Origin of the sequence: Streptomyces sp. NPDC002884, assembly GCF_040295245.1 — a bacterium.
GTDB lineage: Bacteria > Actinomycetota > Actinomycetes > Streptomycetales > Streptomycetaceae > Streptomyces.
In genome coordinates, this window is the sequence record NZ_JBEOVB010000001.1 from 513175 (window position 1) to 570845 (window position 57671).

At 73.0% G+C, this 57671-nt stretch carries 48 protein-coding genes (2 of these 48 only partly in view); 28 read left to right on the forward strand and 20 right to left on the reverse strand.

What is annotated here, in order from left to right:
* Nucleotides 1–1156, forward strand: partial view of a pyridoxal phosphate-dependent aminotransferase gene (locus ABT070_RS02290; protein WP_351753425.1) — the 3' portion only. Its footprint begins 542 nt before the window's first position; only the last 1156 of its 1698 coding nucleotides appear in the window; its start codon lies beyond the left edge, outside the window; the stop codon is at nt 1154–1156.
* A gap of 146 nt (nt 1157–1302) precedes the next feature.
* On the opposite strand, the gene ABT070_RS02295 is transcribed toward ABT070_RS02290, so the two are convergent.
* Nucleotides 1303–2373, reverse strand: a complete 1071-nt coding sequence (locus ABT070_RS02295; protein WP_351753427.1) for an arabinan endo-1,5-alpha-L-arabinosidase — start codon at nt 2371–2373, stop codon at nt 1303–1305.
* Between the two features lie 264 nt (nt 2374–2637).
* Between ABT070_RS02295 and ABT070_RS02300 the strand changes: the two genes are divergently transcribed.
* Nucleotides 2638–3405, forward strand: coding sequence for an intradiol ring-cleavage dioxygenase (locus tag ABT070_RS02300; RefSeq protein WP_351753430.1), 768 nt, complete (start codon nt 2638–2640; stop codon nt 3403–3405).
* A gap of 84 nt (nt 3406–3489) precedes the next feature.
* Here ABT070_RS02300 and ABT070_RS02305 read toward each other — a convergent pair whose 3' ends face one another.
* Nucleotides 3490–4620 carry an FAD-dependent monooxygenase gene (locus ABT070_RS02305; protein ID WP_351753432.1) on the reverse strand — a complete coding sequence of 377 codons (1131 nt, stop codon included), beginning with the start codon at nt 4618–4620 and terminating at the stop codon, nt 3490–3492.
* A gap of 115 nt (nt 4621–4735) precedes the next feature.
* A complete protein-coding gene (locus tag ABT070_RS02310) occupies nt 4736–5386 on the reverse strand; it encodes a DUF4360 domain-containing protein (protein WP_351753435.1) in 651 nt (216 codons plus the stop codon).
* Between the two features lie 416 nt (nt 5387–5802).
* On the opposite strand from ABT070_RS02310, the gene ABT070_RS02315 reads away from it, so the two are divergent.
* The gene (locus tag ABT070_RS02315) at nt 5803–6654 is read left to right on the forward strand and encodes an intradiol ring-cleavage dioxygenase (protein WP_351753438.1); all 852 of its coding nucleotides are present in this window, start codon (nt 5803–5805) and stop codon (nt 6652–6654) included.
* Nucleotides 6655–6748: 94 nt separating this feature from the next.
* On the opposite strand, the gene ABT070_RS02320 is transcribed toward ABT070_RS02315, so the two are convergent.
* From ABT070_RS02320 to ABT070_RS02345, 6 genes are all read right to left on the reverse strand, one after another.
* Nucleotides 6749–7126 (reverse strand): hypothetical protein, encoded by a 378-nt coding sequence (locus ABT070_RS02320; RefSeq protein WP_351753441.1) that lies wholly within the window; start codon nt 7124–7126, stop codon nt 6749–6751.
* Nucleotides 7127–7346: 220 nt separating this feature from the next.
* Nucleotides 7347–7805, reverse strand: a complete 459-nt coding sequence (locus ABT070_RS02325; protein ID WP_062649276.1) for an RrF2 family transcriptional regulator — start codon at nt 7803–7805, stop codon at nt 7347–7349.
* A 112-nt stretch (nt 7806–7917) separates the two neighbouring features.
* Complete coding sequence (gene arfA, locus ABT070_RS02330) at nt 7918–9429, reverse strand: arabinosylfuranosidase ArfA (protein ID WP_351753444.1); 1512 nt, start codon at nt 9427–9429, stop codon at nt 7918–7920.
* Nucleotides 9430–9486: 57 nt separating this feature from the next.
* On the reverse strand, nt 9487–10365 hold the full coding sequence (locus ABT070_RS02335; protein ID WP_351753446.1) for a carbohydrate ABC transporter permease: 879 nt from the start codon (nt 10363–10365) through the stop codon (nt 9487–9489).
* Complete coding sequence (locus ABT070_RS02340) at nt 10362–11303, reverse strand: carbohydrate ABC transporter permease (RefSeq protein WP_351753448.1); 942 nt, start codon at nt 11301–11303, stop codon at nt 10362–10364. The genes ABT070_RS02335 and ABT070_RS02340 overlap by 4 nt, the downstream gene beginning before the upstream one ends.
* On the reverse strand, nt 11300–12658 hold the full coding sequence (locus tag ABT070_RS02345) for an extracellular solute-binding protein (RefSeq protein ID WP_351753450.1): 1359 nt from the start codon (nt 12656–12658) through the stop codon (nt 11300–11302). The genes ABT070_RS02340 and ABT070_RS02345 overlap by 4 nt, the downstream gene beginning before the upstream one ends.
* A 226-nt stretch (nt 12659–12884) precedes the next feature.
* On the opposite strand from ABT070_RS02345, the gene ABT070_RS02350 reads away from it, so the two are divergent.
* From ABT070_RS02350 to ABT070_RS02360, 3 genes are read left to right on the forward strand one after another with little or no spacing between them, the layout of a single operon-like run.
* Nucleotides 12885–13505, forward strand: coding sequence for a toxin-antitoxin system, toxin component family protein (locus tag ABT070_RS02350; RefSeq protein WP_351753453.1), 621 nt, complete (start codon nt 12885–12887; stop codon nt 13503–13505).
* Nucleotides 13502–14824: an MAB_1171c family putative transporter gene (locus tag ABT070_RS02355; RefSeq protein ID WP_351753456.1), complete on the forward strand. Its 1323-nt coding sequence runs from the start codon at nt 13502–13504 to the stop codon at nt 14822–14824. Before ABT070_RS02350 ends, ABT070_RS02355 begins: the two co-directional genes overlap by 4 nt.
* Nucleotides 14825–14876: 52 nt before the next feature.
* Nucleotides 14877–16430, forward strand: coding sequence for a pyridine nucleotide-disulfide oxidoreductase (locus tag ABT070_RS02360; RefSeq protein ID WP_351753458.1), 1554 nt, complete (start codon nt 14877–14879; stop codon nt 16428–16430).
* A 151-nt stretch (nt 16431–16581) separates the two neighbouring features.
* On the opposite strand, the gene ABT070_RS02365 is transcribed toward ABT070_RS02360, so the two are convergent.
* Together ABT070_RS02365 and ABT070_RS02370 are read right to left on the reverse strand one after the other, a co-directional pair.
* Complete coding sequence (locus ABT070_RS02365) at nt 16582–17433, reverse strand: SMP-30/gluconolactonase/LRE family protein (protein ID WP_351753461.1); 852 nt, start codon at nt 17431–17433, stop codon at nt 16582–16584.
* Complete coding sequence (locus tag ABT070_RS02370) at nt 17430–18203, reverse strand: IclR family transcriptional regulator (RefSeq protein WP_351753464.1); 774 nt, start codon at nt 18201–18203, stop codon at nt 17430–17432. The genes ABT070_RS02365 and ABT070_RS02370 overlap by 4 nt, the downstream gene beginning before the upstream one ends.
* A gap of 152 nt (nt 18204–18355) precedes the next feature.
* On the opposite strand from ABT070_RS02370, the gene ABT070_RS02375 reads away from it, so the two are divergent.
* The gene (locus ABT070_RS02375; RefSeq protein ID WP_451099228.1) at nt 18356–18955 is read left to right on the forward strand and encodes a hypothetical protein; all 600 of its coding nucleotides are present in this window, start codon (nt 18356–18358) and stop codon (nt 18953–18955) included.
* Between the two features lie 43 nt (nt 18956–18998).
* Here ABT070_RS02375 and ABT070_RS02380 read toward each other — a convergent pair whose 3' ends face one another.
* Nucleotides 18999–19883, reverse strand: coding sequence for an ATP-grasp domain-containing protein (locus tag ABT070_RS02380; protein WP_351753469.1), 885 nt, complete (start codon nt 19881–19883; stop codon nt 18999–19001).
* A gap of 197 nt (nt 19884–20080) precedes the next feature.
* On the opposite strand from ABT070_RS02380, the gene ABT070_RS02385 reads away from it, so the two are divergent.
* The 13 genes from ABT070_RS02385 (at nt 20081) to ABT070_RS02445 (ending at nt 37571) form a co-directional block, all read left to right on the forward strand.
* A complete protein-coding gene (locus tag ABT070_RS02385; RefSeq protein WP_351754411.1) occupies nt 20081–21154 on the forward strand; it encodes a MerR family transcriptional regulator in 1074 nt (357 codons plus the stop codon).
* Between the two features lie 71 nt (nt 21155–21225).
* Entirely contained in the window at nt 21226–22686 is a 1461-nt protein-coding gene (locus ABT070_RS02390) for an acyl-CoA synthetase (protein WP_351753472.1), read from the forward strand.
* The gene (locus ABT070_RS02395; protein WP_351753475.1) at nt 22683–24092 is read left to right on the forward strand and encodes a carboxyl transferase domain-containing protein; all 1410 of its coding nucleotides are present in this window, start codon (nt 22683–22685) and stop codon (nt 24090–24092) included. The genes ABT070_RS02390 and ABT070_RS02395 overlap by 4 nt, the downstream gene beginning before the upstream one ends.
* Before the next feature lie 86 nt (nt 24093–24178).
* Complete coding sequence (locus ABT070_RS02400; protein WP_351753478.1) at nt 24179–24502, forward strand: CU044_2847 family protein; 324 nt, start codon at nt 24179–24181, stop codon at nt 24500–24502.
* Nucleotides 24499–26226 carry a VMAP-C domain-containing protein gene (locus ABT070_RS02405; protein ID WP_351753481.1) on the forward strand — a complete coding sequence of 576 codons (1728 nt, stop codon included), beginning with the start codon at nt 24499–24501 and terminating at the stop codon, nt 26224–26226. The genes ABT070_RS02400 and ABT070_RS02405 overlap by 4 nt, the downstream gene beginning before the upstream one ends.
* Before the next feature lie 118 nt (nt 26227–26344).
* Nucleotides 26345–27373 (forward strand): AAA family ATPase, encoded by a 1029-nt coding sequence (locus tag ABT070_RS02410; RefSeq protein WP_351753484.1) that lies wholly within the window; start codon nt 26345–26347, stop codon nt 27371–27373.
* Nucleotides 27374–27392: 19 nt separating this feature from the next.
* Entirely contained in the window at nt 27393–30710 is a 3318-nt protein-coding gene (locus ABT070_RS02415) for an SAV_2336 N-terminal domain-related protein (protein WP_351753487.1), read from the forward strand.
* A 229-nt stretch (nt 30711–30939) separates the two neighbouring features.
* Nucleotides 30940–31977: a rod shape-determining protein gene (locus ABT070_RS02420; protein ID WP_327182876.1), complete on the forward strand. Its 1038-nt coding sequence runs from the start codon at nt 30940–30942 to the stop codon at nt 31975–31977.
* Between the two features lie 17 nt (nt 31978–31994).
* Nucleotides 31995–33506 (forward strand): GAF domain-containing protein, encoded by a 1512-nt coding sequence (locus tag ABT070_RS02425; protein ID WP_351753489.1) that lies wholly within the window; start codon nt 31995–31997, stop codon nt 33504–33506.
* A 183-nt stretch (nt 33507–33689) separates the two neighbouring features.
* A complete protein-coding gene (gene amcF / locus ABT070_RS02430; protein ID WP_351753492.1) occupies nt 33690–34811 on the forward strand; it encodes a cispentacin biosynthesis acyltransferase subunit AmcF in 1122 nt (373 codons plus the stop codon).
* Nucleotides 34808–35356 carry a cispentacin moiety biosynthesis protein AmcG gene (amcG, locus tag ABT070_RS02435; RefSeq protein ID WP_351753495.1) on the forward strand — a complete coding sequence of 183 codons (549 nt, stop codon included), beginning with the start codon at nt 34808–34810 and terminating at the stop codon, nt 35354–35356. Before amcF ends, amcG begins: the two co-directional genes overlap by 4 nt.
* On the forward strand, nt 35353–36855 hold the full coding sequence (gene amcH / locus ABT070_RS02440; RefSeq protein WP_351753497.1) for an adenylate-forming 2-oxoglutaryl-ACP ligase AmcH: 1503 nt from the start codon (nt 35353–35355) through the stop codon (nt 36853–36855). The genes amcG and amcH overlap by 4 nt, the downstream gene beginning before the upstream one ends.
* The gene (locus ABT070_RS02445; RefSeq protein ID WP_351753499.1) at nt 36852–37571 is read left to right on the forward strand and encodes a thioesterase II family protein; all 720 of its coding nucleotides are present in this window, start codon (nt 36852–36854) and stop codon (nt 37569–37571) included. The genes amcH and ABT070_RS02445 overlap by 4 nt, the downstream gene beginning before the upstream one ends.
* 73 nt (nt 37572–37644) lie before the next feature.
* On the opposite strand, the gene ABT070_RS02450 is transcribed toward ABT070_RS02445, so the two are convergent.
* From ABT070_RS02450 to ABT070_RS02475, 6 genes are all read right to left on the reverse strand, one after another.
* Nucleotides 37645–38499, reverse strand: a complete 855-nt coding sequence (locus ABT070_RS02450; RefSeq protein WP_351753501.1) for a hypothetical protein — start codon at nt 38497–38499, stop codon at nt 37645–37647.
* Nucleotides 38496–39539 carry a methyltransferase gene (locus ABT070_RS02455; protein ID WP_351753504.1) on the reverse strand — a complete coding sequence of 348 codons (1044 nt, stop codon included), beginning with the start codon at nt 39537–39539 and terminating at the stop codon, nt 38496–38498. Before ABT070_RS02455 ends, ABT070_RS02450 begins: the two co-directional genes overlap by 4 nt.
* 30 nt (nt 39540–39569) lie before the next feature.
* Complete coding sequence (locus ABT070_RS02460; protein WP_351753507.1) at nt 39570–40646, reverse strand: pyridoxal phosphate-dependent aminotransferase; 1077 nt, start codon at nt 40644–40646, stop codon at nt 39570–39572.
* Nucleotides 40643–41032 (reverse strand): cupin domain-containing protein, encoded by a 390-nt coding sequence (locus ABT070_RS02465; RefSeq protein ID WP_307163157.1) that lies wholly within the window; start codon nt 41030–41032, stop codon nt 40643–40645. Before ABT070_RS02465 ends, ABT070_RS02460 begins: the two co-directional genes overlap by 4 nt.
* The gene (locus ABT070_RS02470; protein ID WP_351753511.1) at nt 41029–42102 is read right to left on the reverse strand and encodes a class I SAM-dependent methyltransferase; all 1074 of its coding nucleotides are present in this window, start codon (nt 42100–42102) and stop codon (nt 41029–41031) included. Before ABT070_RS02470 ends, ABT070_RS02465 begins: the two co-directional genes overlap by 4 nt.
* A gap of 146 nt (nt 42103–42248) precedes the next feature.
* Nucleotides 42249–42503: an acyl carrier protein gene (locus ABT070_RS02475; RefSeq protein ID WP_351753514.1), complete on the reverse strand. Its 255-nt coding sequence runs from the start codon at nt 42501–42503 to the stop codon at nt 42249–42251.
* A gap of 860 nt (nt 42504–43363) precedes the next feature.
* Between ABT070_RS02475 and ABT070_RS02480 the strand changes: the two genes are divergently transcribed.
* The 7 genes from ABT070_RS02480 to ABT070_RS02510 all read left to right on the forward strand — a co-directional run bounded on the left by ABT070_RS02480 (nt 43364) and on the right by ABT070_RS02510 (nt 54269).
* The gene (locus ABT070_RS02480) at nt 43364–44374 is read left to right on the forward strand and encodes a ketopantoate reductase family protein (RefSeq protein WP_351753517.1); all 1011 of its coding nucleotides are present in this window, start codon (nt 43364–43366) and stop codon (nt 44372–44374) included.
* Complete coding sequence (gene amcB / locus ABT070_RS02485) at nt 44371–44679, forward strand: cispentacin biosynthesis acyl carrier protein AmcB (RefSeq protein WP_351753519.1); 309 nt, start codon at nt 44371–44373, stop codon at nt 44677–44679. The genes ABT070_RS02480 and amcB overlap by 4 nt, the downstream gene beginning before the upstream one ends.
* Nucleotides 44676–48923 (forward strand): non-ribosomal peptide synthetase, encoded by a 4248-nt coding sequence (locus ABT070_RS02490; protein ID WP_351753522.1) that lies wholly within the window; start codon nt 44676–44678, stop codon nt 48921–48923. The genes amcB and ABT070_RS02490 overlap by 4 nt, the downstream gene beginning before the upstream one ends.
* A 12-nt stretch (nt 48924–48935) precedes the next feature.
* Nucleotides 48936–49949 carry a zinc-binding dehydrogenase gene (locus ABT070_RS02495; RefSeq protein ID WP_351753525.1) on the forward strand — a complete coding sequence of 338 codons (1014 nt, stop codon included), beginning with the start codon at nt 48936–48938 and terminating at the stop codon, nt 49947–49949.
* Between the two features lie 13 nt (nt 49950–49962).
* On the forward strand, nt 49963–51204 hold the full coding sequence (locus ABT070_RS02500) for a beta-ketoacyl [acyl carrier protein] synthase domain-containing protein (RefSeq protein ID WP_351753528.1): 1242 nt from the start codon (nt 49963–49965) through the stop codon (nt 51202–51204).
* Nucleotides 51205–51276: 72 nt separating this feature from the next.
* Entirely contained in the window at nt 51277–51705 is a 429-nt protein-coding gene (locus tag ABT070_RS02505; protein WP_351753530.1) for a nuclear transport factor 2 family protein, read from the forward strand.
* Nucleotides 51706–51749: 44 nt separating this feature from the next.
* Nucleotides 51750–54269 carry an AMP-binding protein gene (locus ABT070_RS02510; RefSeq protein WP_351753533.1) on the forward strand — a complete coding sequence of 840 codons (2520 nt, stop codon included), beginning with the start codon at nt 51750–51752 and terminating at the stop codon, nt 54267–54269.
* 110 nt (nt 54270–54379) lie between these two features.
* Here the strand turns inward: ABT070_RS02510 and ABT070_RS02515 are convergent, their stop codons facing one another.
* Nucleotides 54380–55330 (reverse strand): M28 family metallopeptidase, encoded by a 951-nt coding sequence (locus ABT070_RS02515; protein WP_351753536.1) that lies wholly within the window; start codon nt 55328–55330, stop codon nt 54380–54382.
* A 785-nt stretch (nt 55331–56115) separates the two neighbouring features.
* On the opposite strand from ABT070_RS02515, the gene ABT070_RS02520 reads away from it, so the two are divergent.
* Nucleotides 56116–57186, forward strand: coding sequence for a glycoside hydrolase family 5 protein (locus tag ABT070_RS02520; protein WP_351753539.1), 1071 nt, complete (start codon nt 56116–56118; stop codon nt 57184–57186).
* Nucleotides 57187–57411: 225 nt separating this feature from the next.
* On the opposite strand, the gene ligA is transcribed toward ABT070_RS02520, so the two are convergent.
* Nucleotides 57412–57671, reverse strand: the 3' end of a protein-coding gene (gene ligA / locus ABT070_RS02525; protein ID WP_351753541.1) for an NAD-dependent DNA ligase LigA. 1876 nt of this gene lie beyond the right edge of the window; only the last 260 of its 2136 coding nucleotides appear in the window; its start codon lies off the right edge, out of view; its stop codon occupies nt 57412–57414.

Sequence of the window (57671 nt, forward strand, 5' to 3'; positions counted from 1 at the left end):
CGCGATGGCCGACCTCGACCTGATCGTCATCGACGAGTCGTTCCTGGAGTTCGCGGACGCGGAGCAGGAACCGAGCGTCGTGCAGGAGGCGATGATCCGGCCGAACGTCATCGTGCTGCGCAGCCTCGGCAAGAACTTCGGTCTGCACGGCATCCGGTTCGGCTACATGGTCTCCAACCCGTCGCTCGCCGGCCGGGTCCGCTCGATGCTGCCGAAGTGGAACCTCAACGCCTTCGCCGAGTACGTGGTGTTCATGCTGAAGGAGCACGGCCCCGAGTACGCACAGAGCCTGATGCAGGTGCGCCGGGACCGGCTCGACATGGCGAGTCAGCTCAGCGCGCTGCCCGGGCTGACCGTCTACCCCTCCCAGGGGAACTTCCTCTTCGTGCGCCTTCCCGTCGGCGCCGAGGGCACCGTGGTCCGCGACCGGCTGCTCGCCGAGCATCGCATCCTGGTCCGCGAGTGCGGCAACAAGATCGGTTCGTCCAGCCGCTTCCTGCGGCTCGTGGTGCGCCCCCAGGTGGACGTTCGTCGCCTGGTGTCCGGCCTGGAACAGGTGCTCTACGGGACCAGGAGGGGAGCCGCCGTGCCCGAGCTGAGCACCGGGAACAGCTACAGCTCGGGCACGCCGGCGGTGGACCGGCTGGTCACCAACGGGGCCGGCATCCCGGGCCTTGCCGCTCAGGCCATGGGGGTCGCGATGCCGGGGCTGGTCGCGGCCGCTCCTCCCATGGCGATGCCCGTCCCCGCGATGGCCCCGGCGATGGCGCAGGCCACGCCGTCCGACGGCCTCGGGATGCCGCTGCCGGCCGCGGCCCAGATCTTCCCCCAGCAGGTGTCCGCGCCGGCCCCGATGCCGGCTCCCGCCCCCGTCCCGGCCGCGGCTCCGCCGATGGCCCCGGCGGCCGCGATGGCACCGGCCGCGATGGCTCCGGCCGCGATGGCTCCCCCGGCCATGGCCCCCGCCGCGATGGCGCCCGCGATGGCTCCGGCCGCCGCCCCGCCGATGGGTCCGACCCCGCCCGGCGTCCCGGCCCGCGGCGGCCTCACGGCCGCACAGGTCCGCGGCACCAACGGCCTCTCCCCCGCCGCGGCGACGGGCTGGCCGAACGCCCAGAGCTGGCCGAACGCGGCGGGCATGGGCCAGGCGGGATAGCGCAGCGCGTGGCGACGCCCCGTCAGGCCGGTGGCCCGACGGGGCGTCGCCGCGTGCTGCGGGCCGTCCGGTCGCCGGGGCGGGAGCCGGAGGACGGCGGACGGCGGACGGCGGACGGCGGACGGCGGACGGCGGACGGCGGACGGTCAGTACGCGACCGGCCAACCGGTGTTCCAGTTCAGGAGGTTGATGCCGAGCTTGGGTGTGCCGTTGTCGTTGCCGTCGTAGTAGTGGTAGACGATCAGGTCGCTGTCGGTGTCGTGCAGGATCGACTGGCCGCCGGGGCCGATGACGCTGCCGTGCGACTCCAGGACGGGCGTGCCGCCGTTGTTCGTCATCGCGACACCGCTCTTGTCGTAGTACGGCCCGGTGACGGCGGTGGCACGGCCGACCTTGACCTTGTAGGTGGAGCCGGTGCCGGCGCAGCAGGTGTCGTAGGAGGCGAAGAGGTAGTAGTAGCCGTTCCGCTTGACGACGTACGGCGCCTCGACGGCCTTGGTCCCGGTGGGGCGGGAGGCGATCGAGCGCCGGGCGGTGTCGGAGGCCAGTTGCTTTCCGGTGGACGGGTCGAGCCGGATCATCTTGATCCCCGTCCACCAACTCCCGAACGACAGCCACCACTTGCCGTCGTCGTCCACAAAGAGGTTCGGGTCGATGGCGTTGTAGTCGCTGGACGTGGTGGAGGTGTAGACGGTCCCGTAGTCGGTCCAGGAGCCGGGGAGTCCGGTGCTCGAACCGGCCAGTCCGATCGCGGACTTGTTGGATCCGAAGGTGGAGACGGCGTAGTACATCAGGTACTTGCCGCCCTGGTACGAGATGTCGGGCGCCCAGGCCTCGGTGGTGCCGTAGGAGGACCACCAGCCCGGCCGGGTGGAGAAGGCGTCGCCGCCCGCGCTGAACGCGATGCGGTCGGTGGAGGTGCGGTAGGAGAGGCCGCCGCCGGTGGCGTAGAGGAGGTACCGGCCGGCCGAGGTGCGGATCATCGTCGGGTCGTGCACGACCGTGGAGCCGGTGACCGTACCGGGGTTGGGGTACGCGGAGGCGGTGGACGGGATCAGGGCGAGCAGGACCGCCGCGGGAACGGCGAGCAGCGCGGCCCGGCGGGGCGTGCGGGGCGTGGGGGCCGTGCGGGATGAGCTGGATGCGTGGAGCGTGCGGGGGGAGCTGGACGTGTGGGGCGTGCGGGGGGAACCGGGCGTGCGGGAGGTGCGGCTCATGCGGACGCTCCTTCAGTGGGGGTGTCGCCGTTCGTGATACCGAACAACAGTCGCGTCGTCGGACGGGACCGTAGAATCGAACCCCTTGCGCGTCAATGACCCGCGCGCACACCCGAAAGTCTTCGAGAAGCGCTGCGCCGCCGGGCGCCGGCCGGGCGACACCGGGCCCTTGTGTCGACACTTGCCCTGCAAGTAACTTGACGGCGTCTCATTTTGCCGAACTGACAGCCTTCCGACAGGAACCGTTTCTACGGTGTCGTGCTCATGACAGACACCTCAGATGCGCGTCCCTCCGTCGGGCGCCGTACCGTACTCGTCGCCTCGGGCGCGACCGCAGCGGCCCTGGCCGTAGGCGCCGCTGCCACGCCCGAGGCCCCCACCGCCGACGCGGCCGACACCGCCCCCGTCGCCGCCGCGGCCGTCTGCACCCTCACGAAGGAGATGACCGAAGGCCCCTACTACCTCGACGGACAGTACGTCCGCGCCGACGTCACCGAAGGCAAGGCGGGCATCCCGCTGAAGCTGACCCTCACCGTCGTCGACGACGACACCTGCGTGCCCCTGTCCAACGCCCTGGTGGAGATCTGGCACTCCGACGCCCTCGGCGAGTACTCCGGCTTCGTCGGCAACAACGGCCACAGCGAACCGGACGACGGCACCTTCCTGCGCGGCGGGGTCCTCACCAACTCCAGCGGCGTCGCGGCGATCACCACGATCTACCCCGGCTGGTACCGGGGCCGCTGCATCCACATCCACGTCAAGGTCCACAAGAACGTCACCCTGACCTCGAACGGATCCTTCACCGGCGGCCAGGAGCTCCACACCGGCCAGCTCTTCTTCAACGAGACGATCACCACGGCCGTCGCGAGGATCTCCCCGTACTCGACCAACACGGTCACCCGCACCACCCTCGCCCAGGACTCCATCTACGACGAGGGAGGCGCCGCCTCGGGCCTCCTGACCCTGACGGCCCTGGGCAGCTCGACGTCCTCCGGGTACGCGGGCACGCTGACGCTCGGGGTCGAGAACTGACCCCGGCAAGGCACCGCACGACCCGCACGACCCGCACGACCCGTACGGCCCGAACCGCGTGATCCTCCCCTGTTCGGCTGGGCGTCACCGCAGCGGCGGTGGCGTCCAGTCGGCGTGCCGGAGGGCCGCCCGCAAGGTCGCCCCCGAGGGCGCCAGTCGCAGGACGCCGTTGCGGAGGGCCACGGCGAGGGGGTGGGTCAGGCCGTGCCCCATCCGGCCGGCCTGACGGGCGGCGCGGGCCACGGACCGGCTGCGCCGCCGGCGTACCGCGTCGTAGCGGCGCAGCGCGGCCTCGGTGGTGGGACCGGTCGCGAGACAGGAGGCGAGGACGACCGCGTCCTCCAGCGCCTGACTGGCGCCCTGCCCGAGGTTCGGGGTCATGGCGTGGGCGGCGTCGCCGAGCAGCGCGACGCGGCCGACGGTGAACGTGGGCAGGGGGGTGACCAGTTCGTGGATGTCGTGGTGCAGGACGTCCTGCGGCCGGGTCGCGTCCAGCAGCGCGGGAACGGGGTCGTGCCAGCCGTGGAAGCGCCGGCGCAGCACGGCGAGCGGATCGCGATGTCTGACGCCCGGCGGCGCGGTGAGCACCGCGTGCCATTCGGCCCGTCCGTCGACGAACCGGATGTGTCCGAACTCGGCGCCCCTGCCCCAGGTCAGTTCGAGGTCGGCGAGCGGGTCGCGGAACGGGCGCTCGGTGACGGCCCGCAGGACCGTCGAACCGCTGTAGACGGCTCCGGGATGCCGGGGGAACAGCTCGGCGCGCAGCCGACTGTCGACACCGTCCGCGGCGACGACGAGATCGGCGTCGTCGCCCGCACCGCCGAGGTCGGCCACCTCCACCCCGGTCCTCACCCGGCCGTCGGGCAGCGCCTCGCGCAGGACGCGGTGCAGGTCGGCGCGGAGGACGCCGACGACGGGCGACCCGAGCCGGCGCTCCAGGGCCGCGCCGTCCATCCGGGACAGCATGCGGCCGTCGGGGGTGAGGGTGCCGCCCGTGTACACCGGTCGCACGGTGGCCCGTATCGCCTCGCCGACGCCGAGCGCCTCCAGCGCCCGCACCCCGTTGGCGTGCAGCGAGATTCCCGCGCCCACGTCCGCGAAGGCGGGGGCGCGTTCGAGGACCGTCACATCCCAGCCGATCCGGCGCAGCCCGATCGCGGCGGCCAGCCCGCCGATTCCTCCGCCGACGACCACCGCGCCGCGACTGCGGACCATCCCTCACGCTCCCTCACGCCGCCGGCCGGGCGAGCCCGCGCGCTCGCCCGGGGCGGCACCGCGCGGGCCGGGTTCGCGGCCCGCGCGGCGAGGTGTCCCGAGGGCCGGGACCGGCTCACTTGCCCGGGCACACCTGCCAGGCCATGTGGTAGATCGTACTGAGGTCGCCGTCGGTCGAGTCCATGGTCATGAAGCTGACCTTGCTCGGCGACGACGTGCCCGCGTTCACCCGGAGTTCGGTGTTGATGTTGAAGTTGCGTTGAACTCCGCAGGGGGCCCAGACCAGTTGGGCCCAGTCGGTGCTGTCGGTCGCCTGCCAGCTGTCGTTGTAGGAGCCGCTGAAGTTGTGGTTCTTGAAGACCGTCTGCGACGAGCCCTGGAAGTAGTACGAGGCCCGCTGCACGGCGTTCGCCCCGGACTGGAGCGAGGCGTAGCCGCGGTAGTCCGCCTTGGCGATGGCGTACGTGAAGCCCGAGGGGACGTGGACGATCAGATTGAGCTGGCAGTTCTTGCGGAACGCCGTGGGGTTGGAACTCCCGCCCACCTGGGCGAGGTAGTCGCTGTAGGTCACGGTGAAGGCGGTGTTGTCCTCGGAGACGGCGACGGCCGCCGTGCCCGCGGGACAGCCGGAGCCGTTCACCGTGGCGACGTCGATGACGATCTTGTCCGGGGGCGGGTTGTCGAACACGGGGGACGAGTTGTGCGCGGGTATCGCCGCGGTGATGAGCGCGGCGACCGCACCGCCCAGGAGCAGCCCACTTGCCATGGTCTCTGTCCTTCGTTCGGATCGGTGGGGGGTGGATGCGCGTCCGGCTCCAACGGCAACCCTGTGCAGAATCAATGGAGTTGCTGTGAAGAACCGGGGCGATCGCATCGTAGGGAGAGCACTGGGGCCCGCCCAGGCCGAACTCCGGCCATTCACCACGGCCCGTTCACACCCGGTCGCTCCGCGTCAGCACGCGAGGGGGCCGCTCCTCGGATCCGGCCGGCTTCACGGTGCGCAGGCGCCGCCGGACGGGGGACGGCCCCGGTGCGGCCCGGGGGTCTGCCGGCATCACTCGGCACCCCGGGGCGCGATGCCCGAACTCGCGTGGAAACAGCGGTAGTTGACCGTTGCATCCCCAGGTCCCGCACAGCCCGGCTTAAAGGATTTCCTCAGATTCGCCCCTAGCTTCACTCGACATGACGGGAAACACCGAGCACCACAACGACACCATCGACTCCGACGACAACCGCCAGCCCGGTAGGCACCGGCTGGACAAGTCCATGAAGCGGCGCCGCGTCCTGATCGGCGGCACCGCGGTCGCCGCGGCCGGCGGCCTAGCCGTCGCCGGGTTCGCCTCGGCCGACACCACGAGCGGTGGGACGGCCTCGTCCGCCGAGGCCGAGGCCTCGACCGGCACCTCCACCACCAGCGGCGTCTGCACCCTCAACGCCGAGGTCACCGAAGGCCCCTACTCCCTCGACGGCGCTCTCGTCCGCGAGGACATCAGGGAGGACAAGGAGGGCTTCGAGGTCCGGTACACCTTCACCGTCGTCGACCAGTCCGCCGACTGCGCGCCGCTCGCCGACGCCCTGGTCGAGATCTGGCACTGCGACGCCCTGGGCGAGTACTCCGGCTTCGTGGGCGGCAACGGCCATCAGGAGGAGGACAACGGCACCTTCCTGCGCGGCGGACAGCTGACCGACGCGAACGGGCAGGCGAGCATCACCTCGATCTGGCCCGGCCACTACGTCTCCCGCGCCGTGCACGTCCATATGCGGGTGCACACCGAGGTGACGCTCACCGACGACTCGTACACCGGCGGCGAGGTCATCCACACCGGTCAGCTCTTCTTCGACCCCGACATCAACGAGGAGATCCAGGCCACCTCGCCGTACTCCGCGAACACCACCAGGGAGACGGCTCTCGCCGACGACAGCATCTACGACGACGGGGGCGCCTCCTCCGGCCTGCTCACCCTGACCGCCCTGGGCTCCGGCGTGTCCGACGGCTACAAGGCGACGATCACCGTCGGCGTCGACTCCGCCTGATCACCACTGCGCCTGATCCCCACTGCGCCCGGACGGCGTCGGCCGCCGCGGTCCGCACCCTTACGAGGTGCGGACCGCGGCGGCCGCGCCGGTCCTAGTAGGTGTAGCTCAGACCCGGCTTGTAGGGCGTGAGGGACCGCTGGCCGACGACTCCGCGGTAGGTGTACCAGCCCCACTTCTTGCAGATGGTCTGGTAGCTGAGTGTGTTGTGGGCACCCGCTCCCACCCGGACCCGCGGATAGATGACGTTGTCGCCCCAGTCGCCCGCGGCCGGACCACTCGAGTACGCGTCCACCGCCCAGTACACGCCCACGACCGAACCGCCCGCCGGACAGTTCCAACTGCCCAGGTTGACCCAGACGTTCCCACCGGTCCACGCGCTCGCCGGAGCCGCGGCGAGACCGACGACACCGGCCGCCGTCATCGTCCCCATGGCCCACAGCCGCGCTCTGCGCACGATCGACCTGCCCATGTGACCCTCCCCTTTCGTGCAGCCGGAGTCGCGACTTCTCGCCCTGTCGCTCCGGCAGGTCAGGATCGTGTCACGCGGTGAACGGCACCCGCTCCGGGTTCCCCGAAGCCTGAAAACAGGAAATCCGTACGGGTTGCGCCGGGTGTGATCTCCGTGGGCCGACCGGGGGTCCGGTGATGCCGTCGGCGGCCGTGAACCGGTCCCGGCGGGTTCCGGCGGCTCACGGGTTCTCCCAGGCCGCCGGTTCGGCGGCCAGTGCCTGGACCGGGTCCGGCAGGGCGTCCGCCGCGATGTCGGCGATCGTGACGCCCTCCAGGATCCGCCGCACGTTCGCCCGCAGGGCGATCCAGAGCGGAAGCAGGGGCTGTGCCGAGCCCGTGTACGTCAGGCCGGTCGGGCGTTCGCCGCGTACGGAGACGATCGGGCCGTCCACCGCCCTGATCACGTCCGCGACCGTGATCGCCGCCGGGTCGCGGGCCAGCCGGTACCCGCCGCCCCCGCCGCGCCGGCTGTCGACGATCCCGCCGCGCCGCAGGTCGCCGAGGATCCCCTCGAGGAACTTGTGCGGAATGTCCTGCACGGCGGCGATCGACTCGGCCTTCACCGGGTCGCCGCCCTGCCGTACCGCGAGCTCCAGTACCGCCCGCACCGCGTAGTCCGCCCGTGCCGAGATCCTCATGAGCCCATTGTGCCGCGAGACATCGGAAGGGATCGCCGGCCGGTCGCGGCCGACCGGCCGGCGCTCACCCCCGTACACCGGGCCGCACGCGGCTGCGCCCGGCCGCTTCCGGTCACGCCAGCCGGATCACGTTCCAGGACAGGGGCTCCAGCGTCGCCGTCAGCCCGCCGTCCGTCAGCGCCGTGCCCTCGGCCGGGTGCGGGGCGACCCGCTCGGGGTCGTCGAGGGTGTTGCGGGCGTCCGGGTCGGCGTCCGCGAGCACGCTGTGCTCGACGACCGAGGTCAGGCCGAGGCCGCTCAGCCCGATGTGGAGGGGCAGCGCCTCGGTGCGGCTGCGGTTGACGGCGAACACGGTGACCGTGCCGTCGTCGGCGCGGACGGCGGTGGCGTGCAGGAGGTCCGCCTCGCCGTACTTGGCCGTCACGTACGTCGGCGAGTCCACCCGCACGTCGAGGACCGTGCCCCGGCCGTGCTTCGACGCCTGCGCGAACGGGAAGAACGTCGTCTGCCGCCAGGCCGGGCCGCCCGGCTCGGTGAGGATCGGCGCGATGACGTTGACGAGCTGGGCGAGACAGGCGACCGTCACCCGGTCGGCGTGCCGCAGCAGCGCGATGAGGAGCGAGCCGAAGACGACGGCGTCCATGACGCTGTAGTTGTCCTCCAGCAGGCGGGGCGCCTCGGCCCAGTCCCGCGTGGCGGAGTCCTCGATCGCGTGCCACCCCGAGATGTACCAGACGTTCCACTCGTCGAAGGAGAGGTTGATCTTCTTCTTCGACTTGAGCTTCGCGCCGACGTGGTCGCAGGTGGCGACGACGTTCTCGATGAACGACTCCATGTCCACGGCCGAGGCCAGGAAGGAGTCGACGTCGCCGTCCTGGGGCTCGTAGTAGGCGTGCAGGGAGATGTAGTCGACCAGGTCGTACGTCTCCGCGAGGACCGTCGCCTCCCACTCGGCGAAGGTCGGCATGGACTGGCTGGAGGAGCCGCAGGCGACCAGTTCCACGGACGGGTCCATCTGGCGCATGGCGCGAGCCGTCTCGGCGGCGACACGGCCGTACTCCCCGGCGGTCTTGTGGCCGGTCTGCCAGGGGCCGTCCATCTCGTTGCCCAGACACCAGACCTTGATGCCGAAGGGGTCCTTGTCACCGTGGTCGGCCCGCAGGTCCGAGAGCGCCGTGCCGGCCGGGTGGTTGGCGTACTCCTGGAGTTCCAGGGCCTCCGCCACCCCCCGCGTGCCGAGGTTGATCGCCATCATCGGCTCGGCCTGCGGGCCGACCTTCTTCAGGAAGGCGATGTACTCGGAGAGCCCGAAGCGGTTCGTCTCCGTCGAGCGCCAGGCGAGGTCCAGGCGGCGCGGGCGGTCCTCGACGGGGCCGACGGAGTCCTCCCACTTGTAGCCGGAGACGAAGTTGCCGCCCGGGTAGCGGACGGCGGTGACGCCGAGTTCACGGACCAGGTCCAGGACGTCGGTCCGCAGCCCCGCCTCGTCGGCGGACGGGTGGCCGGGCTCATAGATGCCGGTGTAGACGCACCGGCCCAGATGCTCCACGAAGCTGCCGAAGAGACGGGGGTTGACTTCGCCGATGGTGAAGGCGGGGTCGAGAGTGAGACGTGCGGTGCGCATGAACGCCTTTCGAGGAGGGGGTACCTGTCCGTCGGGGGTCGGGGGTCCGTCTCCGGTTCACTGGCCCGCCAGACCCGTGTGGGCCACGCCCCGCACGATCTGGCTCTGGAAGAAGACGAACACGACGATCAGTGGGAGGCCGGCCAGCAGACCGCCGGCCATGAGCTGGGGCCAGACGATGCCGAAGGCGTTCTGCACGGTGGCGATGCCGTTCGGCATGGTCATCAGGTCGGGGTTGTTGGTCACCATGTAGGGCCACAGGAAGTTGTTCCAGGAGGCGATGAAGGTGAAGATGCCGACCGCCGAGAGGGAGGGCTTCGACAGCGGCAGCACGATCGTGAAGAAGATCCGCCAGCGGCCCGCGCCGTCGATGAAGGCCGCCTCTTCCAGCTCCTTCGGCAGCGACTGGAAGAACTTGTAGAGGATGTAGACCATCGCCGCCGGCGCGCACTGCGGAAGGATCATGCCCCAGTAGGTGTCCACCATGCCGAGCGACTGGACCGTGGTGAAGAGCGGGACACCGATGATCGCCGGGGAGAACATCAGGCCCGCCATCGTCAGCGCCATCAACGCCGACTTGCCCCGGAACTCCGTGCGCGCGAAGCCGTATCCCGCGAGGGAGGCGACCGCGAGGACGATGAAGGTGACGCAGACGGACACGACGACCGAGTTCACGAACCAGTTGGGGATGTTGCCGGCCTCGATCACCGCCTTCCAGGACTCCACGGTGAAGTCCTGCGGGATCCAGTGCGGGGAGGTCACCGACTCGGTGGGGGTCTTGAGGGACGTCGACAGCGCCCAGGCGAGCGGGGCCAGCCAGACCAGGGAGAGGACCGCCGCCACCAGCGTGAGGACGATCTGGGCCGGGGTCCAGGAACCGCGCGGCTTGCGGAGCGGGCGGGTGGTGGGTGTCGGGGGCGTCGAAAGCGTGGTCATCGGACGGTGGCCTCCTCGCGGTTGCGCAGCAGCCACATCCGCCCGAGGGCGACGGCCGCGACGATGATGAAGAGGATGAAGGAGATGGCGGAGGCGTAGCCCACGCGGTAGCTGGTGAAACCCTGTTCGAGGGTGTACTGCACGAAGGTGCGGGTCGATTCCTCCGGGCCGGGTCCGAACTGGTACATCACCACGGCCTGGTCGAAGACCTGCAGCGAGGCGAGGATCTGGAGGGCGAGGACCAGGCCGGTGATGTTGCGCAGGTTGGGCACGGTGATGTGCAGCATCCGCTGGAAGGCGTTGGCCCCGTCCAGCTCGGCGGCCTCGTAGAGGTGGTGGGGGATGTTCTGGAGGGCGGCCAGGTAGAGGAGGAAGGAGAAGCCGACCGTCCACCACAGGGTCGCGACGACGACCGCGAGCATCGCCGTGGACTTCTGGGTGAGCCACGGGGTGTCCAGGCCCAGGACGTGGTTGACCATGCCGTTGGTGGGCTGGAACAGCCACCACCACAGGTTGCCGATGACCGCGGAGGGCAGCAGGAACGGCGCGAAGAAGCAGAGCCGCCACAGCCACTTGAAGTGCACGGTGTGGTGGGCGATCAGCGCCATCAGCAGGGCCACGACGACGATCACCGGGACCACGTAGAGCGTGAACTGCACGCTGTGCCAGAGGGAGTCCCAGACCAGGTCGTCCTTCAGTGCCTCGCGGTAGTTGTCGAGGCCGACGAAGCCGGTGTGGTCGCCGGAGATGTTGGCGTCGGTGAAGCTGAGGTAGAGGCCGCGGACGACCGGCAGCACGACGAACAGTCCGTAGAGGACGAAGAACGGGGCCACGAACCAGCCGCCGTGCTGGAAGCGGCGGCCCCAGCGGGCGCGGGCGGAGTCGGCGGCGACCGCGGCGCGCGGCGGCAGTGTCCCGGCGTGCGCGAGCGCGCTCATGCGCCGGCTCCCTTCAGCTCCTGGGCTGCCGTGCGGCCGTCCATCGGGTTCTTCATCGCCAGCAGCTGCGCCAGCGCGGACTTCATGCGACGGGCCGCCGCGTCCGGCGTGGCGGAGCCCAGGTTGGAGGAGGCCACGATCGGGCCGACGCGCTGGGCGAGGACACCGGTGGAGCCGGCGAACCAGATGTGGGGTTCGTTGGCCTGGTGGTCCATGGCGGGGCGGGAGTACTCGCTCTGGGGGGCCAGTTCCAGATAGGCGGGGTCCTCGAAGGTGGGCAGATAGGCCGGGACGTGGCCGCCGTTGGCCCAGGTGGTGGCGTGGGTGACCATGTAGGCGGCGAGCCGGTAGGCGCCCTCGTTCGCGTCCCCGCCGCGGTCGGCCTGGTGGGGCAGGACGAAGGAGTGGGACTCGGCGTGGGTGGCCGGGGTGCCGAAGACCGGGGGCAGCGGCTGAGCGCCGTACTCGACCTTCTCGCCGTTGAAGTACGGCACCGACCAGTTGCCCTCCCAGGTGAACGGAGAACCGGCGAGGAAGGCCTCGCCGTCCGCCTCGCCGACGGTGACGTAGCCGTCGGTGACGTGCTTGCGGAGGAACTCCAGGACCTGGGTGGCCCGGTCGGTGTCGAAGGTGACGGTCGTGTGGTCGTCGTCGAAGTAGGTGCCGCCGAGCTGCTGGTAGAAGGCGACGAAGAACCACCAGCAGAAGTTCTGGTCGTTGGCGTGCAGGCCGAGTGTCTGCTGCCCCTTCTTCAGCTGCCCCTTGGCCGCCTTCAGGATGTCGAACCACTCGTCGGGGGAGCCGGCGGCGGGGAGGCGGCCGGCGGTGTCGAGGAGACCCGCCTTCTCGCAGACGTCCTTGCGGTAGAAGTTCAGCTGGACGTGGATGTCCAGCGGCAGGGCGTACAGCTCGCCCTCGACGATGCCGCGTTGCCACAGCACCGGGTTGAAGTCGGCCTCGCGCACGCCGTACTCGGCGAGGAGGTCCACGTCCCAGGGGTCCAGGAGGCGGCCGGGCGCGAAGCCGGGGATGCGGCCCTGGTGCATGACCCCCAGGTCGGGAGCACGGTTGCCGGCGGCGGCCATGGCGAGCTTGGTGTAGTAGGGGCCGCCCCAGGCGAGCGTGGAGTCCTTCACGGCGATGTCGGGGTGCCCGTCGCGGAAGGCGTCCACCATCGCGACCTGGTTGGCGCCGTCGCCGCCCTGGAAGAGGTTCCAGTAGCGGACCCGGGTGTGTGCCCCGGCGGCGAGCGCGTCGGCCCCCGTGCCGAGGGCGGCGAAGCCGAGACTGCCCGCCACCGTCAACCCGCCCGCGGCGGCGAGGAGTTGCCTGCGATTCAGGCCAGGTTGTCCCATACCTTGCCCCTCTCGTTCGGTTGGTTCGACATTTCGAATTCCGCTCGTAACTTCGAACGGGACCGTAAATTCGATGCGCCTGCACGTCAATGGTTTTGACGGGATCTATGACAGCGCTTTCTATCAGTGGCTCCCGGTGCCCCCGTGAAAACTTCCCGTGACGTGGGCACAACCGGCCGCGTAGGCTCGAACGGGCTGCCGCACGGCGGTTGAGAAGGGGGAGCGGATGGACATCGCGGGCGCGCGCGGGAGGGCGGCCCGGATCGGCTCGGCGCTGCGGCGCGCGAGGACCGGACCGGCCATGCGCGAGCTGACCGGCGATCTCTCCGCCGCGCTACGGGCGCGCCCCGGCCGGCCGGCCGGTGTGCGGGACGTGTGCCGGGCGCTGTGCGAGGAGATGTCCGCGCGGCGCGGCGGACGGCCCGTCGAGGTGCGGTTCGAGCGCTTCCCCGACGAGATCGAAGTGACGGGACTGTGGGTGGAGTTCCAGGACTTCGACCTGGTCATCGTCGAGGAGCGGGCCGAGGACGTACAGCAGCTGGTCATCCTCGGGCACGAGTTGTGGCATCTGCACGCCGGTCACCGGCACCACCACGGCGTCGGCACGGTGGCGGCGGGCGTCCTGGCCGGGCAGTCCGGCTGGGACTCCCTCGCCCTGACCGTCGCCGCCCGCAACGGCTCCCGGGAGGACGACGAGGCCGAGGCCGACGACTTCGGCCACCGCCTCGCGGCCCGCTTCCGGCGCTATCTCTGCGACTCGGGACCGGCCGCCGCCGGACCGGGCGGGGAGACGGCCGCGGTCCAGCGGACCCTGGGCTATCGCGGGCGCAGGGGAACGGCTCGGTGAGTCACGGGCTGTACGTCTCCTTCTGGCTGCCCACCGTGGTCCTCGGCGCGGCCCTGGCCATCAAGCTGCCCAGCATCCTCAAGCTCTGGCGGGACCCGCTGCTGCGCGCCGTCGGCGGTCTGCTGGTCTTCGCCTGCGCCGTGTTCGTGTTCGCGGCCCCGAAGACCATCGCCTGGACCAACCGGGTCACCGGCGTGCCGAACATCGCGGCGCCCTGGGTGTACTCCCTGCTCACCGCGCTCTCCGCGTCCTGGCTGCTGCTGATCATCGCCTGGCGCAACGGCCGTACCGAGCGCTCGGCCCAGACCCGGCGGGCGACCCGCTGGGTGGTCTCCGTCTACGCGGGAGTGGTCGTCGCGCTGTGGGTGCTCTTCGCGCTCGCCGACGTACCCGTGGAACAGATCCGGGACCTGGACACCTACTACGCCAACACGCCCTTCATGCGCGAGGAGATCCTGCTCTACCTGGTCGCGCACACGGTGGCCTGCTCGGTCACCGCCCGGCTCGTCTGGAACTGGAGCCGCACCGAGGGCCTCGACGCCTGGCTGCGCTGGGGACTTCGCTTCCTGGGGGCCGGCTATGTGACGAACCTGCTGTTCAGCGCGGCCAAGCTGACGGCCGTCGGAGCCCGCTGGACCGGGCACGACCTGGACTGGCTGAACACCAACATCGCCCCGTCGGCCGCCTGCATCGCCGCCACCCTGGTCGCCGTCGGCTTCATCGTCCCGCACGCCGGCCAGTACCTCCAGGAGCGGTGGCGGATCCGCCGCCGGCACCGGAGCCTGAAACCCCTGTCCCGGCTGATGCGGAACGTCACCGGCGCCCGCGAGCCCTTCGACCTGCGCGCCACGCCGGAACTGCGCCTGATCCGGCGTGAGACGTTCATCCGCGACGCGCTGCTCCAGCTCGCCCGGCACCTCGACGACGACCTGCGCGCGCGGTCCTACGATGCGGGCGTCGCCCTCGGCTTCGAGCGCGGCCGTGCGCAGGCCCTCGCCACCGCGGTGACCCTCCTGGACGCGGTCGAGGCCCGGGGACGGGCGCTGCGGCACCCGGAGCCCCCGAAGGCCGAGCGCCCCGCCTCCTCGGCCTCCCCCGCTTCCTCGGCCTCCCTCGCCTCCTCGGCCTCTCCCGCTTCCTCGGCCGACCCGTCCGGCCCCTCCTGCCCTTCCGGCCCCTCGGTTTGTTCCCGCCCGGACACCACCTATCTCCTGCGGGAGATCCAGGCCGTGTCCCGCGTCCTTCGCCACCCCGTCGACATCCAGGCGGTCCGCGCTCACGCGGCCGCCCCGGCAGAGAGCTTGTCCACGCATGAGTGAACCCTCCAACCCCGCCAGAACCGCCGTAGTCCTGGGGGGATCCCATGCGGGCATGCTCGCGGCACGCGCCCTGGCCGGCCTCGCCGACCGGGTCGTCGTCGTCGAGCGGGACGTGCTGCCCGACGGCCCCGCCCCGCGCAAGGGCCTGCCCCAGGCCCGCCACGCCCACATGCTGTGGTCGGGCGGGGTGCGGGCGGTGGAGGAACTGCTGCCGGGCGTCACCGAGGCCCTCCTGGCCGCCGGGGCGCGCCGGGCGCCGGTCACCACGGACATGGTCGTCATGGGCGCGCGGGGCTGGTTCCGGCGCTGGCCCGAGTCGCACCACGTGATCCTGGCCGGCCGCGACCTCCTGGACGCGACGATCCGGGCCCAGGTCCTCGCGGACGACCGGATCGAACTGCTCTCCGGCGTCGAGGTGCTGGGTCTGACGGGCGACGCGGGGGCGGTCACCGGGGTCCGGGTGAGAACCCGGGAGGGATCGACGCCGGGCGCCGCCGCGACGCGGGGCGCGGGGACGGGGGCAGGGGCAGGGGCAGGGGCGAGCGGGGACGCCCGTTCGGCGACGGGCCCGAACGCGGACTCAGGTCCGGCCCCGGGCTCGGGCTCGGGCGCGCACACGGGCTCGGGCGCCGACTCGACCCCGGGCTCGACCCCGGGCTCGACCCCGGCGTCAGCCTCGGGGGCGGGTGCGGAGTGGGTGGTGGCCGGCGGGCTGGTGGTCGACGCGACCGGGCGGGGGTCGCGGACCGGGCGGTGGCTGACCGAGCTGGGGCTGCCCGCGGTGGAGCGGCGGGAGGTGGACTCCGGGCTGGCGTACGCGAGTCGTCTCTATCGCGCGCCCGAGCAGGCCAGGTCCGGGTATCCGATCGTCAACGTGCAGCCCGACCCGCGTGCCGGGGGGCCGGGGCGGGCGGGGTTTCTGCTGCCCATCGAGGACGGACACTGGATCGTCACCCTGAACGGCACCCGGGGCGGCGAACCCTCCACCGAGAGCGACGACTTCGTCCGCTTCGCCCGCGAGGAACTGCGCCACCCCGTCATCGGCGAGCTCATCGAGCGGGCCGAGCCGGTGTCCGACGTGGCGTACACCCGGGCCACCGTCAATCGTCGCCACTTCTACGAGCGGATGCCGGCCTGGCCGGAGAACCTCACCGTCCTCGGCGACGCCCTCGCCGCGTACAACCCGCTCTACGGCCACGGTCTGGCCGTCGCCGCCCAGAGCGCGGTGATCCTGCGGGACGTGGTGCGCCGACGCGGGTGGGGCGCGGCCGGGCTGTCCCGGCGGGTGCAGAAGGCGGTGGCCCGGCCCGTGAGCACCGCGTGGGACCTCGCCGTCGGCCAGGACGTGTTCTGCCCGGGCGCGACGGAGGAGGGGCCCACCCTCCGGGACCGGCTCGTGGCCGCGTATGTCGGCCGCCTGATGCTCACTGCCACCGGCAACGGGCGGATCGCCCGCCGGGTGACGGACGTGACGTCGCTGGAGCGGGGGCCCGAGGTGCTGCTGGCTCCGTCGGTGCTGCTGGCGGCCGCGATGGGGCCGTGGAAACCGGCGCTGACCGGTCCGCCGCTGACCGGGGACGAGTTGAAGCGGGCGGGGTTGGAGTAGCCCCGGGCGCCGGGCGGGTGGACGGACGGCACCGGGCCTTCCCCTCCCGGCGCCGAGCCGTCCCCCGCCAGGCGCGGAGCCGACCGCTCGCGAACGCCCGCGCCCCGCCGGCCTGTTGCCCTGCTGCCCGGTCGCCGCGCCGGGCCCGTGTTCAGCCCGCGAAGGCCGGCTGTGCCAGGCCCTTTCCGGCTCCCGGTACGACCAGCAGCGATCCGGCCACCGGGTGCGGTGACTCCAGGCCCACCCGGGCGGTGGTGATGTACAGGTCGGTCAGGTCGGTCCCGCCGAACGCGCAGGCCGTGACCCTCGGGGTCGGCAGGGTGAGCACCCGGTCCAGCTCGCCCGCCGGGGTGTAGCGGCGTACCGCTCCCCCGTCCCACAGCGCCACCCACACACAGCCGTCGGCGTCGACGGTGAGCCCGTCGGGGAAGCCGGCGCCGTCCTCGATCTCGACGAGGGTGCGGCGGTCGCTCACCCGGCCGTCCGCCGCGTACGCGAAGACGTCGACCCGGCGGGTCGGCGAGTCGATGTAGTACATCAGCGTCCCGTCCGGGCTCCAGCCCGTGCCGTTGCTGACCGCGACGTCGTCGAGGACCGGCTCGGACGAGCCGTCGCCGGTGAACCGGGACAGGGTGCCGCCGCCCGGGGCCTCGTCGTAGCGCATGGTGCCGGCCCAGAGGGAGCCGTCGGGCGCGACGGCGGCGTCGTTGGCGCGGCGGCCGGGGACCGGCTCGTGGTGCAACCAGCGAAAGCTGTCGTCCGGGTCGAGCAGGCCCACGCCGTCCCGGAGGTTGAGGACCAGACCGCCCCCGGCGCGGGGCTTGGCCGCGCCCACGTGCTGGTCGGTCACCCGGACCGTGCGGCGGCCCGTCGAGGGGTCGTAGCCGTGCAGGCGGGAGCCGAGTATGTCGAGCCAGAGCAGCCGGCCGGTGGCCGGGTCCCAGGTCGGCCCCTCGCCGAGGGTCGCCTCGGCCCGCACGGCCAGCTCGTACGACGTCGTCATCCCACGCTCCGGTAGCCCAGCAGCTCGGACAGCTCGGCGGCGCCCTTCGCGGCGAGCTGCTCCAGTTCGACGCGGCGCTCGTCGCTCCAGCGGATCATCGGCACGGAGATGGACAGGGCGGCGACGACCTGGCCCGTGCGGTCGCGCACCGGCGCCGCCACACAGCTGACGTCCGGGTTGGACTCGCGGCTCTCCACCGCGACGCCCCGCTCCCGGATCTCCGTCAGGGCCTCGCGCAGGGCGCCGGGCTCGGTGATGCTGTTCGGGGTCATCCGGATGAGGTCGGCGTCGTCGGGGATGCGCGCGCTGAGCTCCGGCTCGGAGAGCGAGGCCAGCAGCATCTTGCCTACGGAGGTGCAGTGGGCCGGAAGACGGCGGCCGGCGGCCGACACCATCCGGACCGCGTGCGTGGAGTCGACCTTGGCGATGTAGATGACGTCGGTGCCCTCCAGGATCGCCACGTGGACCGTCTCGTCACACGTCTCAGCGACGGTGCGCGCGACCTGCTGACCCTCGGCGGCGAGGTCGAGCTGCTCGGCGTAGCGGCTGCCGAGCTGGTACGGACGTACGCCGAGGCGGTACCGTCCGGGCTGTCCCGGTACGGCCACGATGTACGACCGCGCCGAGAGTGTGGTCACCAATTCGTGCACGGTGGTGCGCGGAAGCTGGAGCTTGCGCACGATATCGGGGGCGGAGAGCGATCCGTCCCCGTCGAGGAAGAGCTCGAGAATGTCGAGAGCTCGGGTCACGGCAGGTACGAGGCGTCCCACAACCGGCCCTCCCTTAGGTAGTCGTCTCAGTGCCTGTGTTCGAGATTTCAACAGGCGATCGGCATGACGAACACAGGCTGTCATACGGCGTTGCGCCGGGCAATGGTCGGGAAACGCACAGTGGCCCAGGACGGGACCTCCGGTGGGCCAGGATGGAGGGCATGCCGACCCAGAAACGCCTCGCCGGCTCCTTTTCGGTGCTCGACTTCCAACAGGTCCTGCTGCGCCGCATGGCCGATCACAATCCCGATCTGGTGGAGGACGCCCGCCACGCGCTGGGCGTCTCCCTCGCCCAGACGCGGGAGGCCAACAAGCGTTGGCAGGCGATGCTCCACTCCCCGCACGCCCGGGGCTCACTGGCCCGCTACCGCTCGGTCCTCGGCGAGCCGGAGTCCCGGTCGCCCCGCCGCGTCGGGGATCTCGACTGCGAGGCCTGGCTCTGGCCGCTGCCGCTCTGGCCCGACCTGCGCTTCGAGGTGCTCCTCGCCCCGAACGGCGGCGTCTGGAACGAGTGGCTGGTCCGCGCCCCGGGAGCCGCGCCACCGCGCCTGACGAACCTCGACGACCTCACCCCCTGGTCCTGCACGGTCGACGAGGCCGCCCGGGCCTTCGCCCCGGCCCGCCCCTTGGAGGGCACCGCCCCCACCCGCTGGGGACTGGCCTTCACGGCCCCGGACGGCTGGGGCGTGCGACGGGAGGTCGTCGCCGAGTTCACCTGGGGGCTGCTGCAACGGACGTCGGTCCGGCAGTAGGGCCGGCCGGTGGTGGCGCGGGGCGCGGGAGCGGGGGCGGTCGTCAGGGGGTGGCGGCCGCCTCCAGGATCGCCGCCACGACGGCCGCCACCGACTCCGGGTGCAGGAACAGGAACAGGTTCGGCTCGACCAGTTCCAGTTCCATCACGCGCGGCTCCCCGTCGTCGCCGTCCACGAGGTCGACGCGGGCGTAGAGCAGCTCCGGCGCGTCCGGTACGGCGGCCAGGGCGCGTTCCGCGACGGCGAGCTCGGCCGGGGTCGGGGTCCACCGCTCCAGACCGGGATGGGCGACCTTGTCCGCGTCGAAGGCGGTGCCGGGGGCCAGTACGGCCCGCTTGCGGCTGGCGTGCAGCAGACGCCCGCCGTAGAACTGAAGGGCCCGCTCACCGCCGGTGTCGATGCTCCGCATGTACGGCTGCACCATCGCCGTCAGCCCTTCGGCGTGCATCCGCGCGAGATGCCGTACGGCCTCCTCGTGCCGGTCGGGCGTGTAGCGGGCGGCGTACCGCGCGCCGGCGCCCGAGGTGGGCTTGACGACGTACTCGTGGTCGCCCGGCAGCCCCGCGGGGGCGTCGGGATCGCCCGGGGCGAGATAGCGGGTGGGGACCGTGGGCACCCCGGCCGCCGCGAGCTCCCCGATGTACCGCTTGTCGGTGTTCCAGCGCACGACGGAGGCCGGGTTGGCCAGCCGCGTCAGCTTGCCGCACCGCTCCGCCCAGGCCGTGAACTCGGCGGCGCGCCAGCTGTAGTCCCAGGTCGAGCGGATGACGGCCAGGTCGTAGGAGGCCCAGTCGACGTCGGCGTCGTCCCAGAACACGGCGTCCGCCTCGGCCCCGGCCGCCTCCAGCGCCGCCCGCAGCCCGGGAAGATCGCTGTCCTTGCTCGGCTCCGGCCGGGGGTCGTAGGTGACGAGGGCGACTCGGGGCACGGCGGGACTCCGTTCTCGTACATCTGCACATCCGCACGTCTGTCTTCGTACGTCTGTCTTCGTACGTCTGTGTCGTACCTCCGCAGGTTAACGGCCGTCCCCGCAGCCGGGACAACCCGTTTGACCTTCCCCTTCGGGGAGGCCCCAGCATCGGTGACGGAAACGAACGAGGAAATGACGGGGAGACCGTGACGGGCATACGGACGCTGACGATCGGGGCCTTCGCGCGGGCCTGCCGGCTGTCGCCGAAGGCGCTGCGCCTGTACGACGAGCTGGACCTGCTGCGGCCCGCCCGGGTCGACCCGGACACCGGGTACCGCCACTACGCGGTGGAGCAGCTGGAGCAGGCCCGGCTGGTGGCGTGGCTGCGCCGCCTCGGCATGCCGCTGGCCCGGATCCGTGAGATCCGCGCCCTCGACGATCCGGCGGCCGCCGCCCGGGAGATCCGCGCGTACTGGGCGCGGGTCGAGGCGGAGACGGCCGTACGACGGGATCTCGCCGCGTTCCTCGTGGACCACCTCTCGGACACCTCGCGCACCTCAGGAAGGGACACCGCCATGCTGGAACTCCGTTACTCCGCCCACTCCGACCGGGGTCTGGTCCGGCCCGCCAACCAGGACACCGCCTACGCGGGCGCCCGGCTCCTCGCCGTCGCCGACGGGTTCGGGACGGCCGGCGGGCCCGCGAGCAGCGCGGCCGTCGAGGCGCTGAAGTTCCTCGACACCGAGGAGGCGCCGGCGGGCGGGGTGCTCGACCTGCTGGAGGACGCGGTGCGGGGCGCGAGCGACGCCGTGCGGGACGTCTCCGACGGCACCGACGAGACCGGCACCACGCTGACCGCGCTGCTGTGGACGGGATCGCGCCTGGCCCTCGTCCACATCGGGGACTCCCGCGCCTACCTGCTGCGCGACGGCGGCCTGTTCCGCGTCACGCACGACCACACGGTCGTCCAGTCGCTGCTCGACGAGGGCCGGCTGACCCCGGAGGAGGCCCTGAGCCACCCCCGGCCCGCGATGCTCCTGAAGGCCCTGTCCGGCGGCAGCCCCGGCACCCCCGACCTCCGGCTGCACGAGGCCCGCCCCGGCGACCGCTACCTCCTGTGCTCCGACGGCCTCCCGACCGTCGTCCCCGACGAGGACATCCGCGCCCTCCTCACCACGAACCCGGCCCCGGACGCCGCCGTGCACGCGCTGGTGAGCGCCGCGAACGCGGCCGGCGGCCCGGACAACGTCAGTTGCGTCGTCGCGGACGTGGTGGAGGCGGGGGCCTGACAGGTGAGGCCCGGGCACGTGGGGTATGAACGGTTTCGTCGTGTCCCGCAGCCACTCAAGGAGTCCGTTCCGTGTCCTCTCTCTTCCCGGCCCTGACGGACGACCCGTCCGGGCGGCCCGCCCTGCGGTTCGGCGAGCGTTCCCTGACGTACGCGCAGCTCGCCTCGGCGGCCGGTGCCGTCGGTGAACGGGTCCGGGGGGAGGCGAGGGTCGCCGTGTGGGCGACCCCGTCGCTGGAGACCGCCGTCGCGGTGGTGGGCGCGCTGCTCGCCGGGGTGGCCGCCGTGCCGCTGAACCCGAAGTCGGGCGACAAGGAGCTCGGGCACATTCTGGGCGACAGCGCGCCGGGAGTGGTCCTGGCGGCCCCGGGCGACGAACTGCCCGCCGCGCTGCGTGAGCTGACACGGATCGACGTCGAGGTGGACGGCGGGGCCGGCGGGGACGGTGTCGGGGCGCCGGGCAGGGCGTCCGTGGGTGAGGAGGACCCTGCCCTCGTCGTCTACACCTCCGGCACCACCGGGCCGCCCAAGGGCGCGGTGATCCCGCGTCGCGCGATCGCCACGACCCTGGACGCGCTCGCCGACGCCTGGCAGTGGACCGGCGACGACGTCCTCGTGCACGGGCTGCCGCTGTTCCATGTGCACGGGCTGGTGCTGGGCATCCTCGGGCCGCTGCGGCGCGGCGGGTCCGTACGGCATCTCGGGCGGTTCGGGACGGAGGGCGTGACGCGGGAGCTGAGCACCGGCGCGACCATGCTCTTCGGGGTGCCGACGATGTACCACCGCATCGCGGAGGCGCTGCCCGACGACCCCGCGCTGGCCAAGGCGCTCGCCGGGGCGCGGCTGCTGGTGTCCGGTTCGGCCGCGCTGCCCGTGCACGACCACGAGCGGATCGCGGCCGCGACCGGGCGGCGGGTGATCGAGCGGTACGGGATGACGGAGACGCTGATGAACACCAGCGTCCGGGCGGACGGCGAGGCGCGGGCGGGGACCGTCGGGGTGCCCCTGCCCGGTGTGGAGCTGCGGCTGGTGGACGAGGACGGGTCGGCCGTCGAGGCGTACGACGGGGAGAGCGTCGGCGAGATCCAGGTGCGCGGGCCGAACCTGTTCACCGAGTACCTCAACCGGCCGGACGCGACAGTCGCCGCGTTCACTTCCGACGGCTGGTTCCGGACGGGTGACGTGGCCGTGCGCGACCCCGACGGCTATGTCCGGATCGTCGGGCGCAAGGCGACCGACCTCATCAAGAGCGGCGGGTACAAGATCGGGGCCGGTGAGATCGAGAACGCGCTGCTGGAGCATCCGGGGGTGCGCGAGGCCGCCGTCACCGGGGAGCCGGACGCGGACCTCGGGGAGCGGATCGTCGCGTGGGTCGTGCCGGCGGATCCCGGATCGCCTCCGGCCGAGGGCGAGTTGGCCGATCATGTGGCCCGTCGGCTGGCCCCGCACAAGCGGCCCCGCGTGGTGCGTTACCTCGACGCGCTGCCCCGCAACGACATGGGGAAGATCATGAAGCGGGCGCTGCCGTCATGACGACGCGGCGGGCGAGCGCGCGGGAGGTCGTCGCCCTCGTCGCCGACGACTTCAGCCGGTTCCCCGACCCGCCGGGCGGGCAGCGGGCGTCCGCTCCCGACGGGCCCCTCGGCTGGCCCGGCTACGACGCCTCGCGCGAGCGCGCCGCCCGGCGCACCGGCGAGTCGGAGTCCGTCGTCTGCGGCACGGGGAGCGTCGGGGGCACCCGGGCCGTGCTGATCGCCTTCGAGTTCGGCTTCCTGGGCGGATCGCTGGGCGAGCGCACCGGTGACCGGCTGGCGGCGGCGTACACGTACGCCCGTGAACACCGGTTGCCGGTCGTGCCGTTGGTCGCCACGGGCGGCAGCCGGATGCAGGAGGGCATGCTCGCCCTCACCCAACTCCAGCGGGTGGCACGGCAGTCGGCGCTCACCCGGGAGGCCGGGCTGGCGCAGATCGCGGTCCTGCGGGACCCGACGACCGGTGGCGGCTGGGCCACCCTGGGCGCGGGCGCCGATGTGGTGCTCGCGCTGCCGGACGCCCAGGTCGGCTTCGCGGGCTCGCGGGTCCGGCCGCCGGACGCCGACCCGGCCGCCTACACGGCCCGGGCGCAGGTCGCGGCGGGAGCGGCGGACGCGGTGGTGCCCCCGGCGGAGCTGCGGGACGTACTGGGCCGGTGGTTGCGGCTGCTGACCGACGGAACGCCCGGGTCCGACCGAGCGCCCGGGTCCGACGGAGCGCCCGGGTCCGACGGAGCGGCGAAGTCGTTTCGTGAGGGTGCGCCCGTCCCCGCCGCTCTCGGTGTCGCGGGGCTGCCCCGGAGCGGAATGGACGCGGTGCGGCGGGCCCGGGCGCCGGAGCGGCCCCGGGCGCGGGTCTATCTGGACGCCTACTTCACCGACCGGCTCGCGATCTCCGGCGACCGGTGCGGCGGCGTCGACCCGGACGGGATGCTGTGCGGGTTCGGTGTCCATCAGGGCCGTACGGTCGCCTACGCCGCCCAGACCGGGACGGCGACCCGGCCCGCCGGGTACCGGACGGCCGCCCGGCTGATCCGCCTCGCGGACCGGCTCGGCATCCCGGTGCTGACCCTGGTGGACACCCCGGGCGCGGCCAACGACGCCGAGGCCGAACGGCAGGGGGCGGGCGCGGCGATCGCGGAGCTGTTCGGCGTGGTCGCCACCGCCCGCACGCCGATCACCACGCTGGTCATCGGCGAGGGCGGTTCCGGCGGCGCGCTGGCCCTGGCCGCGCCCGGCCGCACCTGGGCCACCCCGGACAGCTACTTCTCGGTCATCGCACCGGAGTCGGCGGCGGCGATCCTCAAGCGGCCCCCGCGGGAGGTGGCCGCGACGGCCGATCAACTCCGTATCCGGCCGCAGGACTTGGTGGAGCTTGGCCTGATCCGGATCACGGAGGCGCGCTGAACACAGGACAATCTCCAGTACCGTCCGTGACAATGGATGCGCGCAGAGCCGCAGGACCACAACGGGTGAGGGGTTACGGGGGCACCGTGGACGCACTGGTGGAGTTCAGGACCGACGACGGTGCCGTGGTCGCCGTCGAGGCGGCCACGGAGGGCCGGCCCGGTTCCCGGCTGGTGGCCCGCGACGGGACGGTCCAGGCGGCCCGCACCTTCGAGGGCGCCCTGGAGGGTGTGCGCGCGGCCGCCGAGTCCGCGCTGCGGGTGTTCCGCGACGGGACGCTACGGCCCGACGGGGTGGAGATCGAGTTCGGGGTGAAGCTGTCGGCGGAGACCGGCGCGATCATCGCCAAGGGCACGGCGGAGGGCCACCTCGTCGTGCGGCTGACCTGGTCGCCCTCCCCCGCGGTATGAACAGCGCCGAATGGCACGCCCGGATCGAGAGCGCCGGCCAGGTGGCGGGCGCGGGCTTCCTCGTCACCCCGCGCCGGGTGCTGACCTGCGCCCATGTCGTACGGCAGGCCGATCCGGCCACCCTGGCGGTGACCTTCACCGAACGCCCCGGCGCCCCCGCCGTACCGGCCCGGGTGGTCGCCGACGGCGGCTGGGGCGGCGGCACCACCGACCTCGGCGACCTGGCCGTCCTGGAGCTGGCGCACGAGGTCCCGATCGCCCCGGCCGCGCTGGCCCCCGTGGGCGCCGCCCACGACCGGCGGCCCGACCGGCCCCGCAAGCTCGTCGTCTACGGCTTCCCGGTCGGTTTCGACGAGGGCACCCTCGCCGAGTACCGCATCACCGCCACGCAGTTGCTCAACCGCGAGTGGATCCAGCTGGAGGCCTGGCAGCCCGGCGGGCAGCCGCTCGCCCCCGGGTTCAGCGGCGCCGCGGTCGCTCTCGCCGACACCGGTGAGGTCGTCGGCATGGTCACCGCGGCCGCCGGTGACCGGGGTGTGCACAACGGGCGGATGATGCCCACCGAGGTGATGGCCCGCTACTGGCCCGATCTGGAGGGCCTGGTCCCCACCTCCGACCACCGCTCCGCCGACCGCGCCCGGCTGCGCGAGCTCGTCGGACGTGCCGTCCGCGCGGGCCTGGACGGCGATGCGGGGCGGCGGGTGCGGCTCTACGAGTCCGCCCGGGGCCCGCTGGACCCGGACGGGCCCGAAGAGGGGTTCGACTCGCTGTGGTCGGCGGCCCTGTTCGTGCTGTGCGAGGTCGACGGCGCCGACGCGGCGGCCACCGTCGCCCGGTTCACCGCCCATGTGGAGGGCCTCTTCCGGGCGCCTGTCGAGAAGGCCGCCGAGCCGGCCGTCGCGCCCGACTGGTCGCCCATCCTCGTCGACCTCCAGCACAGCGGCGCGGGCGACGGACACGTCCGTGTCGAGGTGTCCGCGTACAGCGGGGGCCGCCGGCACCCGGTCGGCTCCGGCACCGTCCCGCAGGCCGGGCTGCGCTCCTTCGTGCAGGACCGGATCGAGGCCGCCTTCCGGTATCTGACGCCCGGCTGCGACGAGTTGCTCGCGTTCGCGCTGCCCCGCGACTGGATCGACCTGCCGGTCGACCGCTGGGCGAGCACGCCCGACGACGACACCCCGCTCGGCTGTGTGTACCCGCTCGTCGTCACCGACCAGGCGCGCCGCAGGGCGGGGGTGCGGCACCAGCTGACCCGGGTGTGGAACCGGCTCGACGCGGCGCCCGGCGCCCGGGTGCACCGGGTGGAGTGCGGCAGCCCCGAGGAGCCCCGCCGGCTCCGGGTGCGGCTGCGCCAGGACGACGCCTGTCTCGCCGGCTTCGCGACCGCCCCGGCCGCCTCCCACACCCGCCCGCACTTCGACACCTCGCTCACCGCGCCCGCTCCGATGGTCGTCTGGTCCCGTGAGGGCTGTGCCGGCGGTCCCGACGAGTCCTGCGCCGGCGGGGACGGCTGCGCGGGCAAGACGTTCCTGGACGAGCTCGACACCTGCGTGTCCGGTGTGTCGCCGGCCGAACTCCCGCGCCGGGTACTGGCGCTGCGGGAGGAGGCGGACGCGGAGGACGGCCACTGGGCGCACGACATCCAGCTGCTGTGGGACGACCCACGCCTCTTCGCCGACCCGCACGGCGACGCGGCCGGTCACCCCCGCTCCCCCGTGACCTGAGCCGCGCCCGCCACGGTCTCCGCTCCGTCCTCGCCACCGCCACCGCCACCGCCACCGAGCCCCACGAGTCACACAAGCCGCACGAGCCCCACGAGTCACACCAGAGTTTCGGAGAACCATGCCGCACTGGTCCGTCTACACCGGGAACAGCGAGCCGCACGACGGCATCGCCCGGCTGCCCGCGCCGCCGCCCTGGCGGGCGTTCGACGGCGCACCCGTCGTGCCGCCGCCCCGGGACGCCGACGACAAGGCGGCCGTGTCCCCCGACCGCGTCCACCGCGCCCGCTCGTACGTCGCCACCCCCGAGAGCGTCGAACTCGTCAACGCGGCCCTGGTGCTGCGCCGCCCGCTGCTGGTCACCGGCCCGCCCGGCACCGGCAAGTCCTCCCTGACGTACGCGGTGGCACGCGAGCTGGGTCTCGGCCCGGTGCTGCGCTGGAACATCACCAGCCGGTCCACCCTGGCCGACGGCCTCTACCAGTACGACCCGCTGTCCCGCCTGTACGCGGCCCGGCAGGCGGCGTGGCGGGAACGGGACGGGGACGCCGCGGGCGGGGTCGAGGACCATCTGCGCCTCGGCCCCCTCGGCACGGCCCTGCTGCCCTACGAACGCCCCCGCGCGCTGCTCGTCGACGAGATCGACAAGAGCGACCTCGACCTGCCCAACGACCTGCTGAACGTCCTGGAGGAGGGCCAGTACGAGATCCCCGAACTCATGCGCGCGGCCCGGCACTCCGCCGAGGACGTCACCGCCGGGGTCCTGGCCGACGGCTCGGACGACCCGGTCGCCGTCACCCGGGGCCGGGTGCGCTGCCGCGCCTTCCCGTTCGTCGTCCTGACCAGCAACGGCGAGCGGGAGTTCCCGCCCGCCTTCCTGCGCCGCTGTGTCCGGCTGAAGCTGCGCCGCCCCGGTCGCGAACAGCTCACCGAGATCGTCCGGGCCCACCTCGACACCCCGCCCGGCGAGGCGGAACACCTCATCGACCGCTTCCTGACCCGTGCCGCCGACGGCGAACTCGCCACCGACCAGCTGCTGAACGCGCTCTACCTCACCGGAGTCGCCGGTCTGGACGCCGACTCCCGCGACGGGCTGGCGGAGCGACTGATGCCGTACCTCAGCGCCACGGCGGACGGCGATGGCTTCTGAGGGGACGCCGGGGGGTGACATGTCCGCCCTGGACCGGCTGACCGCACTGCTGACGGCCGCGGCGGACACCGCGCCCACCCCGCGTGAACTGGCCGAACTGCTCTGGCTCGCGGGACTGTCGAGCGACCCGGAGGAGCCGTCGGAGCCGACGGCTCCGTCAGTGCCGAACGCGGCGGGCGCACAGGCGCGGCGGGACACCGACGGTGCGGCTGCCGATGCGTCCGGCAGCGCGCACGGCAGTACGGCCGACCGTACGGCCGGGGGTGCGCCGCCGAAGTCCGAGCCCGCCGCCCCCGCCGCCCGTGTCCCCCTCCGCCTCCCCGCGCCCGCCGCCGATTCCGGTGGCGCCTTCGGTGGCGGCGGCGCCGGGAACCGTCCCGTCCTCGCGCCCGCGCCTCCGATGCTCCCGCACCCCCTCGCCCTCCAGCGGGCCCTGCGCCCGCTGAAGCGCACGGTGCCCTCGGCGCGCGCCCGTCTCCTCGACGAGCGGGCGACGGCCGACCGCATCGCCCGGCTGGGCGCCCACCCGGACGTCTGGCTGCCCGTACTGCGTCCCGCGCGCGACCGCTGGCTGCGGCTCAACCTCGTCCACGACACCGGCCCGACGATGCCGGTCTGGCGGCCCCTCGTCCGTGAACTGCACACCGTCCTGGCCCAGTCGGGCGTCTTCCGGACGGTCACCCCGCACCCGGCCACGCCCGACGGCGAGGCCCGGCACGTTCCCGACCCGGCGGACGGCCGGACGGTCACCCTCGTCGTGAGCGACTGCATGGGCCCGCAGTGGCGCCCCGGACCGGCGGGAGAGCGCTGGTACCGGACCCTGCGGCACTGGGCGACCCGGATGCCGCTGGCCGTCGTACAGCCGCTCCCGGAGCATCTGTGGCCCACGACGGCCCTCCCGGCCGTGCCGGGGCTGCTCTCCTGCGCGACCCGGGCGGCCCCGCCCTCCGCGCTCACCTTCACCCCGTACGACCCCGAGACCGCGCCCCGGCCCGGCGCGGCTCTCCCGCTCCCCGTCCTGGAGCCGGGCGCGCCCTGGCTGGCCAACTGGGCGGCGCTGGTCGCGAGTCCGGGCGGTGCGCGCGTCCCGGGCGCGGTGGCCTGGCTGCCCCCGGCCCCCGTCCCGCCCGGGTCCGCCGGGCCGGAGCCCGCCGATCCGGCCGCCCTGCCCGCCCAGGACCTGGTGCTGCGCTTTCGCGCGACCGCCTCCCGGGAGGCCTTCCGGCTGGCCGGCCACCTGGCCCTGGCCGTCCCCTCGGTTCCGGTGATGCGCCTCGTCCAGCGTGCCGTGAACCGCGACCCGCGCCCCCAGCACCTGGCCGAGGTGATCCTCAGCGGCATGCTGACCACCGTCCCGGGTCCGCCCGGCTCGTACGACTTCCGTCCCGGCGTACGGGACCTGCTGCTGCGTACCCTGCCGCGCACGACACGCGGCCGCACCCGGGAACTCCTGGACCGGATCGGCGGGTTGATCGACGAGCGGGCGGGCCTCACGGCGGGCGAGTTCCGGGCGGAGGCGGGCGGCGCGGGCGGCGCGGGCGGGGCCGACGGCGCGGCCGGTGCGTTCGCCACCGTGAGCGCGGAGACGGTACGCAGGCTGGGCGGGGGCGTCGAGGAACCGCCGCGACAGCCCGCCGGGACGGCCACGCTCCTCTTCGAGACCGCCACCGACCTCACCGCCCGGCCCGAGACCCGCATCACCCTCGAGTACGCCGTCCACGAGGTCCTCGCCCGTGGCGATCTCACCCCCCAGCAGTACGACGTCCACGTCCGCGGGAACGGCTACGTCGTCCGGATCCAGCCGGAGGCGTATCTCCTCCCGGTGCTCGCCGCCGCCCTGCGCGGGCTCCCCGGCCCGCTCGCCGAGCTCGCCGAACGGCCGCGTCTGCGGGTGACGTTCCAGGACGGGTCCGAGTCCCCCGCGCCCCCGCCGGGCGCCGCCCCCGTCCTCCTCACCGTCCCGCCGGCCCTCTACGCGGCCTTCGCCGACAGCTCCGCCGCCTCCGGACCGCACCGCTTCCGGCCGCTGTTCGGGGACGCCCCGGACGCCCCGCCGCTCGCCTGGTACTGCCCGCTGCCGCCGGAGGGGAGCGCGGCGGGAGCCGCGGGCGACCCCGGCGACGTCCGGGACCTGGTGCGCGGGCCCTTCCTCACCCGTGACCTGCGCCAGCTGGGCATCCCCGCGCCCGGCCGCACCGCGATCGTGCACACCCGTCCCGACAGCCCGCTCACCCTCCTCGACCCCGTCCTGCCCTACGACGGCCGCCCGCCGCGACCGGCGACCTACTACGAGGTCGACCTCACCCCGCAGCACGCCGTCGACCGGATCTCCCTGCCGAGCTCCGGGAAGGGCCTGTTCACCGCGGCCGTCGAACTGACCTGGCGGGTCGACGACCCGGTGGCGTTCGTGCGGGCGGAGACGGTGGGCGTGCCCGAGCGGCTGCTGGCGCATCTGCTGGCGGCGGGCTCGGGCATCACCCGCCACCACTCCGTCCGCCGGGCGGCCGGTGCGCAGCGGGCCGTCAACTCCCAGCTCGGCACCTGGCCGGTGCCGGGTCTGGCGGTGACCTGCGCGGTCACGCTCGCGCCGGACTACGCCCCGCCCCCCGAGGTGCGTCGGCCGGCCGGCCGCTCCGCGCGCCCGCTCCAGGACCTGCTCGCCGACGCCGAGACCGTGCTGTTCGGCTTCGACGGCCCGCTGACCCGGCTGTTCACGGCGACGACCGCCCGTGCGGCCGCCCTCGACCTGCTCAGGATCGTCGCCGAGCACCGCGACCCCGAGGACGCTCTGGCGGGCCGTCCGCCGGGCGACCGCGCCGCGGGGCGGGAGCTGTTCGTGCACCCGCTGGACGTGCTGCGGGCCTTCGCCCACGACCGGCTGGGCCCGCTGCTGCGGGACCGTCTCGACCGGCTGGAGCTGAGCGCCGTACCGGACGCGCCCACGACCCACCACTCCGTCGTCCTCGTCCGCACCCTGAACGACACCGGGCGCCGGGTCGGGGTGGCCACGGACGTCTGCGCGGCGGCCGTCCACCGCTATCTGGAGTCCTACCGGCTTCCGCTCCCGGCCGGCGTCCACGGCCGCGACGACGACCTCGGCCGGCTCACGCCGAACCCGCACCGGCTGCTGCACGCCCTGCGGCCGCTCGACGCGCCCGCCGCCACCGGCGTCCTGATCGGCTCCACGCTCGCCGAACTCGCCGCCGCGCGGGCCGCGGGTCTGCGCTTCCTCGGCCTCGCGCGCAATCCCACCGTCGAGCAGGCGCTGCTGGAGGCGGGCTGTGACGTGGTGGTCCCCTCCCTCACCCCGGTGCTGGAAGCGGCCCGCGCCCTGTAGTGCCGGCCGATCCGGCCGCGCGCCTCCCCGATCTGACTGTATTTCATACTTACTTTGGACAGGTGAGACAAAACCCCCATTCGGGCGCTGCTCGCCCGGCCCACCAGAAAGGGCGGCCCCCTCCCCGCCCCCGCACTATGCGAAGGAGGCCGGCCGCCCGGCGGCCCACGCACGAGAGGCCCGCCGGCCCGGCGAGCCCCCACGGTCTGTGCTCTCGGGAGGATCTGCCATGACCGCCAGTCTGGAGCAGCTGCGCCGCTGCCACTTCGCCGTCGACCTGGGAGCGGCGCGGACGCGGGTGTACGTGAAGGGGGCCGGGCTCGTCGTCGACCAGCCGTCCGCCGCCGCCGTGAACACCCGCACCGGCGCGCTGATCGCGGTCGGCGAGTTCGCCGAGAAGATGACCGGGCGCACGCCGCACTACATCCGCGTCGTGCGGCCGGTCTCCGGCGGCACGGTCGTCGACATCGAGATGGCGCAGCGCATGCTGCGCCATCTGCTCGGCGACAAGATCCGCCGCCAGCTGCGCCGCAAGCCGTTCCTGCGCGCCGCCGCCTGCACCCCGCACGACGCCGACCCGCTGGCCCAGCGCGCCGCGATCGAGACCCTGGTGGGCCTCGGCGCCCGCCGGGTGGAACTCGTCGACACCCTGATCGCCGCCGCCGTCGGCTGCGGGCTGCCCGTGGAACGCCCCGAGGCCACCATGATCATGGTGTGCGGGGCGGCCGCCACCCAGGTCGCCGTCCTCTCCCTCGGCTCGATCGTGACCGCCGAGCGGATCCCCGTGGGCGGTGAGGCCGTGGACCACGCGATCGTCCAGCACCTGCGCCACGAGCACGAGTTGATGCTGCCCAGCCAGTCCGTCCGGCCCCTGCAGGTCGCCCTCTCCGGCAACGGCCTCACCTCGCAGGGCCCCGCGTCCACCGAGATCCACGGGCGGGACGTCGCCACCGGCCTCGCCCGTTCCGTGCAGGTCGACACCGCGGCCGTCCGGGACGCCATCGAGACCCCGCTGACCGCCGTGCTCGACGGCATCGGCAGGGTGCTGCGCGAGTGCCCGCCCGACCTGGTCGCCGACCTCGCCGACCGGGGGATCATGATGGTCGGCGGTTCCGCCCTGCTGCCGGGCTTCGACCAGATGCTGCGTCAGGCCACCGGTATGCCGGTACACATCGCGGAACGGCCCGACATCTGCGCCGCACAGGGCCTGGGCGCCATGCTGGAGGGCAAGATCGAGCCGCTGACCCTGGACCCGCTGGGCGCCTGAGCCCGGGACCGGCCGCCGTGACCGGGCCGCCGCCCCTGCTGCACGCCGTCCTCGGCGTCGGCTCCGACCTGGAACTGGCCGCCACCCTCCAGCGCATCGTGGACGCGGCCGCCGAGCTGACCGGCGCCCGGTACGCGACCCTCACCACGACCGGCCCCGGCGAGGAGGACCGCACCGGCATCCGCAGCGCCGGTCCGTCCCGCGGCCCGTACGTCCCGTACGGTCCGGGCACGTCGGAGCTGCCGATCGACGTGGACGGCGAGCCGTTCGGCCGCCTCCACCTGGCCGGGAAGGAGGGCGGTGGGCGGGAGTTCACCGCCGAGGACCGCCGGCTCCTGCACGTCCTCGCCGCCCAGGCCGGTCTCGCGATCGGCAACGCCCGCCGGTACGAGGCGGCCCGGCGGCGCGAGCGCTGGGTCGAGGGCGCCGCCGCCGTCACCACCGCGCTGCTCACCGGCGAGAGCGCCGCCGACGCGCTGCTGACGGTCGCCGAGCGGGCCCGCCACCTCGCCGACGCCGCCGCGGGCATCGTCCTCCAGCACACCGAGGACGGCGGCATGGAGATCGTCATCGCCGCCACGGCCACGAATCCCGCCGTCCCGGACGCCCCCGCAGCCCCCGGTGAGGACATCGGCGACCTCGGTGACCTCGGTGACCTCGGTGACCTCGTCGGTGCCACCATCCGACCGGGGAGCCCGGTGCTCGACCGACTCCTGGGCGGTGAGCCGGTGTTCATCGACGACTCGGCGACCGATCCCCGGATGACGACCCGTGTCCGGCACCGCTTCGGCCCCAGCATGATGCTGCCGCTCCAGGCCGACGGACAGCTCATCGGCACCCTCGCCCTCCCCCGCCGGCGCGGCGACCCCCCGTACACGGAGGTCGAGAAGCTGCTGGCCGTCCAGTTCGCCTCGCAGGCCGCCGTCGCCCTGGTTCTCGCCGACGCCCGGCACCGCCGCGAGCGCCTCGCCGTCTTCGAGGACCGCGACCGCATCGCGCGTGACCTGCACGATCTCGTCGTCCAACGGCTCTTCGCCACCGGGATGATGATCCAGGCGGCCCGGCGCAGGACGGCCCGGGAGACGGACCGCCGGGTCGACGAGACCCTCGGCAGGGCGGTGGACGAACTCGAGTCGACCGTCCAGGAGGTCCGCACGGCGATCTTCGCGCTCCAGCAGCCGCCCGCCGAGGCCCCGACGACCTTCCGCGGGCGGGTGCTGCGCGAGACGGCGGGCGCGGCCGCCCTCCTCGGCTTCCGGCCGTCCACCCGGTTCACCGGCCCGGTCGAGAGCCGGATCCCGGAGCGGACCGCCGGGCATCTCCTCACCGCCCTGCGCCGCGCGCTGGCCGCCGCGTCCGGCCGCCCGGACGTCTCCCGCGTCGAGGTGGTGATCGACGCGACGGCCGCCCTCCCCGACGGACGTGAGGGCGTACGGCTCACGGTGTACGACAACGGGGGCACCGGCGGAGGCGACGACGGCGACGGCGACGGCGACGGGACGACCGTGACGTGGCGGGCGCCGGTGTGAGCGCGGCCTGCGTCCCTTGCCACCCCAGAACTCCTTCGTTAAAATACGATTGCTGTATGCAAATAGAATTTCGATCGGCAAATCGGGGTCGAGCGGATCACGTAGAGCGTCGCTCGGAGCGTTTATCGGAACACCGGGGGGATTTAATTGGGGGGTTTTCGCAGAGCCGACCCCGATCGGGCCGTGTGCATCACCGGAATGGGCTGGACCACAGCGCTGGGTGACGGTCTCGACGAGGTCTGGCACCGGCTGACGAGCGGCCGCGTCGGCATCCGGGAGTCGGCGGGCGCCGGACGTCCGCCCGCCGCCCTCCTGACGGACGCCGGGCCGGCCGGACCTCCGTCCGAGCGGCAGGTCTCGCTCGCCGTGACCACCGCGTCCGCCGCCCTGCGCGACGCCGGCTGCCCGGCCGCGGACGTCGACACGCTGGTGCTCGGCAGCAGCCTCGGCCCGCACCTGGACGACGCCGCCGAGATCTCTCCGCACGTCCTGACGTCCGCCGTCGCCGAACAGCTGGGGGTGGCCGGGTCCGTCTCGGTGAGCACGGCCTGCTCCTCCGGCGCCGACGCGGTCCTGGCCGGCGCGGCCCTGCTCACCGGCGGCGAGGCGGAACGCTGTCTGTGCGGCGGCATCGACCTGCTCACCGAGGGCAAGCTCCTCGGGCACCGGGCGCTCGGCACCCTCGCGGCGTCCGGCACCGTCCGCCCCTTCGACACCGACCGCGACGGCACCCTCTTCGGCGAGGGCGCCGGTTTCCTGCTGCTGGAGACCCGGGCCGCGGCCACGGCGCGCGGCGCGCGGATCCTGGGCGAACTGCGCGGCTGGGGCGCGTCCAACGACGGCACCGGCCCGACCGCCCCCGACGAGACCGGGGCCGGCGCGGTTCTCGCCGTCCGGCGCGCCCTGGCCAGGGCCGGGGCCGACGCCCGGGACATCGCGGTGATCAACGCCCACGGCACCGGCACCCGCGCCAACGACACGGCGGAGGCCGCGTGTTACGGCACCGTCTTCGGCCCGGAGTCGGAGGCGGTCGTGTTCGCCACCAAGCCCGCCCTGGGCCACACCCTCGGCGCCACCGGCGCCCTGGAGGCCATCGCGCTGCTCCTCGCGCTGCGGCACGGCGTCGTGCCCCCGCTCCCGCACACCCGCACGGTCATGCCGGAACTGACCCTGCCGCTCGCCGCGGACGGCCCCCGGGAGTTCACCGGCTCCCTCGGCATCAGCCTCACCCTCGGCTTCGGCGGCTTCAACACCTGCCTGCTGCTGGCGGCTCCCGAGCGGACCGCGGTCGGGGGCGCCGCGTGAACCCGGCGCAGTGGTGCCCCGCGGGAGCCGTGATCACCGGCTCCGCCCTGGTCGAGACCGACGACCCGGGCACGATCGCGCGCCGCGTCCCCGGGGTGTACGCCGACCCCGTGGCCTGGCTGATGGCCGCGACCGTGGCGGACGCGCTGGAGAACTGCGGCGACGCGGCGCCGAGCCGTCCCGAGGAGGTCGGGGTCATCGGGGTGAGCGAGCGGGCCACCCGCCACACCCTGCACGCGCTCGCCGGGTCCGTCCCCCGCGGCCGGGTCTCCCCCATGCGGTTCGCGGGCGCCGGAGCGGGCTCGCTCGTCGGCGTCGTCTGCTCGGCGTTCGGCTTCCACGGGCCGGTGTCGATGCTGCCCATGCCCCTCACCCCGGCCGTGCCGCTCACCAGAGCCCTGTGCGGCGACTGGCTGCTCGGCGACCCGCCGAGCGCCGCACACGTCCTGGTCGTCACCCACGAAGTCGACGACGAAGGCAAGCACCGGGCGCACTGCCTGGTCGTCAGTGGGCCGACGCCCACGCGGAGGCCCCGGAGAACATGACCTCGCAGAACACCACCCCACGGAACACGACTCCACTGCACACGACTCCACCGAACGCGACTCCAGCGAACGCGACTGCTGCACCGAGCGCGGCTTCCACGGTCCTGACCGATCCGCTGCTCGACCCCGCCGTCGTCGGCGACTTCCTTGGCCGCGTAGAGGAGTTGTCGCCCACCGAGGATCCGGGCGGCCCGGTCGGGCTGCCCGCCCTGGTCGACCGGTTCGCGGCGCTGCCCGCCCCGCCCGGCGCCGTCGTCGTCATCGCGCTGCCGAACGGCATCCGGGCGCTGCGGTTCTTCTTCGCCGTCGCGCTGGCCGGACACACCCCCGTGCTGCTCTCCCCGTCCACCCCGGTGTCCCGGGTCCGCGAGGTGGCCCGCCAGCTGGGCGCCTGCGCGCTGGTCCGGGCGGCGATCCGGGCCGACGCGTACGGCGTCACCGACGTCACCCGCACCGGCGGCGCCGACCTCGGCCTCTTCACCGGGCGGCCGTATCTGCACCACGGGCCGGGCCATGTGATCCTGATGAGCTCCGGCACCTCCGGCATGGCCACCGGCTGTCTGCACGGCCTCGACGCCCTGCTGCGCAACGCCCGCCGCCACGGCCGTTCCCTCGGCCAGCGCGCCGCCGACACCGCCCTGGTCAGCCTGCCCGTCTACTACTCCTACGCGCTGGTCGCCCAGGTCCTCGGCGGTCTCGTGCACGGCTCGCGGCTGGTAATGGCCGGACCGCCGTTCTCGGTGGCCGACTATCTGGCCACGGTCGCCGGCCGGGGCGTCACCCTCTCCTCGCTCACCCCGAGCCTGGTGAAGTCCGTCGTCACCGCGGGCGGCGAACTGCCCGCGCCGCTGCGCACACTGACCGTGGGCGGCCAGGCGCTCGACCCGTCGTACGTCTCCCGGCTGCTGAAACTCAACCCCGAGCTGGGCCTGTACATCACCTACGGGCTGACCGAGGCCGGCCCGCGGGTGTCCACGCTCGCCGCCCACCGCGAGCCCCCGCACCGGCACGGTTCCGTGGGCGTGCCGCTGGACGGCGTCGAGGTGCTCACCCGGCCCACCGACACCGGGGAGCGCGAGCTGCTCGTACGCTCCGACACCGTGTACCGCAGGCGGGTCGGCGAGCCCGCGCCGTCCAAGCGCGGCGATCTGCTCGAGCCCGGTCTGCTGGCCACCGGCGACATCGGGCACGTCGACGACGACGGGTACGTGTACGTGCACGGCCGCTCGTCGGACTTCGCGATGGTGCGCGGCGAGAAGGTGTCGACGGCCACGGTGCGCCGGGCCGCCGAGTCGCTGCCCGGTGTGGTCCGGGCCGCGACCAGGATCGCCGTCGTGGACGACGACTCCGCCGTCCTCGAACTGGACGTCTTCGTCGACGACGCCGCACCGCCCTCCGAGGCGGAGATGAGGCGGCATCTGCGGTCCCTGCTGACCCGTAACGAACTGCCGCTGACGGTCCGGATCCAGCCGCTGCGCGCGGGCGAGCACCACAAGTGACGGGCGCGGAACCGCTGACCCTGTACTGCGTGCCGCACGCCGGCGGCTCCGCGCGCAGCTTCGTGCGCTGGCGGCGCGAGCTGCCGGCCGCCCTGTGCGCCCGGCCGCTGGAGATCGCGGGCAAGGGCCTGCGCTCCCGTGAGCCGCGGGCGGCGACCCTGCGGGAGGCCGCCGCCGACCTCGCGCTGCGTATGGACCCGTCCGGCCGGTACGCGCTCCTCGGCCACAGCATGGGCGGCCTGCTCGCCTACGAGACGGCCCTCGCCCTGGACGCCCTGGGCCGCCCCGCGCCCGAGTTCGTGGTGGTCGCCGCGGCCCGGCCGCCGCACCTCCTCGGCCGCTCCGCCTACGGCCCCCTGCTCACCCTGGGCGACGACGCGCTGCTCGACGCGCTCTCGGAGAACGGCCGGATCCCGCGGGAGGTGCGCCGGTCACCGATGCGGCACCGGTTCGTGCCGGTCATCCGCGGCGACCTCGCGCTGATCGCCGGCCACCGTCCCGACCCCGAGCCGCGGCCCCTCCCGAGCGACCTCGTCGCCTGGTACGGCGGCGAGGACGCGGACACCCCGCCCGAGGTGATGGCCGGCTGGCGGCACTACACGCGGCGCGCGCACACCGGCGAGGCCTTCGCCGGCGGCCACTTCTTCCTCCATGAGCGCTTCGACGAGGTCGTGGCCCGGCTCCTCGGCCTGGCGCAGCGCGAAGCGGGCCGCTGACCGAGGCCGGCCGGCGGCCCGCTCGCCGAGGGGCGGTGCCAGAAGGAAAGATGCCGCGGGAGCGGTGTCAGTGTCAGTGCTGCACCGGACAGCCGTTCCCGCCGCCGCGCACCGGGGCGTCGGTGTCGTGCCGGGTGCCGAGCAGCCAGTACGCGTCCTCGGCCGCCCGCCACAGTTCCGGGAAGAGCGCCAGCTGCGAGCGTGCCTCCAGCGTCGCCAGGGACCGGCCGCCGAGGCTCTGCGGCAGCTCGAGCTCGTCGTCGCCCTCCTCGTTCCCCTTGCGCAGCCCGGGCTGGCCGCCCAGCTGCGACCAGACCATGATCAGGTGGTGCTGCTTCCAGCCGAGGACACTGCCGTCCAGCCGCAGCATCGCCTCCCGCACCAGGGCCAGCGACTGCGACCCGGGCGAGCGCGGGCCGTCGTAGCCGTCGTCCTGCTGGGCGATCACGTCCTGGAGGGACAGTCCGGCGCGCTCCACCGCCTGTTCGTAGGCCTTCCAGACGGGACGGGCCACCCGCCGCAGGTTGCGGTAGCCGGGCGAGTCCAGGCCGGTGGCGTCCTCGGGGAGCGCGTTGCGCATCATCAGCAGGCTGTGCTGCGGCAGGTGGTCGGTGAGCAGCCGCACCGCCTGGACGGTGACCTCGCTGAGCCCGGTGGCCCGGTCGAACATGCGGACCGCCTGGTGGTACCGGTCCTGGTCGAGGTGCCCGATCGCCCGGCGCAGCTCGTAGTGGACCTGCACCCACGCGTACTCGGTGATGAGGTGGGTGACCTGGAAGAACCGCTGGTCGGGGTGTTCGGTCTCGCTCTCCGGGACCAGTGCGCCGAGGGCGTCGGTGAGGTGCAGGACGTTCTCGTAGTTGCTGCCCCGGTCGAAGTCGTAGGAGAGCAGGGCGTTGGGCTCGTCCGGGTTCAGCGAGCGCTTCACCGGGTCTCCTCTTTGGTGTACTCGACGAGCCAGTGGCCGGGCAGCTCGAACTTCCTGGAGTCCGTGAGGGTGAGCCCGACGCCGGCGCCGAGGTCGCGCAGGTCGTCCATGCTGCGTTCACGGCCGCCGAGCAGGACCAGCATCAGCAGGTCGGCGTAGCTCGCCATCACGGGGTCCTTGCCGCTGTCCAGCAGCCGCTCGACGACCACGACCCGGCCGCCGGGGGCGAGCGCCGCCGAGCAGCGGCCGAGGATGCGGGCGGCGTCCCGGTCGCTCCAGTTGTGCAGGGTGTTGGCGATCAGGTAGACGTCACCGCCGGCCGGGACCGGCTCGAAGAAGCTGCCCGCGACCAGCTCGCAGCGGTCGGACACCCGGGCGGTGATCCCGGCGGCCTCGTCGATGACGCTCGGCAGCTCCAGCAGGGTGCCGCGCAGCGACGGATGCTCGGTGAGCAGCTTCAGCAGCAGGGAGCCGTTGCCGCCGCCGACGTCCACGACGTGCCCCACCGACGCCCAGTCGTAGATGCGGGCCAGTTCCGGCACGAGGCGGTCCGCGATCCGGGCGATGCCCGCGTTGAAGGACTTCTCGATGTCGGGGTTCGCCTCCAGGTCCTTCCAGAAGGGCCGCCCGTGCGCCTGCTCGTACACCGGCAGCCCGGTGCGTACGGCGTCCATGAGCCGGCCGACGGCCGGTTCGAAGCGGGCCTCCATGGGCCGGCTGGGGTCCTCGTAGTCCAGCCAGCGGCGCAGATTGCTCGGGTGGTCGCCGAGCAGCACCCGGCCCACGTCGGTGAGCTCGTACGTCCGCTGCCGCGACACGGTGTCGGTCGTCTCCTCGAAGAGGCCGAGGAGGCTGACGTAGTGCAGGACGCGGCCCAGGGACTGCTCGTCGGTGCCGGTCTCGGCGGCCAGGGCGGCCGCGGTCCGGTGCCCCTGCTCGACCAGGTCGGGCAGGCGGAGGGTCGCGGTCACCCGCACGGCGGTGGGGGTGAACCCGGAGCCCAGGGCGAGGATCGTGTTCAACGGGTCTTGGCGGAACACCAAAAGCCTCCAGTCGTTCTCGGTGGGAATTCAGGCGCTCTTCTCGATCTCGTCGAGGGCGTCGAGGAACCGCAGGAGGTCCTTTTGTTCGCCGAGCGACGTACGGAGATAGCCGGGAAATCCGAACAGTCCCGCATTGCGAACGAGAATGCCGAAATCGGCGGCGAGACGATCCTGTGCGCGGGCGCAGTCCTGGGCCGCTACGGCGACGAAGTTGGTCACGGAGGGCAGATGGGCACGCCCCCGCCGGTCCAGCTCGCCGACGAACCAGCGCCGTCGCTCGGCGGTGGACCGGCGTACCCCGTCGACGAAGTCCCGGTCACCGAGGGCGGCGGTCGCGGCCGCCTGCCCGAGCCGGTTCACGCTGAAGGGCAGGGCGCGCAGGGTCCCCCGCAGCCCGGCGATCAGCTCGGGCCGGCCTACGGCGTAGCCGACGCGCAGCGCGGCCAGGCCGTAGGCCTTGGAGAAGGTGCGCAGCGCGACGACCGGCGCGTCCCCGTCCAGCAGGTCGCGGGTCTGCGGGGTGCCCGGGTCGGCGAACTCCATGTACGCCTCGTCGCACACCAGCGGGACCCCGCTGCGGCCGGAGGCGTCGACCAGCTCGGCCAGTTCCCGCCGGGTGAGGGCCGCGCCGCTGGGGTTGTGCGGGTTGCACAGATAGCCGATCCCGTGTCCGGGCAGCCGCGCGGCGAAGGCGGCGGTGTCGACGGCCGTGCCGGCCGGCGGTACGGCGGTACAGCCGCGCCCGACGAGTTCCAGGCAGGCCCGGTAGCCGGGGAACGTGCCGTCGGTGACGAGACCGGGAAGGCTCCGGTCCCCGAGGGTGAGGGCGGTGGCGAGAACGAGTTCGTCACTGCCGTTGGCGACGGCGATGTGGTCCGGTCCGACACCCCAGTGCGCGGCGAGCGCCCGCACCAGGTCCTGCCGCTCGGGGTCCGGATAGACATTGGCCCGCCCCAGCTCCCGCTCGGCCGCCCGCAGAGCGGCCTCGCTGGCCCCGTGCGGACTCTCGCTGAGATGCAGCCGGATCAGGTCGTCGGCCCCGGGAACGCTCGCGTTGAACGCCGTGCCGACGGCGGGGGCCGACTGTCCCGCGGCCGTGGTCACAGGCGGTCTCCCAGCAGGACGCCGAAGCAGTAGCTGCCGACCTCCGCCTCGAGGGTCAGGAAGCAGTGTTCGCTGCCGGCCGGGATCCGCATGACGGCCGGGGAGAGCAGTTCATGGCGTCTGCCGTCGAGTTGGACCTCGATGCGGGCGCCGCCCTTGTTCGGGGAGACCAGCAGGTACAGCTCGTCGACCGGGTGGGTGTGCGGCGCGGCGACCGGCTTGCCGACCAGGGTGCTGAGTTCACCGCCGGCGAGCTGCACGGGCAGGCCGCCGAACATGTCCGCGGTGAGGTAGAAGGGCGCGGGCTGGTGGTGTCCGGCCACGGCGAGGGGGATGGGCAGACCCTCCACGATCTCGGGGTCGGCGGGACATCGCTCGGTCGTCACTGTGCCTCCAGGACGAACAGGTAGGTGTGCGGGGCGCCGAAGGGAACCGTGCGGCGCAGGTGCAGCCCGCCCTCGTGGAAGAGGTTCTCGTACTCCTCGCGCGTGTAGACCGGGACGCCCATCAGGGCGTGGGCGAGCTCGAATCCGCTGGAGAAGACGGGCAGCGTGCCCTTCTCCCCGCGCGGCCGGACGGTGGTGTCGGCGAGCAGGAAGGTGTGCGCGCGCGGGAACGCCTTGCGCAGCGCCGGGATGACGTCCGTCCGGGTGGTGGGGTCGACGAGCAGGTCGTGCAGGAACATGAAGCTCATCGCGACGTCCACCTGGTCGGCGCCCTCGATGCGGCGGCCCCGGAAGAGGACGTCGAGGACGTCGGCGCAGATCGGCTGGACGCGGTCGGCCAGCTCGTGGCGCTCGACGGTGCCTGCGGCCAGCGCGGTGGCCGAGGCGCTGATGTCCAGGCCCAGACCGCGGGCGCCGGGACGGGACTTGACGAGGCGGCACACGCGCTCGCTGATCCCGCTGCCGAGGTCGGCGATGACGGAGAAGTCGAGTGCGGCGATCTGTTCGTCGAGCAGGTTCCGCATCAGCGCCATGTCGGCCTGGGCCGAACCGAGCGCCACCATGGCCTCGTCGCGCAGCACGTCCTTGCCGAAGGCGCGTTCTCCGCGCGCGATGGACGCGGCGTTGGCGAAGACGTCGTGGTATCCGCCCACGCCCCAGGTGAAGAACCCTATTTTCCGGCGGAGTTCACCCCAGGCGGGGGTGGGCGTCACCCGGTCGTCCCTGACGTCGAGATACCCGAAGGCCTCCGCCGCCGACAGCAACGGGCGGAAAACGCTTTCATGGACCTGCCGGCGCCAGCAGTACTCCGGGATGTCGAGCCGGTCCGTCTCGTCGAACCAGGCGAACACCCCCAATCGCTCCAAGGCGAAAACGACATGCGTGGAGATGAATCCGTTGAACGCGGTGTCGGCGTCGAGCGGGGTGTTCGCGGTGCCCTGCCATTCGGCGGGACGGAAAACGCTTTCACCTAACTCTTGGAGGCCGTCACGGGAAAGGGGAGCAGTCACGAGAGGTGCCTTCCTGGTTTCGGTCGAATGCCGAGCTCCGGTCGAGCCGACGTCGAGCCGGTATTGAGTCGGTATCGAGCAGACCTCGAGCCGATGTCGAGCCGACGTTCCGTCGACGCCCGGCGTTCGAATCGGCGGCGACCCGGCTACACGCGGGGTGCGGTGGCGGCGATGTGTTCCACCGCCACCGCCAGTTCGCGCACGGTGGGGTGGTCGAAGAACAGCCGGTTGGGCAGCCGGACACCCAGCCGCCGACGCAGCCGGATGAGCACCTGCGTGGCTTTCAGGGAATGACCGCCCGCCTCGAGAAAGGGGGTGTCGTCATCGAAGTCGTCATGCCCGAGCACCTCGGTCCACGCGGCTCTGACCTGGTCTTCCATGGCCTGCGCGGGCGGTGTCACGGGCGGCCCGGAAGCCGGCCCGGAAAGCGGCCCGGAAAGTGGTCGGGAAAGCGGTCCGGAAGGCGGACCGGAATCAGGTCCAGCCGGTCCGGAAGGCAGACCCGAAGAAGGCCCGGAAAAGGGATCCGGACGTGTTCTCACGCCGTCGTCGTTCAAAAGGATTCCCCCGTGTCATGACGGATCACGGTCGATCGCCCCGTATGCGGCGCAGCCGTGGAACGGCCCCGCACATGGGCGTGGCTCGGTGAAGCTTCAATTGTTTTCCCCCGTAGAAACGGACGCTCCACCGGTCGGTCAAACCGGTTCGGTCCCTGAGGTGATTGCTCACCCTGGCGGCAGATTGCCGATATCGGAGAGTAGGCAGCGGCCATCGAGCCAGTCAAGGGTCGAATGTCGGCCAGCACTTAAACAGAACACCTTTGGCCAACGCTTCTACGCTGGGTGCGAAGCCGCCTCCACATTCACATGCATCGGCCATCCGGTTGGCCGAAAAGCGGGTTGACGGCCGAAACTCGGCCGCTCTACCGTCGGTGAGTCGATTGTGAACGCAGTATTTCAAGGGTTGCGTTCGAGGCCGACACCAACCGGCGTGACAGGGGGATTGATGTACGCCGAAACGGGGGAGACGGAACCGGCTGACCAACCGGTTCCCTATTCCGTCAGAGTCCTTTTCGAACTCCGATGATCCTTGGATCGGCGACCACCTGACCCGTGGCCGCCTGATCCCACGAAGGCCGCAGCCGGCCTTTCTCCATCATTCACACGGGGTCGACTTCCGCTGCCCGCCGCACAGCGCGCCGCTCTGCGCGCACCGCTGTACGGGCACCGGCATTCGTCACGAGATGCATCAAGGAAGCGTGTTGAGGCATGCCATTCTGGGCGCCGGGGGAGTCGGGCTCGCCCTCGGAGCGGCGCTGGCCCGCGCGGGCCACGAGGTCGTGCTGGTGATGCGGGAGTCCTCACGAGCCCGCTACCGCGGCGTGATCGACGTCCACAGCAAGCTGCACGGCGACCTCGCCGTCGAGGCACGCGCGGTGGAACGGCTCGACGAGCCGGTCGACGTCCTGTGGGTGGCGGTGAAGGCGCCGGCGCTGGACGCCGCCCTGACCCGGGTCGCCCCGCAGCTGACCCCCGACTCGGTCGTCCCCCTGCTCAACGGGCTCGACCATCCACGGCCGCTGCGGGCCAGGTTCGGACCCCGCCAGCTCGTCGGCGCGATCCTCATCGAGGCGGAACGCACCGCACCCGGCCGGGTGACCTGGCACTCCCTGTACGCGGAGATCAGCCTCGCGGCCACCGGCGACGGCCACGCCGGCGACGACCACACCTGCAACGGCCACGCCGGGGGCGCCCCCGATCCGGGCGCCGGAGCCGGTGGCCGGCGTCTCGGCGGGCTCGCCGAGGTCCTCGCCGACGCGGGTCTCGGCTGCACCCCGGAACGGGATCCGGCGAGCGTCCTGTGGCGCAAGCTGGTCCTCCTGCTGCCGTTGGCGCTGGCCACCACCGCCGCCGACGGCCCGCTCGGCATCGTCCGCCGACGGCTCGACCTGTCCGCCCTGCTGCACGACGCCGCCCGGGAAGTCTGTGCCGTCGCCGCGGCGGACGCCGTCGCCGTCGACGCCCGGAGCCTGCTGCACACCCTGGACACCCTGCCCGGCCGGACCGACACCTCCCTGCACCGGGACGTCACCGCCGGGGTCCGGCCGACCGAACTCGCCGCGCTCGCCGAGCCGGTGCTGCGCCGTGCCCGGGACCACCACGTGGCCGTACCCGCGCTGACCGAACTGGCCCGCAGGGCCGCGGAGCGGGAGCGGCAGGCGGAGATTCCCGCACCGCACCGATCCATCCACCGCAAGGGAGAAACGTCATGACAGTCGGTTCGGGCGAGACACTGGGCGAGGCCCTGGAGACGACCCTCAAGGAGATCCTCGTCGAGGACCTCTTCCTGGACGTGCCCACCGAACGCATCGGGGACGACGACGGCCTCCAGGACGTGCTGGGCCTGGACTCCCTCGGCTTCGTGGAGCTGCGCGCCCAGTGCGAGCAGCGCTTCGGCGTGTCCATCACGGACGCCGAGTTCACCCCGCTGCACTTCCACTCGGTGCGCACGGTGGCCGACCTGGTGCGCACCCTGCGCACGAGCGCGGCCGGCGAGCACCTGGCGGTCCCGCAGTGAGAGAACCGGCCTCCTCCGAGCAGCTGGACGTCTGGCTCGCCTGCCAGCGCGAACCGGAGTCCGACCGCTACAACGTCACCGTCGACCTGGAGTTCACCCCGGCCGTCGACATACCGGCGCTGCGTGCCGCACTCGGTGATGTGCTGACCGCCCACCCGGCCCTGCGCTGCGCCTTCGTCACCGAGGGCGGCGAGCTGTGGCGCACCACCGAGGCCGACCCGCCGATGGCCTTCGTCACCGACCGGCTCCCCGGCCGCTACGACCGTGCGCAGGCCCTCGCCCGCGCGGTCGTCGCCGGCCGTGCGCCCTTCGACCTGGCCACCGCACCGCTGCTGCGGGCGACGCTGCTGGCCGGGGAGGGCGGCGCGCTGCTCGCCGTCACGATGCACCACATCGTCTCCGACGGCTGGTCCAGCCGGATCCTCGCCGAGGACCTGGTGACGGCCTACCGCTCCCGGACGGCGGACGGCCCGACCCCGACCCCGGCTCCGGCTCCGGCTCCGGCTCCGGCTTCGGCTTCGGCCCCGCGCACGTCGTCCGGCATCGATGCCGACATCGATGCCGGACCCGGTACGGGTGCCGGATCCGGTACGGGTACGGGTACGGGTGCCGGTACGGGGACGGTTGCCGGTACCGCTCCCGGTGGTGCCGCCGTTCCTGTTGCCGGTGCCCAGGGGAATCACGACGCCGACGCCGACGCCGAAACCGACGCCGATGTCGACGCCGCCGCGGACGCCGACGCCGACGCGTACTGGACCTCCGTCCTGCGCGACGCCCCCGCCTCGCTCGCGCCCCCGCACGACCTGGTGCCGGAGGACGGTTTCCCCGGTCCCTCCGGCCGGGTGGAGGTGCTCCTGCCCGCCGAGGTGCACGCGGGCGTCCATGCCCTGGCCGCCGCCGAACGCGGCTCCCCCGCCGTCGTGCTGCTCGCCGCCTGGTCCGTGCTGCTGCACGCGTGGGCCGGGGAGTCCGAGGGCACCTTCGGCATGGTCTTCGCCGGCCGGCGGTACGCCGACGCCGAGCGCGTCGACCTGTTCAGCCGTGCGCTGCCGATGCGCGACCGGACGTCCCTCGACGACCGCTTCCTGGACGTGGCGGCCCGGCTGCGCGAGCAGATGCTCGACGCGATGGAGCACGCCCACCTCCCGGTGCGGCGGCTGCGGGCGATCCGCAGCGCACAGGCGAACGGGCCGGGCGTCGAGCGGACGGTGTTCATGTACACCCCCGCCTACGAGGACGAGTGGCAGGCCGGAGAGGTGACCGTCCGCCGCTTCGACCACCCGGACGAGACGACGAAGTACGAGTTCTCGGTCAACGTGCTGGAGGGCTCGGCCGGTACCCGGCTGTGCGTCTACTACGACACCGCCCGCTATCTCCCCGCCACCGCCGAACTGTTCGCCGAGGAGCTGCGCGAGCTGCTGGCCCGCGCGGTGGCCGCCCCGGACAGCACCTGCGGCGACCTGCTCGCCGCCTGCGACCCGGGGCTGTCCGGGGTCGCCGCGCACGGCGCGCCCGTCACGTCACCGGCGCCCGGCATCCCCCAGCTGGTCCTGCGGCACGCCGCCGACCGCCCCGACGCCATCGCCGTACGCCACGGCGAGCGCACCCTCGCGTACGGCGAACTCGCCGCCCGTGCCGGTGAGTTGGCCGGCTGGCTGCGCGACCGGGGGGTCGGCCCCGGCCACACCGTGGCCCTGCTGCTCGCCCCCGGCGTCGAGACCCCGGTCTTCTGGCTGGCGTCCGCCCTGGCAGGCGCCGCGTACCTCCCCCTCGACCCCGCCTATCCACAGGCCCAGCTCCAGCTGATCGTGGACGACGCCCGTCCCGCGGTCCTCGTCGTCGACCCGGACTGCGGACAGGTTCTCGACGTGCCGGAGGGCACGGCCGTCCCGGTCGACGAGGCCCTCGCGCGCGCTCGCGGCCGGTCGGCCCCCGAGCCGGCGCACGACGACAGCGCGACCCTGTGCGTCCTCTACACCTCCGGCACGACCGGCCGGCCCAAGGGGGTCGTCCTGCCGCACCGCGGCCTGGCGCGGCTCTTCGTACGGCCCGACTTCCTGCCGCTGGACGAGACGGACGTCGTCGCCCAGCTGTGCCCGCTCAACTTCGACGGCGCCAGCTACGAGATCTGGGGCGCCCTCACACACGGCGCGCAGCTGGTCGTCCTCGACAAGCATCTGGTGCTCAGCCCCCGTGAGATGCGCACGGTGGTCCGCGAGCGCGGGGTGACCACGCTGCTCGTGACGACACCGCTGCTCAACCGGATCATCGAGGACGCCCCGGATCTGCTCCAGTCGCTGCGGCGGGTGTACTTCGGCGGCGAGCTGATCTCCGTACGGCACATGCGCCGTGCGCTGCGCTGGTCCCGGCCGGGCGTCCTGCTGCACAGCTACGGCCCCACCGAGAACTCCTTCACCTCGACCTGGTTCCCGATCACCGACCTCGCGCCGAACGCCAGGACGGTCCCGATCGGCCGGCCCGTGCCCGGCACCGAGGTACGGGTGGTGCAGGAGGGCGGCACCCGTCCGGTGCCGCGCGGAGTTCCGGGCGAACTGCTGCTCGGCGGCGCGGGGTTGGCCGACGGCTATCTGAACGCGCCCGGGATGACGGCGGACCGGTTCGTCACCGACGGCACGACCCGGCTCTACCGGACCGGTGACCGGGTGCGCTGGCGTCCCGACGGCCTGCTGGAGTTCATCGGACGCAACGACAACCAGGTGAAGATCCGCAGCCAGCGCGTCGAACTCGGCGAGGTGGAGGCGGTGCTGGACGTACACCCGGCCGTCGGGTCGGTCTTCGTCACGACGCGCGTCAACCGGCGTGCCGAGAAGGAGATCGTCGCCTACGCGGTGGCCGCGCCCGGCACGGACGCCGACGAGATAGGCCGGCACGCCCGACTGCGGCTGCCCGCCTTCGCCGTACCCAGCCATCTGCTGCTGGTCGCGGAACTGCCGCTCACCCCGACCGGCAAGATCGACCGGCGTCGGCTGCCGGACCCGGAAGCGGCGACCCGGTCCACCCGGCCCGCCCCCGCTCCGGTCCCCGCCCGGGCCCTCGCATCGGACCCCGCACCGGAAGCGCCCTCCGTGGCTTCCGTGGCTTCCGTGAACTCCGGGGCTTCCGTGAACTCCGTCATGGAAGGCGTGCGCGCCGCCTGGCGGGCGGTGCTGGAGCACGACGGCTTCGGGGCCGACCGCAACTTCTTCGACGCCGGCGGCCATTCGCTGCTGCTGGTGAAGCTGCGGGAGCAGCTGCGGCTGACGACCGGCGCCGACGTCCCGGTCGTCGACCTGCTGCGCCATGTCACGGTCCGCGACCAGGCCCGTCTGATCGCCACGGCCCACCGGCCCGCGGGCGGGACAGCGGCCACAGCCGCCCTCGCACCCCGGCCCCCGCTCGAAGGCGTGCCCTCGACGCCGGCCGTCACGGCGCCGGTGCCGCCTCCCGGTCCGCGGATCATCGCCCTCTCCGCCGCCACCGCCGACGCCCTGGTCGTGGCCCGCGAGCGGCTGGCCGTCCATCTGGAGGCGAGCCCGGACCTGGCACTGGCGGACGTCGCGCACACGCTGGAGGTGGGCCGGCGGCACTTCGGTCACCGATGCGCCGTCGTGGCGTCCGACCTGGCCGAGGCGGTACGTGCCCTGCGCGCCCCGCACCCGGCGACGCCCGCCGCCCCCGGTTCGCCCCCGGCCGTGGTGTTCGCCTTCGCGGACGGCCCGCCGGACGGTGCCGGCCAAGCCGCCGGACCGCTCACTCGCCAGCTCGGCCTGGCCGACCGGTTCGCCGAACGCGGCGTGACCCCGGCGGCGGTGTACGGCGTGGGGACGGGACGGTTCGCGGCCGCGGTGGTGAGCGGCGCGCTCACGGCCGAGGAAGGCCTGCGGCTGGTCGCCGACGGGGCCGGCGCGCGCGTCCCCGTACCCCGCCGTCCCGCCCTGCTGTGGTCCACCGCGCTGGGTCCGCTCCTTCCCGACGGGCCCGCCCCGCAGGAACAGCATCTGTCCGCCGAGGCCGAACCGGCCAAGCTGCTCCGGGCGGCCGGTGACCGGCTCGGCGAAGTGGCCGTCCTCGACATCGCGGCCGTGGAGCCCGACGAGCGGGCCCTGCTGACGGCACTCGCGGCCCTGTGGTGCCAGGGCGCCGAGGTGCGGCTGACACCGGTCGGCCCGGCCCGCCGGCTGCGCCTGCCCGGCCACCCCCTGTCCTGGGCGTTTTCCGCGTCCCCGCTCCCCGCACATTCCTGAAGGAAGGTCCGCATGCCGCACGTACGTGGCGAAGCCGCCGTTCTCGTCGAACCCGGGCGCCTGGAGGTGGCGGAGGTCGCCTTCCGGGCGCCGGCCGAGGGCGAGGTCCTCGTCCGCAACACCGTGGCCGCCATCTGCGGCAGCGATGTGCACCGGGTGCGCGCCGAGTCCCCCTTCTTCCGGGACATGCGCGACCACCCCTACCCCTGCCCGGCGGGCTACCCGGGGCACGAGGGCGTCGGGGAGGTCGTCGAGAGCCGGTCGGCCCGCTTCTCGCCGGGCGACCTGGTGCTCACCGTGCCCAACCACGCCTACATGGCGTCGTTCGCCCGCTACCAGACGATCGCCGACCGGTTCCTGCTGCCGGTGAAGGGCACCGGTGCGCCGACCGTCCAGCTGATGGCGCAGCAGCTCGGGACCGTCGTCTTCGCGCTGAAGCGGTTCTGGCCGGAGCCCGTGCCGCCGGGGTCGACGGCCGCCGTGGTCGGCGTCGGCTCGGCGGGACTGCTGTTCCAGCAGCTGCTCAAGCACCGCGGTTTCGAGAAGGTCGTCGCGGTCGACCTGGAGCCGGGACGGCTCGCGGTGGCCCGCTCCCTCGGCGCGGACGCGACCGTGCACGTGCCCGGGCAGAGCGCCGAGGAGGTCGTCATGGAGGCGACCGGCGGCAAGGGCGCCGACCTGGTCGTCGAGGCGGCCGGCACCGACGGGGCGCGCGAGCACGCGATGCGGATGGTCGGTCAGCACGGCCGGCTGGGCTTCTTCGGCATGCCCGAGGACTACGACATGCGCATCCCGTACGCCCATCTCTTCGTCCGCCAGGCGCAGTTGATCACCGCGGTCGGCGGCGCGCAGCTGGAGCCGGGGCTCCCCTCCTTCCGGACCGCGCTGGAGCTGATCGGCGACGGCTCGATCCGGGTCGACGACCACATCACCCACACCTTCGACATCAAGAACATCGCCGACGCCTTCGACCTCGCGCACAACCGGCAGGACGACGTCGTCAAGATCGCGCTCACTTTCGGCTGACGGGAGGACAGGCATGTCGGAACTCGCCAAGCACTCGGCCCCGGTGGCCGTCATCGGCGTCGGCGGCCGTTTCGCCGAGGCGCCCGACGCAGGGGCGTTCTGGGACAACCTCGTCGCGGGCCGGGACTGTTTCCGGCGGGAGCCGGTCCCGGTCGTGGAGGACCTCGGCGAGGACCGGCTGCGGGTCCACTCGTGGGGAATCGCCCCGCGCCGGGACACCTACGATCACACGCTCGTCGGCGTCGAGGGCCTGGACCCGCAGCACGGCATCCTCCAGGAGTCGCTGTGGCAGGCGGCCGAGGACGCCGGGGTCAGGCTGTCGGCGATCGCCGACCGGACCGCCGTCTACGCCGGCTGCGCCCGCACCAAGCATGTGCCGCGGGCCGCCTTCGACGACGTGGTGCGGGTGGACCCGACGTTCGCCGGGCCCTACTTCTCCTACCTCCAGGACCTGTGGGGCGAGTCGCTGATGCTGGACTCGGCGTGCGCCACCTCCACGGTGGCCGTCCAGCTCGCCTGCCAGAGCCTGCGCGCGCACGCGTGCGACTACGCGCTGGCCGGGGCGGTGGCCATCCAGGAGGACGCCGACGGCTCCTATCTGCGGACCCCGCGCAGCATCTACTCCACCGAGGGCATCGTGCGGCCCTTCGACCGCCGTCACAACGGCGTCGTGCCCGGCGACGGCTCCGGGGCCGTCCTGCTGCGCAGACTGGACGACGCCCTGCGCGACGGCGATCCGGTCTACGCCGTCATCCGGGGCGGCGCCGTCACCAACGACGGGCGGGCCAAGCCCGGGTTCGTCATCCCCGGCGTCGACGGCAAGGTCCGCGCGGTGCGCCGGGCGCTGGAGGCGGCGGGCCTGACCGGGGCCGACGTCGACTACGTCGAGACGCACGGCGTCGGCATCCCGCTGAACGACCAGATCGAGGCGACCGCGCTGATCGAGGCCCTCGGCACCGACGGGCCGCCGGTGGCGGTCGGCTCGGTGAAGGCCTCGGTCGGCCACTGCGACACCGCCGCCGGCATGGCGGCCCTGATCAAGACGTGCCTCGCGATCGACCGCGGCTTCCTGCCCGCGACCCCGAACACCGAGGTCCCCATCGAGGAGTTCACCGGGCGCGGCGAACGCTTCGGCATCCTCCCCGAAGGCCGCGCCTGGCCCACGAACGGCCGCCCACGCACGGCCGGCCTGATGTCGGCCGGCGTGGGCGGCACCAACGCCTTCCTCGTCCTCGAGGAAGCCCCGGCCCACTGACACCGGTCTGCCGGGCTCATCAGTTTCCGTTCCGCGTTTTCATTCCGCGTTTTCACCTGCCGAGGAGCACGCATGTCCGTCACCGCCGACCTCTACATCGAGGTCAAGAACTTCTACGCCCGCCAGATGCGCGTCCTGGACGACCTGGACATCGAGCGTTTCACCGCGACCTTCACCGAGGACGGCTCGGTCGCCCATCCCCACCGCGGCGAGAAGGTGGAGGGCCGCGAGGCGATGCGCACCAAGATGAAGAGCATGCTCCCGATGTACGAGGGGCTGGTCACCCGCCACTGGTTCGACCACTTCCTGATCGAGCAGACCGAGGGCGAAGGCCTGCGCGTCACCTACTACTCGCTGGTGACCCAGACGAACACGAAGGACGAGGTCCACTTCTTCTCCTCGTCCAGCGTCGAGGACCAGATGGTGCGCGAGGAGGGTGAACTGCGCATCCGGGAGCGCGTCATCCACCGCGACAACCCCAAGTACGGCCGAGTGATCTGACCCCCGCCCGCGCATCCGTGAACCGCCGAAGGAGGGCAGAGCAGATGGCAGAGCAACCGGCGCGGCAGCCGGCGGAACGGCCCACGGAGTCCTGGGAACCGCCGCCGGCCGAGTGGAACGACACGGCGCGGCCGTTCGAGGACCGGGTGAGCATGATCGACCTGATCGAGCGGCGCGTCCGGGAGTCCCCCGACGCACCCGCCGTCCGCCTCGGCGAGGGGGAGGTCAGGACGTACGGGGAGCTGTGGGCCGCCTCGGGTCTGCTCGCCCGCTTCCTCGGCGGTCACGGGGTGGGCCGAGGCGCGTTCGTCGGCATCCTGCACGAGAACTCGTGGGACAGCGTGCTGGCGGTCGTCGGTGTGCTGCGCACCGGCGCCGCCTACGTGCCGCTGGACGCGCGCTGGCCGGCCGCCCGGATCGCGGCGCCCGTGCGCCAGTCGGGCATCGGGTGGCTCGTCACCGGCCATGCGCTGGCGCGCCGCGCGGAGGAGGCCGGGCTGCTCGCGGGCACCGGCGTGCGGCTGGTCTGCACGGATCTGCGGGCCGCGGTCCCGGACCCGCTGGACACGGAGGCGGTGGGCCTGTTGTGGGACGCCGTCGCCGAGGACGAGGACCTGGGCCGGGCCTCGGGCTTCAACCAGAACCCCGGCGACGGGATCTCCGCCGCGCACATCGACACCTACGTCTCGCACGTGCGCGACCTGGTGCTGTCGACCGCTCCGGCGGGACGGCGGCCCCGGGTCGTCGAGGTGGGCTGCGGTGCCGGCCTGATCGCCGGCGCGCTGCGGGACCGGGTGACCGGCTACACGGGCGTCGACGTGTCGGCCGTCGCACTGGAGCGGGCGGGGCGGGAGGCCGGCGAGGAGGCACGGTTCGTACGGGCCGCGGCGGCCGACCTCGGCCGGGTGGTGGCCCCGGCGAGCGCGGACGTCGTCCTCCTCGCGAGCGTCGCCCAGTTCTTCCCCGGGTTCGAGTATCTGCGGTCCGTGCTGCGGGACGCCGTGGGCGCACTGGCGCCGGGCGGGGCGGTGGTCCTCGCGGATCTCGCCGACCTCGCGGAGCCGGGCGAGGGACCCGACTCCGGTCATCTGCGGGTGCCCGCCGAGTGGTTCGGGCAGCTCGCCGCCCGACTCGGCCTGCCGGTACGGGCGGAGATCCACCGGCGCGGCGGGGACGGCTGGCCGCGGGTCCTGCGGGACCGGTACGACGTCGTCCTGCGCCTCGCGCCACAGGACGCGGCCCCGACGTACACACCGGTGATCAGCACCTGGAGCGACGTCGAGGAGGCCCGCGCCCTGCCGCTGCCGGCCGGCCCCGGCGCCGACGACACCGCGTACGTCATCTTCACCTCGGGCTCCACCGGCGTGCCGAAGGGCGTGTCGGTGCGCCACCGCAGTGCCGTCAACGTCATCCAGTGGGTGAACGAGACCTACGCGGTGGGTCCGGACGACTGTCTGCTGTGGGTCACCGCGCTCACCTTCGACCTGTCCGTCTACGACCTGCTCGGCGTGCTCGCGGCGGGCGCCAGCCTGCGCGTGGTCCCCGCCGTCGAATTGTCCGACGGCGAGCGGCTGCTGGACATCATGCTGCGCGAGCCGATCACCTTCTGGGACTCGGCGCCGGCCGCGCTCGGCATGGTGATGTCCTTCACCGACGAGCCGATCGGTACGGACGGGACGGATGGGACGGGTGGGACTGCCCGTACGGGCGGGGCGGACGAGTCGGCCGGCAGGAGCGGGTCGGCCGGCAGGAGCGGGTCGGCCGGCCCGGTCCACTCGGCCGGTTCGGCGGACGGCGGTCCGCTGCCGAGCCTGCGCCTGGTCTTCCTCAGCGGCGACTGGGTGCCGTTGACCCTGCCCGGCCGGGTCCGGTCCCGCTTCCCGAAGGCCCATGTGGTGGCGCTGGGCGGCGCGACCGAGGCGACGATCTGGTCCAACCACTTCGACGTCGGCGAGATCGATCCGGCCTGGACGAGCATCCCGTACGGCAAGCCGATCCAGAACGCCCGCTACTACGTCCTGGACGGCGACCGCAAGCCGTGTCCGATCGGCGTCGAGGGCGATCTCCACATCGCGGGCGTGGTCGTGGCCGACGGGTATGTCGGCGATCCGGAGCTGTCGGCCGCGAAGTTCACGGCCGACACCGTGAACGGCCCGGCGGACGAGTCCATGTACGCCACGGGCGACCGGGCCCGCTGGATGGCCGACGGCAACCTGGAGTTCCGGGGCCGCCGGGACGACCAGGTCAAGGTCCGCGGCTACCGGATCGAGCTGGGCGAGGTGCTGGCCGCCCTGCGCCAGGTGCCGGGGGTGGTGGACTGCGCGGTCACCACGCTGCGGGGCGAGGAGGGACCGCAGATCGTGGCGGCCGTGGCCGTGGGCGGCTCGGAGCCGTTGCCGGGCGGCGGGTTCGTCCGCCGCCACCTCGCGCAGAGCCTGCCCAGCTACATGCTCCCGGAGCATGTGCTCGTCCTGCCGGCCCTGCCGGTCGGCCCCACGGGCAAGGTCGACCGGGACCGGCTGGCCCGCCTGGCCGCCCGCCCCCGGAACCGCCGCCGAACCTGAGCGGGGGCGGGACGCACGGCGGTCGCCGACGTCCCGCCCCTCGGGCCGCACCCGCTGCGCGGTCGGGCCGCCGCGAGGCCCGACCGCGCAGGTCCTGGACCGTGTCCGGCCTAGCCGCGCACGCCCAGCTTCCACACCATCGCGGCGACGGCGTCGCTGTTGACGTCCAGGGCCCGCCTGTCGATGTTGGCGGGGGTGTCACAGGCCTGGTGGTAGCACTTGTCCATGGCCTCACCGGCGGTGCCGCCCCACTTCGCGGCCTGCTCGGGGGTCTTGATCTCGGCGGATCCGGTGAAGATCCCGCCCACCGCGACGCCCTTGGCCAGGAACGGCTCGTGGTCGCTGCGGCCGTTGAGCGCGGTCGCGGGCTCGGTGGGGATGCCCTTGTCGGTGAAGTACCGGTCGAAGTGCCGGGCGACCTCCGGGCTCTGGTCATAGACGAAGTACCCGGGGTTCGGTGAGCCGATCATGTCGAAGTTCAGATAGGCGGTGACCTTCGACAGTTCGGCCGCCGGCAGGGTGTTCACGTAGTGCGTGGACCCGATGTAGGTCTCCTCCTCCGTTCCCCAGAAGCCGAAACGGAGGTGCTGGGAAGGGGTGACGTTCTTCGCGGAAACCGTCAGCGCGGTCTCCAGGATCGCGGCGACACTGGAGCCGTTGTCGTTGATTCCCGGGCTGGTGTCCACCGAGTCGAGGTGCGCCCCGACCATGAGGACTTTCCCGGTCCGGCCGCCCTTGGGCCAGTCGGCGATCAGATTCCAGCTCTTCTTTCCGCCGAACTCGAATTCCTGGAGCGAGGTGACGAATCCAGCGGCGTCCAGCTTTTTCTTCACATAATTCACGGAGGCCTGATAACCGGCCGTGCCATGGGCCCGGTTTCCGTTGTTCGCGTCGGAGATACGCTGGAGCGCGTCCAGGTGCCGCATCACTGCGGTGACGGAGATATCGGGCGCCGAACCTGCCTGAGCAGGCTCTTCCGCATGCACGCCGACTGTTGTCAGCATCAGGACGGACAGCGTGGACGCCGCGACGACGGCCGGACGAGACGGCTTGAAAGGCACAGCTGGTGGTTCCCTTCTCGGTGCAAGCAGTTGATCTTCCCGAATGCTTCCACGAAGCCCGCACCAAAGCCAACGGAATTCAACGGACTTCACAAACGGAACCGTCCGGACGCTCCTTTTGCGCCACGTCGGCCACAACGGCTTTCTCTCCAGAAGGCCCACCGGAAATCACCTGCGGAAGACCGCCGCCACGCCGAAAAAGCGCATCGATTCATGACGCGTTTCGCACTCCGGAGAACCGGCCCGGGAACCAGCCCCAGAACCATCCCAAGAATCGAACCGACAACCGGGTCGAGATCCGGGCCAGGATCCGGGTCGAGAAACCAGGTCGAGAACCGGGCCGAGAAACCGGTCCGGCGGAACTGCGGGACCGCACCGCGCGCGACCGGATCACGGGACTCGTTCGTGAGCCCGGACGGCCGGGCACTTCGCCGCACCGACGGCCGGCGGTTCACCCCGCCACACCCCACCCCGCCACACCCCACCCCGCCACACGCCACCCCGCCGCAACCCGCCCGCCACACCCCGCCCGGCGCACTGCTCTCCCCGCATCCCGCCCCGCGCATCCGCCTCCCCGCCCTTCCCCACCCGCCACCGGCGGCACGGACGTTACGTGCCCGAAACCTTGACGATCACATCCCCGGGTGCCACGATTCCGGCGCCGCCATGTTTACGTAAACATCAGCCACCCCGGGACGTTGATGTTTACGCAAACATCGCGTGGCGGCCGCCGCCCAGCCCGCGCGTCCCCCAGCGCCGAGCCGCCTCTCCTGAAAGGGCACGTCATGCGCAAGACCCCCACCAGAGCCCCCCGCACCCCCCGCCTGCGCGCCGCACTCGTCGCGGTCGCCGTCGCAGCCGTCACCGGCACGACCCTGGCCGGCAGCCCGGCCGCCGCCTCCTCCTCCGGCGCCGCGCCGACCACCGACACGACCCAGTTCAAGGGCGTGAACTGGGCCGACCCGCGCGACAACTTCGCCGACGACCTCCTCCAGCTGTCCGGTCTGTCGACCACGGACACCTACCGGCAGACCTACGCGAAGGCGACCCGGATCATCGCGGCGTTCCGCGCGAACCTCGGCGCCAACACCGTGCGGCTGCCCATCAACCCGTACACGGTCGACGGCGCCTACTGGAAGTCCTACCGCGGGGTCATCGACGCGGCCTCTGACCAGGGCTTCAAGGTCATCGTGTCCTACTGGGAGGGCACGGGCGCGCAGAAGGACGGCTTCATCGACGACACGGCCACGTACTGGCCGATGTGGGACACCGTCGTCAAGGCGTACAAGAACGACAAGCACGTCTACTTCGAGCCGATGAACGAGCCGCACGGCTACACCGACACCGAGTGGGCCGACATCGCGGCCACGTGGCTGTCGACGTACTCGAAGGTCCCGCGCAACCGGGTGTTCGTCAGCGGTGCCGGCTACAACGACCACGTCACCTCGGTCTGCGCCGACCCGCGGCTGAAGGGCACGTACCTCTCCCTGCACCACTACGGGTTCTGGAAGGACTACGCGACCTACGACCAGTGGGTGGCCGACCTGAAGGTGCGCATCGGCGACTGCGCGAACCGGACCGTCGCGGACGAGTTCGGCGCCCCGATGACGACCGGGCTGAACTACAACGTGAAGACGCCGGACAACAACTTCGTCAACTACGTCCAGGCCGTCACCGACACCTTCCGCGAGCTGAAGATGGGCTCCGTGTACTGGCCGGGTCTGCGCACCGACGACACGTACTCGGTGCAGACCCTCACCGGCACCACCGCCCGCCCCTGGCTGGCCACCACCAACCAGTCCGGTGCCGACCGCCTCGCCTGGGCCTGGGGCCGCGGCAAGCCCGTCAAGGGCTGAGACGACAGCGACCGAGACGGCGAGGGCCGAGCCCGTCAAGGGCCGGGGCGGCCATGGACCGGGCGTGCGAGGACCGATGCGGTCAAGGGCTGAGGCGCTCGGACGCACGGGCCTGAGCCGCCTTGCCCGACCGGTCCCGGCAGCGGCCCCCACCGCGCCCGGCCCGACCGGTCACCGTCACCGGGCCGGCCGACCTGACGGCCGGCCCGGTGGCGGCTTTCCCGTCTAGACCGACGGCTCCCCGCCGGGGCCCGCGTCGACGTGGTCGGCGACGAGAGCGGCGAACTCGTCGGGCGCGGCGAGCCGGACGCCCAGGGTCTCGGCCTTGGTCCGCTTGGATCCGGCGCCCTCACCGGCGACGACCAGGCTGGTCTTCTTGGAGACGCTGGAGGAGGAGCGGCCCCCGGCGCGCTCGATGAGCTCGTTCATCTGGTTGCGGCTGAGCTTCTCCAGCGCCCCGGTCATCGCGCCGGTGACGACCACGG

Excerpts from the sequence above, each read along its gene's own strand:
- ABT070_RS02295 (WP_351753427.1), bottom strand. The coding sequence starts at position 2,373 with ATGAGCCGCACCTCCCGCACGCCCGGTTCCCCCCGCACGCCCCACACG.
- ABT070_RS02300 (WP_351753430.1), top strand. The coding sequence starts at position 2,638 with ATGACAGACACCTCAGATGCGCGTCCCTCCGTCGGGCGCCGTACCGTA.
- ABT070_RS02305 (WP_351753432.1), bottom strand. The coding sequence starts at position 4,620 with ATGGTCCGCAGTCGCGGCGCGGTGGTCGTCGGCGGAGGAATCGGCGGG.
- ABT070_RS02310 (WP_351753435.1), bottom strand. The coding sequence starts at position 5,386 with ATGGCAAGTGGGCTGCTCCTGGGCGGTGCGGTCGCCGCGCTCATCACC.
- ABT070_RS02315 (WP_351753438.1), top strand. The coding sequence starts at position 5,803 with ATGACGGGAAACACCGAGCACCACAACGACACCATCGACTCCGACGAC.
- ABT070_RS02320 (WP_351753441.1), bottom strand. The coding sequence starts at position 7,126 with ATGGGCAGGTCGATCGTGCGCAGAGCGCGGCTGTGGGCCATGGGGACG.
- ABT070_RS02325 (WP_062649276.1), bottom strand. The coding sequence starts at position 7,805 with ATGAGGATCTCGGCACGGGCGGACTACGCGGTGCGGGCGGTACTGGAG.
- arfA (WP_351753444.1), bottom strand. The coding sequence starts at position 9,429 with ATGCGCACCGCACGTCTCACTCTCGACCCCGCCTTCACCATCGGCGAA.
- ABT070_RS02335 (WP_351753446.1), bottom strand. The coding sequence starts at position 10,365 with ATGACCACGCTTTCGACGCCCCCGACACCCACCACCCGCCCGCTCCGC.
- ABT070_RS02340 (WP_351753448.1), bottom strand. The coding sequence starts at position 11,303 with ATGAGCGCGCTCGCGCACGCCGGGACACTGCCGCCGCGCGCCGCGGTC.
- ABT070_RS02345 (WP_351753450.1), bottom strand. The coding sequence starts at position 12,658 with ATGGGACAACCTGGCCTGAATCGCAGGCAACTCCTCGCCGCCGCGGGC.
- ABT070_RS02350 (WP_351753453.1), top strand. The coding sequence starts at position 12,885 with ATGGACATCGCGGGCGCGCGCGGGAGGGCGGCCCGGATCGGCTCGGCG.
- ABT070_RS02360 (WP_351753458.1), top strand. The coding sequence starts at position 14,877 with ATGCTCGCGGCACGCGCCCTGGCCGGCCTCGCCGACCGGGTCGTCGTC.
- ABT070_RS02365 (WP_351753461.1), bottom strand. The coding sequence starts at position 17,433 with ATGACGACGTCGTACGAGCTGGCCGTGCGGGCCGAGGCGACCCTCGGC.
- ABT070_RS02375 (WP_451099228.1), top strand. The coding sequence starts at position 18,356 with ATGGAGGGCATGCCGACCCAGAAACGCCTCGCCGGCTCCTTTTCGGTG.
- ABT070_RS02395 (WP_351753475.1), top strand. The coding sequence starts at position 22,683 with ATGACGACGCGGCGGGCGAGCGCGCGGGAGGTCGTCGCCCTCGTCGCC.
- ABT070_RS02405 (WP_351753481.1), top strand. The coding sequence starts at position 24,499 with ATGAACAGCGCCGAATGGCACGCCCGGATCGAGAGCGCCGGCCAGGTG.
- ABT070_RS02410 (WP_351753484.1), top strand. The coding sequence starts at position 26,345 with ATGCCGCACTGGTCCGTCTACACCGGGAACAGCGAGCCGCACGACGGC.
- ABT070_RS02415 (WP_351753487.1), top strand. The coding sequence starts at position 27,393 with ATGTCCGCCCTGGACCGGCTGACCGCACTGCTGACGGCCGCGGCGGAC.
- ABT070_RS02420 (WP_327182876.1), top strand. The coding sequence starts at position 30,940 with ATGACCGCCAGTCTGGAGCAGCTGCGCCGCTGCCACTTCGCCGTCGAC.
- amcH (WP_351753497.1), top strand. The coding sequence starts at position 35,353 with ATGACCTCGCAGAACACCACCCCACGGAACACGACTCCACTGCACACG.
- amcB (WP_351753519.1), top strand. The coding sequence starts at position 44,371 with ATGACAGTCGGTTCGGGCGAGACACTGGGCGAGGCCCTGGAGACGACC.
- ABT070_RS02495 (WP_351753525.1), top strand. The coding sequence starts at position 48,936 with ATGCCGCACGTACGTGGCGAAGCCGCCGTTCTCGTCGAACCCGGGCGC.
- ABT070_RS02500 (WP_351753528.1), top strand. The coding sequence starts at position 49,963 with ATGTCGGAACTCGCCAAGCACTCGGCCCCGGTGGCCGTCATCGGCGTC.
- ABT070_RS02505 (WP_351753530.1), top strand. The coding sequence starts at position 51,277 with ATGTCCGTCACCGCCGACCTCTACATCGAGGTCAAGAACTTCTACGCC.
- ABT070_RS02510 (WP_351753533.1), top strand. The coding sequence starts at position 51,750 with ATGGCAGAGCAACCGGCGCGGCAGCCGGCGGAACGGCCCACGGAGTCC.
- ABT070_RS02520 (WP_351753539.1), top strand. The coding sequence starts at position 56,116 with ATGCGCAAGACCCCCACCAGAGCCCCCCGCACCCCCCGCCTGCGCGCC.